Origin of the sequence: Streptomyces sp. NPDC020489 (genome assembly GCF_044386545.1) — a bacterium.
GTDB lineage: Bacteria > Actinomycetota > Actinomycetes > Streptomycetales > Streptomycetaceae > Streptomyces.
Window position 1 is genome coordinate 1 of the sequence record NZ_JBIRUZ010000018.1, and the last position, 56035, is coordinate 56035.

The 56035-nt window shown below is 71.6% G+C and carries 52 protein-coding genes (1 of these 52 cut by a window edge); 26 read left to right on the top strand and 26 right to left on the bottom strand.

Annotated features, from left to right (window positions below; translation table 11 throughout):
* Positions 1-140: 140 nt before the first annotated feature.
* Positions 141-953 carry a L,D-transpeptidase family protein gene (locus tag ACH41F_RS35850; protein ID WP_398839266.1) on the bottom strand — a complete coding sequence of 271 codons (813 nt, stop codon included), beginning with the start codon at positions 951-953 and terminating at the stop codon, positions 141-143.
* 149 nt (positions 954-1102) lie between these two features.
* Between ACH41F_RS35850 and ACH41F_RS35855 the strand changes: the two genes are divergently transcribed.
* Together ACH41F_RS35855 and leuE are read left to right on the top strand one after the other, a co-directional pair.
* On the top strand, positions 1103-2683 hold the full coding sequence (locus tag ACH41F_RS35855; protein ID WP_398839268.1) for a methylmalonyl-CoA mutase: 1581 nt from the start codon (positions 1103-1105) through the stop codon (positions 2681-2683).
* Positions 2684-2701: 18 nt separating this feature from the next.
* Positions 2702-3349: a leucine efflux protein LeuE gene (leuE, locus tag ACH41F_RS35860; protein ID WP_398839269.1), complete on the top strand. Its 648-nt coding sequence runs from the start codon at positions 2702-2704 to the stop codon at positions 3347-3349.
* Here leuE and ACH41F_RS35865 read toward each other — a convergent pair.
* Positions 3332-4762: an FAD-dependent oxidoreductase gene (locus ACH41F_RS35865; RefSeq protein ID WP_398839271.1), complete on the bottom strand. Its 1431-nt coding sequence runs from the start codon at positions 4760-4762 to the stop codon at positions 3332-3334. The genes leuE and ACH41F_RS35865 overlap by 18 nt on opposite strands.
* A gap of 73 nt (positions 4763-4835) precedes the next feature.
* On the opposite strand from ACH41F_RS35865, the gene ACH41F_RS35870 reads away from it, so the two are divergent.
* The gene (locus tag ACH41F_RS35870) at positions 4836-5504 is read left to right on the top strand and encodes a TetR/AcrR family transcriptional regulator (protein WP_398839274.1); all 669 of its coding nucleotides are present in this window, start codon (positions 4836-4838) and stop codon (positions 5502-5504) included.
* Positions 5505-5555: 51 nt separating this feature from the next.
* Here ACH41F_RS35870 and ACH41F_RS35875 read toward each other — a convergent pair whose 3' ends face one another.
* Positions 5556-6665 (bottom strand): acyltransferase family protein, encoded by a 1110-nt coding sequence (locus ACH41F_RS35875; RefSeq protein ID WP_398839422.1) that lies wholly within the window; start codon positions 6663-6665, stop codon positions 5556-5558.
* 227 nt (positions 6666-6892) lie between these two features.
* On the opposite strand from ACH41F_RS35875, the gene ACH41F_RS35880 reads away from it, so the two are divergent.
* Both ACH41F_RS35880 and ACH41F_RS35885 read left to right on the top strand, forming a co-directional pair.
* Positions 6893-8356, top strand: coding sequence for a glycosyltransferase family 29 protein (locus ACH41F_RS35880; protein ID WP_398839276.1), 1464 nt, complete (start codon positions 6893-6895; stop codon positions 8354-8356).
* A complete protein-coding gene (locus tag ACH41F_RS35885) occupies positions 8353-10674 on the top strand; it encodes a glycosyltransferase (RefSeq protein ID WP_398839279.1) in 2322 nt (773 codons plus the stop codon). The genes ACH41F_RS35880 and ACH41F_RS35885 overlap by 4 nt, the downstream gene beginning before the upstream one ends.
* 49 nt (positions 10675-10723) lie before the next feature.
* Here ACH41F_RS35885 and ACH41F_RS35890 read toward each other — a convergent pair whose 3' ends face one another.
* The 3 genes from ACH41F_RS35890 to ACH41F_RS35900 form a co-directional block, all read right to left on the bottom strand.
* Entirely contained in the window at positions 10724-11701 is a 978-nt protein-coding gene (locus ACH41F_RS35890) for a hypothetical protein (protein ID WP_398839280.1), read from the bottom strand.
* Positions 11702-11838: 137 nt separating this feature from the next.
* A complete protein-coding gene (locus tag ACH41F_RS35895) occupies positions 11839-13176 on the bottom strand; it encodes a polysialyltransferase family glycosyltransferase (RefSeq protein ID WP_391234724.1) in 1338 nt (445 codons plus the stop codon).
* On the bottom strand, positions 13176-14162 hold the full coding sequence (locus ACH41F_RS35900) for a glycosyltransferase (RefSeq protein ID WP_391234726.1): 987 nt from the start codon (positions 14160-14162) through the stop codon (positions 13176-13178). The genes ACH41F_RS35895 and ACH41F_RS35900 overlap by 1 nt, the downstream gene beginning before the upstream one ends.
* Before the next feature lie 234 nt (positions 14163-14396).
* Between ACH41F_RS35900 and ACH41F_RS35905 the strand changes: the two genes are divergently transcribed.
* From ACH41F_RS35905 to ACH41F_RS35920, 4 genes are all read left to right on the top strand, one after another.
* Positions 14397-15719: a DUF6716 putative glycosyltransferase gene (locus ACH41F_RS35905; protein WP_398839282.1), complete on the top strand. Its 1323-nt coding sequence runs from the start codon at positions 14397-14399 to the stop codon at positions 15717-15719.
* A gap of 212 nt (positions 15720-15931) precedes the next feature.
* Positions 15932-17146 carry a cytidylyltransferase domain-containing protein gene (locus ACH41F_RS35910; protein ID WP_391234730.1) on the top strand — a complete coding sequence of 405 codons (1215 nt, stop codon included), beginning with the start codon at positions 15932-15934 and terminating at the stop codon, positions 17144-17146.
* Positions 17147-17160: 14 nt separating this feature from the next.
* A complete protein-coding gene (locus ACH41F_RS35915) occupies positions 17161-18102 on the top strand; it encodes an N-acetylneuraminate synthase family protein (RefSeq protein WP_391234732.1) in 942 nt (313 codons plus the stop codon).
* 53 nt (positions 18103-18155) lie between these two features.
* Positions 18156-19223, top strand: a complete 1068-nt coding sequence (locus tag ACH41F_RS35920; protein ID WP_391234734.1) for a hypothetical protein — start codon at positions 18156-18158, stop codon at positions 19221-19223.
* A 20-nt stretch (positions 19224-19243) separates the two neighbouring features.
* Here ACH41F_RS35920 and ACH41F_RS35925 read toward each other — a convergent pair whose 3' ends face one another.
* Together ACH41F_RS35925 and ACH41F_RS35930 are read right to left on the bottom strand one after the other, a co-directional pair.
* Positions 19244-19906: a class I SAM-dependent DNA methyltransferase gene (locus ACH41F_RS35925; protein WP_398839285.1), complete on the bottom strand. Its 663-nt coding sequence runs from the start codon at positions 19904-19906 to the stop codon at positions 19244-19246.
* A gap of 10 nt (positions 19907-19916) precedes the next feature.
* Positions 19917-20228: a hypothetical protein gene (locus ACH41F_RS35930; protein WP_391234738.1), complete on the bottom strand. Its 312-nt coding sequence runs from the start codon at positions 20226-20228 to the stop codon at positions 19917-19919.
* Positions 20229-20631: 403 nt separating this feature from the next.
* Between ACH41F_RS35930 and ACH41F_RS35935 the strand changes: the two genes are divergently transcribed.
* The 8 genes from ACH41F_RS35935 to ACH41F_RS35970 all read left to right on the top strand — a co-directional run bounded on the left by ACH41F_RS35935 (position 20632) and on the right by ACH41F_RS35970 (position 30482).
* Complete coding sequence (locus ACH41F_RS35935) at positions 20632-21852, top strand: amidohydrolase (RefSeq protein WP_391234977.1); 1221 nt, start codon at positions 20632-20634, stop codon at positions 21850-21852.
* Between the two features lie 248 nt (positions 21853-22100).
* Positions 22101-23171: a BMP family protein gene (locus tag ACH41F_RS35940; RefSeq protein ID WP_398839425.1), complete on the top strand. Its 1071-nt coding sequence runs from the start codon at positions 22101-22103 to the stop codon at positions 23169-23171.
* 242 nt (positions 23172-23413) lie between these two features.
* The gene (locus tag ACH41F_RS35945; RefSeq protein ID WP_391234742.1) at positions 23414-24460 is read left to right on the top strand and encodes a BMP family ABC transporter substrate-binding protein; all 1047 of its coding nucleotides are present in this window, start codon (positions 23414-23416) and stop codon (positions 24458-24460) included.
* 227 nt (positions 24461-24687) lie between these two features.
* Positions 24688-26340, top strand: coding sequence for an ABC transporter ATP-binding protein (locus ACH41F_RS35950; protein ID WP_398839426.1), 1653 nt, complete (start codon positions 24688-24690; stop codon positions 26338-26340).
* The gene (locus ACH41F_RS35955; protein WP_391234744.1) at positions 26337-27458 is read left to right on the top strand and encodes an ABC transporter permease; all 1122 of its coding nucleotides are present in this window, start codon (positions 26337-26339) and stop codon (positions 27456-27458) included. The genes ACH41F_RS35950 and ACH41F_RS35955 overlap by 4 nt, the downstream gene beginning before the upstream one ends.
* On the top strand, positions 27458-28720 hold the full coding sequence (locus ACH41F_RS35960; protein ID WP_391234746.1) for an ABC transporter permease: 1263 nt from the start codon (positions 27458-27460) through the stop codon (positions 28718-28720). Before ACH41F_RS35955 ends, ACH41F_RS35960 begins: the two co-directional genes overlap by 1 nt.
* The gene (locus tag ACH41F_RS35965; RefSeq protein WP_391234748.1) at positions 28717-29121 is read left to right on the top strand and encodes a cytidine deaminase; all 405 of its coding nucleotides are present in this window, start codon (positions 28717-28719) and stop codon (positions 29119-29121) included. Before ACH41F_RS35960 ends, ACH41F_RS35965 begins: the two co-directional genes overlap by 4 nt.
* 77 nt (positions 29122-29198) lie before the next feature.
* A complete protein-coding gene (locus ACH41F_RS35970; protein WP_391234981.1) occupies positions 29199-30482 on the top strand; it encodes a thymidine phosphorylase in 1284 nt (427 codons plus the stop codon).
* Between the two features lie 129 nt (positions 30483-30611).
* On the opposite strand, the gene ACH41F_RS35975 is transcribed toward ACH41F_RS35970, so the two are convergent.
* The gene (locus tag ACH41F_RS35975; protein ID WP_398839290.1) at positions 30612-31532 is read right to left on the bottom strand and encodes an AEC family transporter; all 921 of its coding nucleotides are present in this window, start codon (positions 31530-31532) and stop codon (positions 30612-30614) included.
* A 150-nt stretch (positions 31533-31682) separates the two neighbouring features.
* Here ACH41F_RS35975 and ACH41F_RS35980 point away from each other — a divergent pair, with 150 nt between their 5' ends.
* On the top strand, positions 31683-32069 hold the full coding sequence (locus ACH41F_RS35980; protein ID WP_391234752.1) for an STAS domain-containing protein: 387 nt from the start codon (positions 31683-31685) through the stop codon (positions 32067-32069).
* Here ACH41F_RS35980 and ACH41F_RS35985 read toward each other — a convergent pair.
* A complete protein-coding gene (locus ACH41F_RS35985; protein ID WP_398839294.1) occupies positions 31953-32966 on the bottom strand; it encodes a sigma-70 family RNA polymerase sigma factor in 1014 nt (337 codons plus the stop codon). The two genes, ACH41F_RS35980 and ACH41F_RS35985, sit on opposite strands and share 117 nt — an antisense overlap.
* Positions 32967-33361: 395 nt before the next feature.
* Positions 33362-34627, bottom strand: coding sequence for an MFS transporter (locus ACH41F_RS35990; protein ID WP_398839296.1), 1266 nt, complete (start codon positions 34625-34627; stop codon positions 33362-33364).
* Between the two features lie 63 nt (positions 34628-34690).
* On the opposite strand from ACH41F_RS35990, the gene ACH41F_RS35995 reads away from it, so the two are divergent.
* Positions 34691-35653, top strand: coding sequence for a LysR substrate-binding domain-containing protein (locus ACH41F_RS35995; protein ID WP_391234758.1), 963 nt, complete (start codon positions 34691-34693; stop codon positions 35651-35653).
* A 256-nt stretch (positions 35654-35909) separates the two neighbouring features.
* Here ACH41F_RS35995 and ACH41F_RS36000 read toward each other — a convergent pair whose 3' ends face one another.
* Entirely contained in the window at positions 35910-36668 is a 759-nt protein-coding gene (locus tag ACH41F_RS36000) for a prolyl oligopeptidase family serine peptidase (protein ID WP_391234760.1), read from the bottom strand.
* Positions 36669-36781: 113 nt separating this feature from the next.
* Here ACH41F_RS36000 and ACH41F_RS36005 point away from each other — a divergent pair, with 113 nt between their 5' ends.
* Both ACH41F_RS36005 and ACH41F_RS36010 read left to right on the top strand, forming a co-directional pair.
* Complete coding sequence (locus ACH41F_RS36005; protein WP_398839298.1) at positions 36782-37945, top strand: adenosine deaminase; 1164 nt, start codon at positions 36782-36784, stop codon at positions 37943-37945.
* Between the two features lie 135 nt (positions 37946-38080).
* Positions 38081-38440 (top strand): ATP-binding protein, encoded by a 360-nt coding sequence (locus ACH41F_RS36010; protein ID WP_391234764.1) that lies wholly within the window; start codon positions 38081-38083, stop codon positions 38438-38440.
* Between the two features lie 69 nt (positions 38441-38509).
* Here the strand turns inward: ACH41F_RS36010 and ACH41F_RS36015 are convergent, their stop codons facing one another.
* From ACH41F_RS36015 to afsQ1, 5 genes are all read right to left on the bottom strand, one after another.
* A complete protein-coding gene (locus ACH41F_RS36015; RefSeq protein WP_391234766.1) occupies positions 38510-38719 on the bottom strand; it encodes a PspC domain-containing protein in 210 nt (69 codons plus the stop codon).
* A gap of 91 nt (positions 38720-38810) precedes the next feature.
* A complete protein-coding gene (locus ACH41F_RS36020) occupies positions 38811-39362 on the bottom strand; it encodes a VanZ family protein (protein ID WP_398839301.1) in 552 nt (183 codons plus the stop codon).
* A gap of 71 nt (positions 39363-39433) precedes the next feature.
* Entirely contained in the window at positions 39434-40039 is a 606-nt protein-coding gene (locus ACH41F_RS36025) for a hypothetical protein (protein ID WP_391234769.1), read from the bottom strand.
* Between the two features lie 29 nt (positions 40040-40068).
* Positions 40069-41619 carry an ATP-binding protein gene (locus ACH41F_RS36030; protein ID WP_398839303.1) on the bottom strand — a complete coding sequence of 517 codons (1551 nt, stop codon included), beginning with the start codon at positions 41617-41619 and terminating at the stop codon, positions 40069-40071.
* Positions 41616-42293, bottom strand: a complete 678-nt coding sequence (afsQ1, locus tag ACH41F_RS36035; RefSeq protein ID WP_013001223.1) for a two-component system response regulator AfsQ1 — start codon at positions 42291-42293, stop codon at positions 41616-41618. The genes ACH41F_RS36030 and afsQ1 overlap by 4 nt, the downstream gene beginning before the upstream one ends.
* A 231-nt stretch (positions 42294-42524) precedes the next feature.
* Here afsQ1 and ACH41F_RS36040 point away from each other — a divergent pair, with 231 nt between their 5' ends.
* Positions 42525-43292, top strand: a complete 768-nt coding sequence (locus tag ACH41F_RS36040; RefSeq protein WP_391234774.1) for a SigE family RNA polymerase sigma factor — start codon at positions 42525-42527, stop codon at positions 43290-43292.
* 182 nt (positions 43293-43474) lie between these two features.
* Here the strand turns inward: ACH41F_RS36040 and ACH41F_RS36045 are convergent, their stop codons facing one another.
* Both ACH41F_RS36045 and ACH41F_RS36050 read right to left on the bottom strand, forming a co-directional pair.
* Positions 43475-43801, bottom strand: a complete 327-nt coding sequence (locus tag ACH41F_RS36045; protein WP_398839306.1) for a DUF6281 family protein — start codon at positions 43799-43801, stop codon at positions 43475-43477.
* A 31-nt stretch (positions 43802-43832) separates the two neighbouring features.
* Positions 43833-44471 (bottom strand): uridine kinase, encoded by a 639-nt coding sequence (locus ACH41F_RS36050; protein ID WP_391234777.1) that lies wholly within the window; start codon positions 44469-44471, stop codon positions 43833-43835.
* A 186-nt stretch (positions 44472-44657) separates the two neighbouring features.
* Between ACH41F_RS36050 and ACH41F_RS36055 the strand changes: the two genes are divergently transcribed.
* Entirely contained in the window at positions 44658-45068 is a 411-nt protein-coding gene (locus tag ACH41F_RS36055) for a hypothetical protein (protein ID WP_391234779.1), read from the top strand.
* Between the two features lie 92 nt (positions 45069-45160).
* On the opposite strand, the gene ACH41F_RS36060 is transcribed toward ACH41F_RS36055, so the two are convergent.
* The 3 genes from ACH41F_RS36060 to deoC are packed head-to-tail and all read right to left on the bottom strand — an operon-like array spanning position 45161 to position 48445.
* Positions 45161-46045 (bottom strand): aldehyde dehydrogenase family protein, encoded by an 885-nt coding sequence (locus ACH41F_RS36060; protein ID WP_398839309.1) that lies wholly within the window; start codon positions 46043-46045, stop codon positions 45161-45163.
* Positions 46038-47474 carry an aldehyde dehydrogenase family protein gene (locus ACH41F_RS36065; RefSeq protein WP_398839311.1) on the bottom strand — a complete coding sequence of 479 codons (1437 nt, stop codon included), beginning with the start codon at positions 47472-47474 and terminating at the stop codon, positions 46038-46040. Before ACH41F_RS36065 ends, ACH41F_RS36060 begins: the two co-directional genes overlap by 8 nt.
* 5 nt (positions 47475-47479) lie before the next feature.
* On the bottom strand, positions 47480-48445 hold the full coding sequence (deoC, locus tag ACH41F_RS36070; RefSeq protein WP_398839313.1) for a deoxyribose-phosphate aldolase: 966 nt from the start codon (positions 48443-48445) through the stop codon (positions 47480-47482).
* Positions 48446-48552: 107 nt separating this feature from the next.
* Here deoC and ACH41F_RS36075 point away from each other — a divergent pair, with 107 nt between their 5' ends.
* Together ACH41F_RS36075 and ACH41F_RS36080 are read left to right on the top strand one after the other, a co-directional pair.
* Positions 48553-49221: a PH domain-containing protein gene (locus tag ACH41F_RS36075; protein WP_398839314.1), complete on the top strand. Its 669-nt coding sequence runs from the start codon at positions 48553-48555 to the stop codon at positions 49219-49221.
* A 115-nt stretch (positions 49222-49336) separates the two neighbouring features.
* Entirely contained in the window at positions 49337-50998 is a 1662-nt protein-coding gene (locus tag ACH41F_RS36080; RefSeq protein ID WP_398839316.1) for a hypothetical protein, read from the top strand.
* A gap of 10 nt (positions 50999-51008) precedes the next feature.
* Here ACH41F_RS36080 and ACH41F_RS36085 read toward each other — a convergent pair whose 3' ends face one another.
* The 4 genes from ACH41F_RS36085 to ACH41F_RS36100 all read right to left on the bottom strand — a co-directional run bounded on the left by ACH41F_RS36085 (position 51009) and on the right by ACH41F_RS36100 (position 55743).
* On the bottom strand, positions 51009-52190 hold the full coding sequence (locus ACH41F_RS36085) for a hypothetical protein (RefSeq protein WP_398839318.1): 1182 nt from the start codon (positions 52188-52190) through the stop codon (positions 51009-51011).
* 164 nt (positions 52191-52354) lie between these two features.
* Positions 52355-53986 carry a phospho-sugar mutase gene (locus ACH41F_RS36090; protein ID WP_398839320.1) on the bottom strand — a complete coding sequence of 544 codons (1632 nt, stop codon included), beginning with the start codon at positions 53984-53986 and terminating at the stop codon, positions 52355-52357.
* 392 nt (positions 53987-54378) lie between these two features.
* The gene (locus ACH41F_RS36095) at positions 54379-55203 is read right to left on the bottom strand and encodes a purine-nucleoside phosphorylase (RefSeq protein ID WP_391234795.1); all 825 of its coding nucleotides are present in this window, start codon (positions 55201-55203) and stop codon (positions 54379-54381) included.
* 102 nt (positions 55204-55305) lie between these two features.
* Positions 55306-55743 carry a gamma-glutamylcyclotransferase gene (locus ACH41F_RS36100; protein ID WP_391234797.1) on the bottom strand — a complete coding sequence of 146 codons (438 nt, stop codon included), beginning with the start codon at positions 55741-55743 and terminating at the stop codon, positions 55306-55308.
* A 106-nt stretch (positions 55744-55849) separates the two neighbouring features.
* On the opposite strand from ACH41F_RS36100, the gene ACH41F_RS36105 reads away from it, so the two are divergent.
* Positions 55850-56035 carry the start of an NAD(P)H-quinone dehydrogenase gene (locus ACH41F_RS36105; RefSeq protein WP_391234799.1) on the top strand. The gene runs 1263 nt beyond the window's last position, so only the first 186 of its 1449 coding nucleotides appear in the window; its start codon is at positions 55850-55852; the stop codon falls past the right edge of the window.

Below are 56035 nucleotides of genomic sequence, written 5' to 3' on the forward strand. Positions count from 1 at the left end.
GGGGCCGGCGCGGGCGTTGATTGGATTGTGCGTATGTCCCCCGGCCCCCCCCCCCCCGCGGGGGCCCCCCCCCCCCCCCGGGGGGGGCCCCGGGGGGGGGGGGGGGACCGGGCCCCCGGGCCCCCCCCCCGCCCCACAGCTCACCAGTACACGACGACCTTGTCGCCGTCGCGGACCTCCTGGAAGAGCTCCGCGATCACCGCCTCGTCCCGTACGTTCACGCAGCCGTGCGAGGCGCCCCCGTAGCCCCGGGCCGCGAAGTCGGCCGAGTAGTGCACCGCCTGGCCGCCGCTGAAGAACATCGCGTACGGCATGGGGGAGTCGTAGAGCGTCGAGACGTGGTGGCGGGACTTCCAGTAGACGCGGAACACGCCTTCCCGGGTCGGGGTGTACTCCGAGCCGAACCGCACGGCCGCCGTGGTGACGGTCCGGCCGTCCACCATCCAGCGCAGGGTCCGGCTCGACTTGCTGATGCACAGCACCCGGCCGGTCAGACAGCGCGGGTCCGGGGCGGCGGCGGGCTGGCCGCCCATCAGGTACAGCTCCCACCGGCCCGGTTCGTGCGTCATCCGCAGCAGCCGCCGCCAGGTGACGGTGTCGGTCTCGCCGGTCCTCGGCAGCCCGCGCTTGCCCTGGAACCCCTTGACGGCCTCCTCGGTCGCCTCGTCGTAGGTCCCGGTCGGCCCCTCGAAGATCCAGGCGACCTGACGCAGCCGGGCCTGTAGCTCCCGTACGTCACGGCCGCGGTCGCCGGGGGCGAGGAGGACCTCGGGCGCGGCCTTCGTCGGCGCGGCGCCCGGCTTGCCGTCGTCGGCGCGGGGGGAGGCGGACAGGGCGGAGGAGTCCTCCGGCAGCTCGATCCGCACCGGGCCCTTCCCGTCGCCCTGCGGCGCCTGCACGGTGCAGCCGCCCACGGCCACCGCCGCCACCAGCGCCGCCATCGCTGTCCGCATGCCCTCTGTACGCATCCGCCGCCCCGCCCTCTCACCGCCGGTGTGCACCGGTGTCACCACAGATGGTTTCCCGCGGATGACTGGTCGCGAACGGCGCGGCATGGTGGTGGGGAACCGGCGAGCACTGACCCAGCGGGAGGCGGCCCATCATGACGCGCGAGTCGGAGTCCGGACTGCCCATCGAACCCGTCTACGGTCCCGGGGACCTGGCGGGCTGGGACCCGGGACAGCAGCTGGGCGAACCGGGCGCGTATCCCTTCACCCGCGGGGCGTACCCGTCGATGTACACCGGCCGCCCCTGGACCATGCGCCAGTACGCGGGCTTCGGCACCGCGGCGGAGTCCAACGCCCGCTACCGGCAGCTGATCGCGCACGGCACGACGGGGCTGTCGGTCGCCTTCGACCTGCCGACCCAGATGGGCCACGACAGCGACGCCCCGATCGCGCACGGCGAGGTCGGCAAGGTGGGGGTGGCGATCGACTCGATCGAGGACATGCGGGTGCTGTTCGACGGGATCCCGCTGGACCAGGTCTCGACGTCGATGACGATCAACGCGCCCGCGGCCCTGTTGCTGCTGCTCTACCAGCTGGTGGCGGAGGAGCAGGGCGTCCCGGGCGGGAAGCTGACCGGCACGATCCAGAACGACGTGCTGAAGGAGTACATCGCGCGGGGCACGTACATCTTCCCGCCGAAGCCCTCGCTGCGGCTCACCGCCGACATCTTCCGCTACTGCCGTACCGAGATGCCGCGGTGGAACACGATCTCCATCTCCGGCTACCACATGGCGGAGGCGGGCGCCTCGCCCGCGCAGGAGATCGCGTTCACGCTGGCGGACGGCATCGAGTACGTCCGCACGGCCCTCGCGGCCGGCATGGACGTCGACGACTTCGCGCCCCGGCTCTCCTTCTTCTTCGTGGCCCGTACGACGATCCTGGAGGAGGTCGCCAAGTTCCGTGCCGCGCGCCGGATCTGGGCGCGGGTGATGCGGGAGGAGTTCGGCGCGCGGAACCCCAGGTCGCAGATGCTGCGTTTCCACACCCAGACGGCCGGCGTGCAGCTGACGGCCCAGCAGCCGGAGGTGAACCTGGTCCGGGTCGCGGTCCAGGGGCTCGCGGCGGTGCTCGGCGGTACGCAGTCCCTGCACACGAACTCCTTCGACGAGGCGATCGCGCTGCCCACGGACAAGTCGGCGCGGCTGGCGCTGCGCACCCAGCAGGTCCTGGCGTACGAGACCGATGTGACGGCGACGGTCGACCCCTTCGCCGGGTCCTATGTGGTCGAGCGGATGACGGACGACGTGGAGAGCGCGGCGCTCGACCTGATGCGGCGGGTGGAGGACCTCGGTGGCGCGGTCGTGGCCATCGAGCACGGCTTCCAGAAGGACGAGATCGAACGCAACGCCTACCGCATCGCGCAGGAGACGGACTCCGGCGAGCGGGTCGTGGTGGGGGTGAACCGCTTCCGGCTCGACGAGGAGGAGCCGTACGAGCCCCTGCGGGTGGACCCGGCGATCGAGGCCCGGCAGGCGCGGCGGCTGGCCCGACTGCGCGCCGAGCGCGACGCGTCGGCGGTGACCGCGGCCCTGGCCGCCCTGAAGAAGGCCGCCGGGGGCGAGGACAACGTCCTGTACCCGATGAAGGAGGCGCTACGGGCCCGGGCGACGGTCGGCGAGGTGTGCGACGCGCTGCGGGAGGTGTGGGGAAAACACGTTCCCTCGGACGCGTTCTAGCGTGCGACACTCCTGCACATGTTCGGTGTCATCGACCTCCCCACCTATCTCGCGGGCCTCGTCCTGATCGTGCTGCTGCCCGGTCCCAACTCGCTGTACGTGCTGTCCGTCGCCGCCCGGCGCGGGGTGCGGGCGGGGTACACCGCCGCGGCCGGGGTGTGGTGCGGGGACGCCGTGCTGATGACGTTGTCGGCGGCCGGGGTGGCCTCGCTGCTCCAGGCCAACGCCGTCCTGTTCGGGATCGTGAAGTACGCCGGTGCCGGGTATCTGACGTGGCTGGCGGTGGGGATGCTGCGGGCCGCGTGGGGGATGTGGCGGACCCGTCGGGAGGCGGTGCGGGAGGCCGCGGAGCCGGTCGCGGCCGACGAGCGTCCCCTGCGGCGGGCGTTCGTCATCAGCCTGTTCAACCCCAAGGCGATCCTGTTCTTCGTCGCCTTCTTCGTGCAGTTCGTCGACCCCGGGTACGCCTATCCCGCGCTGTCCTTCGTCGTGCTCGGGACGCTCGCCCAGATCGCGAGCTTCCTGTACCTCAGCGCGCTGATATTCGGCGGGACGAGGCTCGCGGCCGCCTTCCGGCGCCGCAGGCTGCTGTCGGCGGGGGCGACGTCGGCCGCCGGGGCGCTGTTCCTCGGGTTCGCGGTGAAGCTGTCAGTCGCGAGCGCGTGACGGGAGAAGGCCGATGCGCGTGACGTACTCCGTCAGCCCCCGGGCCGTGTCGCCCGCCCAGCCCACGTAACCGTCCGGTCGCACCAGGAACAGCCCCGTGCCGTACGAGGTCTGCGTCCCGCCCTGGACGACCCGCACCCCCTTCGGCGGCTCCGGCGCCTCGGTGCCCACCGCCAGCAGCGTCCAGTGCGGGCCCCGGAAGGCGTCGAAGAGGCGTACGCCGCCCAGGGTGCCGTCGGGTGCGCGGTCGCCCGCCCGTACCCGGGTCGCCGTCGGCCGGGTCTCCTCGGTGAGGGACGACTCCCGGTACCCCAGCCCCAGCTGACGCGTCGCGTCCCCCCGCCGGGCCTCGCCCCGGTGGATGCTGGTCGACAGGCCGAGCATCTCGGCGGCGACCGGGCGGCGCTCCTCCTCGTAGGTGTCCAGCAGCGCGGCGGGCGCCTCGTCCCGCAGCACCGCGCCCAGCTTCCAGCCCAGGTTGTAGGCGTCCTGGACGCTGGTGTTCAGGCCCTGGCCGCCCGCCGGGGAGTGGAGGTGGGCCGCGTCGCCGGCGAGGAGGACCCGGCCGGCGCGGAAGCGGTCCGCGAGGGCCGTGCGGGGGCGGAAGTCGGAGGCCCAGCGGACCTCGGTGACGTCCGAGGGGGCGAGGTGGGAGCGGGCGGCGACCACCTTGCGGACGCCGTCCGGTGAGACGTCCACCGTGCTGCCCTCGGGGAACTGGGCCGTCATCTGGAAGTCCTCGGTGCCCGCGAGGGGGCAGATCGCCAGGAAGCCCTCGCCCTCGCCGCGCGGCGGGAAGATGTGCCAGTTCTCGCGGTCCAGGCCCCGCACGCGGATGTCGGCCACCAGCATCGGCCGCGGGTCCACCGTGTCGCCGGTCATGCCGATGCCGAGCGCGCGCCGCACCGTCGAGCGGCCGCCGTCCGCCGCCACCAGGTACCGGGCCCGCAGGTCCCCGCCGGTCGCGAAGTGCGCGGTCACGCCGTCCGCGTCCTGGGTGAGGCCGGTCAGCTCACGGCCGAGGGCGACCTGGCCGCCCAGCTCCGCCAGCCGGGCCCGCAGGATCTCCTGGGTGCGCCACTGGGGCACCATCCACGGCTTGTCGTAGGGAGAGCCCTCGGTCGGCTCGGCCGGTTCGAACATCTGGTGCTCGCCCACCCGCTCGCCGTCCTGCCAGATCATCCCCACCGGGTAGCCGCCCCCGGCCTCGTGGATCGCGTCCAGGACGCCGAGGTCGTCGAAGACCTCCATCGTGCGCGGCTGGAGGCCCTTGCCGCGCGAGCCGGGGAAGAGCCCGTCGGCCTTCTCCACGACCAGCGCCGCGACGCCGCGCCGGGCCAGGTCGACACCGAGGGCGAGGCCGGTCGGTCCGGCGCCCACGATCAGTACGTCGGTGTGCGGATCGGTACGCATGCGACGACTCTCCTTAACGTTGTTAAGTGATGACGTCCCCGAGCGTGCCCTTAACGGCGTTAAGCTGTCAAGCGTGAACTCGGAACGACGTGTGCCCCTGGACCGCCGACGGGTGGCGGACACCGCCCTCAGGCTCCTCGACGAGGTGGGCCTGGACGGCCTGACCCTGCGTGCCATCGCCAAGGAACTCGACGTCAAGGCGCCCGCCCTGTACTGGCACTTCAAGGACAAGCAGGCGCTGCTCGACGAGATGGCGACGCAGATGTACCGCCGGATGGCCGAGGGGACCCCGCTCGGCGCCGACGACACCTGGCAGGAACGGCTGCTGAAGAGCAACCGGGGACTGCGCACGGCGCTGCGCGGCTACCGCGACGGCGCCAAGGTCTTCAGCGGCTCACGGTTCACCGGCCCGGTGCACGCGCAGCAGATGGAGGACAACCTCCGCCTGTTCACCGGCGCCGGCTTCACCCTCGCCGAGGCGGTCCGGGCGATCTCGACGACGTACCTCTACACCCTCGGTTTCGTCACCGAGGAACAGGGCGTCGAGCCGCTGCCCGGGGAGCGCCGCGAGGGCTTCGACGTGACCGAACGCGCCCGCCTGATGGCCGACTTCCCGCTGTCGGCGGCGGCGGGTGCGGAGCTCTTCGAGGACTACGACCGGCACTTCGAGGAGGGGCTGGCGATGATCATCGCCGGGATCGAGGCACGGTACGGGCCCGGCGCGAGGCCGACCGCGAGGTGACCGTGCGGCACCGGCCGGTCCGGGCCGTCTGCCTCACCGAGGCCGTCTGTCTCACCGAGGCTTGGCCAGGGCCGATCGCAGCCTCGGGGTCAGCGGTTTCTCGACGTACCGGTGCAGCAGCCAGGCCAGCGCCAGCATCGCCACGACGGTCAGCGCGAAGGTCGGCGCCGACGGCACCCCGAGCCCGATGTGCAGCCCGTGGATCACCACCCAGCCGAGGTGCTCGTGGACCAGGTAGAAGGGGTACGTCAGCGCCCCGGCCACCGTCAGCCAGCGCCAGTTCGCCCAGTGCAGCCAGCCCAGCGCGATCGCGCCGACGGCGAGGAAGCCCAGGGCGACGACGGCCACGATCCCCACCGTGGTGCGGTGCGCGAACGCGTCGGGATCGGCGGCGTTCCACAGGCTCCGCACCGCGTAGTGCTGCCCGATCAGGAAGCTCACGCCGACGATGCCCCACGCGTACACGTCCCGCCGGTCGCGGTGGACGAGGTAGAGGCCGACGCCGCCGATGAAGAAGGGGGCGTACTCGGGCATCAGCACGACCTCGAGCAGCGGCTGGTGCGCGGCCTCGGTGATCGCCGCCGCCAGGGTCCAGCCCGCGCAGAACAGGATCACCCGCCGCCGGGAGGCGCCCGGCAGGACCACGCACAGGGCGAACAGCGCGTAGAAGCGGACCTCCGCCCACAGCGTCCAGCACACGCCGAGCACCCGGTCCACGCCCAACGGCTGCTGAAGCATCGTCAGGTTGACCAGGGCGTCGCTCGGGGAGACCGCCCGGTAGGCGACCACCGGCAGCGCGAACACCGCCGTGACGAGCAGGACCGCCGCCCAGTACGCGGGCAGCAACCGGGAGGCGCGGGAGGCGAAGAACGACGTCAGCGGCCTGCCCCAGCCGCTCATGCAGATCACGAATCCGCTGATCACGAAAAACACCTGCACACCGAGACAGCCGTACGCGAAATACCCGGACAGCGTCGGGAACTGGTCTTTCGCGGACGTTCCCCAGGCCTCGGTGACCTCGCCGCCCCGGCCGCCGTAGTGGTACGCGGCGACCATCAGCGCGGCCACCAGACGCAGTCCGTCGAGAGCGCGCAGTCTGGGCTCACGGGGCGCCGCCGGGCCCGGCCGCGGGGGTTTCTGCGTCACCTCGCGGACGGTCATCGTGGTCACGGACATCCCCTCGACAGCTGTTCCTGCGGATACACACAGGGACATTAGTCCGAATCACAAGGATGTCTCGGCCGCCCACCCAACGATTGGCCGCCCGGTCCCGGTCAGTTCACCTGGATGTCGTTTTGGCTTCCTAAATTCCCCCCGAATCCCCCCACGCAAGATGCAAAGCACAAGAACTCGCCTCGACTTTGGTAAGAAGACGAAACAGGAGTGCCATGACGACGGTCCAGAAGAGACGTGCACGGGCGCGTGGCGGGGAGCTGGACGACTGCCTGCGCGCCTGCGCGGTACACAGCGGGAAGGTCGTCGGCAGCATCGACCGGCGTCGCGTCGAACTCGCCGAGAGCCTGCGGAAGTTGCTCGTGGTGTGGGGCACCACGGCCACCACCGCCCCCGCGCCCGCCCCGGCAGGCGGCGCCACCGCCCTGCTCAAGCGGGCCGTCAAGGGCGCGACCACCCCGTCGAACAGCATCCCGGGCGACCTGCTCGACGCCCTGCTCGCCGTCGCCAACAAGGCCCTCGAGTGCGGCTACGACGACGAGTTGAACCTCGCGCTCGTCATCAGCGACACCGTCCTCGCCCAGCGCAGGAACTCCCGCGCCGGCTGGCGGCTGCGCGCCCGGCTCCTGGAGGCCCTCGGCGAGGAGACCGAGGCCGTCGAGGCGTACGAGAAGTACCTCTCCCTCACCGACGAGGACGGGTTCGGCGTCCGCGCCAAGATCGCCGGGCTGCGGCGCGCGGGCGAGCAGGAGCGCGAACTGCTCGCCCTGCTGAAGCGCCAGAACCCGCGCGCCGCGGAGTTCGCCGGGCGCGCCGCCACCGACGTCTGGGCCGAGGGCCTCGCCTCCCACGCGGTGGGGGACTGGACCGAGGCCGAGCCGCGTCTGGTGGCCGCGCTCCTCGCGCTGGCCGCCGAGGAGGCCCCGGTCGCCGACCGGCAGGAACTCCTCAGCCAGTACCTCGACCTGCGCACCACCGAGTCGACGGACCTCGCCTCCCTCACCGAGGCCCTCGCCCTCTACGCCGAGCAGCGCCGCAACCGGATGCGGGGCCCCGTCGCCGACCCCACCATCGGCGAGGTCCACTGGATCAGCCTCGGCGAGTTCCGTAACCAGATCGCCGGCAAGTCGATCTGCCTGGTCGCCAACTCCGGCCGCGTGGGCGCCAGTTCGCTGGGCGCCGAGATCGACGCGTACGACCTGGTGGTCCGCTTCAACTCGTACCGGATCGACCCGCGGCACACCGGCAGCCGTACCGACATCCACGCCACCATCCACAAGCACGGCTTCAACTGGGACCAACAGGTCACCACCCGGCTGGTGTTCGGCGGCATCTCCGGCGACTGGAAGTACTCGCTGCGCAACCGGCTCGTCCCCGGCGCCCAGACCTTCCTCGGCGACGAGTCGCTGCGCTGGCCCGTGCGCAACATCGGCAGGCTCGGCACCGACGTCTGGTCCGGCATCCCCACCACCGGCTTCAACATGCTGTACCTGCTGGACTTCCTGGACGTCAGCCCCACCCTGGACCTGATCGGCTTCGACTTCTACGAGAGCGGCGCCTACCGCGTCCAGGAGGCGATGAAGCTCGCGATCACCTCCGTGCACGAGTACACCAGCGAGAAGGCTTGGGTCATGCAGCGGGCCCAGAGCGTGACCGACATGAGGATCTCCCTGCGATGACCACCGCCCCGCCTGCCACCCAGGCTCCCGTCACCGACGCCCACGCCCTCACCGGCAAGCGCCGTATCGCCTTCGCGTCCTACGTCGACGAGAACTACCTGCCCGGCTTCCTCACCCTCCTCAGGAGCCTCGCCCTGACCAACCCGGGCGTGTGCGAGGACTTCGTCGTCCTCTACGACGACCTGCGCCCCGGCTCCATAGCCCGGATCCGCGCCCTGCACCCGCGGATCGTGCTCAAGCGGGTCGACGACGCGCACTACGACGCGTACAAGAAGGGCGACCAGGACAACTACCTGGTTCGCAAGGCGTACTTCATCCTCGACGTGTTCAGGATCCGCGAGTACGACACGATCATCACGCTCGACACCGACATGGTCGTCCTCGGCGACCTGGGCGAACTCCTGCGGCTGCGCGAGGGGCTGGCCGCCGTACCGCAGTTCTTCTACGGCCAGCACAAGCTCAACTCCGGTCTGCTCGTCATCCAGCGCGAGTACCTCACCGACGAGTTCTGCGCGCGGCTCGACCGGTGCGGCCGCACCGGCGACTACGAGCTCGACAAGCACGACCAGGGCATCCTCAACGCCGTCCTGGACGGCGACTTCGTGCGCCTGGACCCGCGCTACAACTTCGTCAAGCGGCGCCTGTCCGGCGACCTCCCGGTCCCCGAGGACACCGCGATCCTGCACTTCACCGGCCGGCACAAGCCCTGGCAGGGCGGCGAGGCCGGGTACAGCCAGGCGGAGGAGCGCTGGCGCGAGTTCGAGCTGTCGGACGCCGAGTTCCAGGCGGCCTACCTCGCGTCGAGCGGCGGCCTCCACCACGACCTGGTCGTCCACTTCGGCACCCCGTACGTCCGGCGCACCGGGAACGTCGAGGTGGCCCGCAAGGTCGCCGCCGCGCACATCGCCTCCGGCGACTACCAGGACGCCGTCGACGTCCTGTCCGGGGTGCGGATCCCGCTCGACGAGGCCTGGCCGCACGAGGTGCTCGGGCACGCCCTGATGAGCGTCTCCCGCTACGAGGAGGCCAAGGCCCAGCTGCTGCTCGCCACCGCCGCGCCCAACCGGGCCGCCACCGCCTACGCCCGGCTCGCCCAGATGGCGTGGGTGCGGGGCGACGACACCGAGGCCCTGCGGTACGCCACCGCCGGGATCACCGTCGACCCGACGCACCGCTCCAGCCGGCTGTGGGCGCAGCGCGCGGCCGCCGTGCCCGCGCAGGAGCGGGGCAGCGCCGACGACCAACTCGCTCACGTGGCCTTCTACATGGACCGCCAGGGCAACGCGGGCGACAAGCTCCTGCCGGAGACGGTCCGCCTGGCCTTCGGCCCCGACACGACGTCCCGGCGCTGGCACCCCGTCCACGCCCACCGGCTCTTCGACGAGGCCGCCCTGGAGCGCGTCAACGCCCGCCGGGGCCTGGTCATCGGCGGCGGCGGGCTGTTCATCCCGGACACCATGCCCAACGGCAACAGCGCCTGGCAGTGGAACGTCCCCGACGAACTGCTGAACCGCATCGACGTGCCGATCGCGGTCTTCGCCGTGGGCTTCAACGCCTTCGACGGCCAGTCCTACCGTGCGAACCGCTTCCGTGAGTCACTGCTCCACCTCGTCGAGCGGTCCGCCTTCTTCGGGCTGCGCAACCACGGCTCGATCGAGAAGGTCCGCGCGATGCTGCCCGCGCGGCTGCACGACAAGGTGCGCTTCCAGCCCTGTCCCACCACGGTCATGCGCCAGCTGGTGGACGGCTGGCAGGACCCGGCGCGACGCGAGGACACCATCCTCCTCAACGCGGCGTACGACCGGGCGGGCCTGCGCTTCGGGCACGACTACGGCTACTTCCTCGCCCAGATGGCCCAGGCCGTCCGGGACCTGGGGGAGCTGGCCGAGGTGCGGTGCGTGGCGCACTCGCTCGACGACGAGAAGATCGTCTTCGACCTGCGGCGCGAGCACGGCATCTCGCTGCCGGTCATCCCGATGTACGACTTCGACAACGACCGGATCCGCGACCTGTACGCCCGCACCAAGCTGGTGATCGGCATGCGCGGCCACGCCGGGATGATCCCGTTCGGCGTCGGCACGCCCATCATCAGCCTGATCTCGCACCCGAAGATGGCGTACTTCCTGCGGGACATCGAACGCCCGGAATGGGGCGTCTCGGTCCACGACCGCCACCTCGCGGCCCGTCTGGTCGAGCGCGCGAGCGACCTGCTCGCCGACCACGTCAAAACGGTCACCGACGTCCACGGCCGCCAGCAGGAACTGTGGAAGATCACCGAGGCGAACACGGCCGACCTGCGGGTGATCCTGGGGAGTTGAGGACACGGGCGGGCCCCCACGGCCGACGGTCGTGGGGGCCCGCCGCTGCCTATCGGCCGACGGCCCGGTGCAGCAGCCGGGTGAGCCTCGAACCGGTCGGCCGCTGGTTCTCGTACGCCGTCCTCAGCTGCTCGAAGTGGTCGGCGCGGGTGCGGCTCAGGTACTCGTCGGAGGTCAGCGGCTTGGCGATCGACCAGGCGCGCCGGTGCTGGCCGTCGTAGTGGGCGACGTACGCCTTCGACAGTTCCAGGACGGCCCTGAAGGGGATGCCGCCGGTGTGGTCGCGGTCGATCCTCTCCTGGACGGCGGAGATCAGGGCGAGCTTTTCGTCGACCGTGTAGTCGTCCTCGGTGACGCGTGTGAGGACGTCCGCGGGGATCGGCCTCGTCACCTCGAAGGCGAGGGTGGAGCGGATCGGCGGGCCCGCGATCTCGATGTACGGCAGCAGCGCGCCCGTGCTGTGGTGCAGCCACGGCAGCCGGGGCCCGGCGAAGTCCTGGTGCAGGACGACCGTGCCGGGCCGCATCCGGGTCAGGAACCGCTCCGAGACACAGCGGAACACCCGGGCCGTCTTGGCGATGTCGATGTGCAGGAACTCCACGGGACTGGTGTCCTCGGGGTCCGAGGTCTGCCAGAGGTCGCCGGCGTGGATCTCCAGGAACGGCAGGAACGGCTCCAACCGCCCCTTGAAGTCCTCCAGGAACGAGTTGTCGTCCTGCGGCCGGTGCCCGGGGTCGAAGAACTTCTCCGAGGCGAAGGTGCCCTTGCCGACCCGGAAGAAGTCGTACGCGTGCAGCCGCCCCCGCGCCCGGTCGAACACCGGGCTCTCGCTCAGCCCCAGCGCGAGGGCGTACGTCGATCCGCCGCCCCCGGAGCCCAGTTCGACGATCCGGTCCCGGCCCGTGAGGTGGTGGCGCCCCACCAGGTACAGGAACTGCAGTTCCCAGGTGCTGCACTGGGTGTAGGGCAGCTTCTCCGGCAGGGTGACGGTGTCGAGGAGGGAGTAGAGCCGGCCGAGCTTCGTCATGAGTGCCTCACGGATTCGGATAGGCGGTGTCCGTGATCCTAGGGACACAGACACCGCTCCACCATTGAATCAACGGAGTAACTCGATGATCGGTCGCTATTTCCACGGCCTTTCCGGGGAGTTCATCCGTTCTTCGCTCAGCGCCGCACGGCCTTGCGGATCGCCCTGGCCCGCCGTACCACCCGGCGCGCCGTGGCGTTGCGCGGTAGGAACGCCAGCCGTTCCGGGATGCCGCCCGGCAGGCCCAGGGAGGTGAGGCGCTTCTTCTTGAAGTAGCGCTGGGTGCGTGGGCGCAGGTGCCTGGCGAGGTACTTCTCCGCCGTCGCGCGTCGGCCCGGGTAGATGCGGTCCTGCATGGTGAACCCGACCGCGGTGACCAGATCCGTCAACTCCTCGGCGGGCAGCGGGTCTTCGCCCGCGCGCCGCTCCAGGTCCGGCAGCACCGCGTCGGCCAGCACCGCCGGGACGCGGTTGCTGTTCTGGTACGGGGTCAGGCGGTCCAGGAGCGGCTCGGTGCCGATCCGGGCGACGGGCAGGTCGTAGAACGCGGACGCCGTGAACAGGGCCGTGGAGAAGCAGCCGACGACCAGGGCGGGCCGGACCTTGTCGAACAGCACCTCGGCGAGGACGGGGGAGTCCAGGACGGTGAGGTCCACGCCCAGCCTGTCGGCCTCGGTCTCCAGGACGCGGCTGTAGCGGGCCGGGGCGGTGGGGTGCGGTTTGAAGACGATCGAGCGGTGCCCGCGGGCGACCGCGCCGCGCATCATCCGCACGTGCAGATCCTCCTCCTCCGCGGCGGAGAGGATGTTCAGCGCGGACAGGTACTGGCCCAGCAGGAGCGCCGAGCCGTCCGGCAGCACCGGCAGGTCCTCGACGGACTCGGCGAGCTCGCTCAGCACCTTCAGGAACGCGCCCGTCGGCACGACCTGTGCGGGCACGCCGAACTCGGTCAGCAGCAGCGGCGTCAGACCCGGCACCAGGTCCAGGTGGAGCAGCCGGCGCACCCGCGTGCCGACCAGCGGGTCGAGCTTGTTGCGGGTGGGGCCGTAGCTCATCAGGCCGTCCGCGTAGACGTGCACGGGGGCGCCGGTGAACAGCTGGGCCACCGTGAGCGCCGGGGTGACCTGGATGGACTCCAGCACCAGCTCCACCCGGTCGTCCCCGAGGTCCCACAGCAGACGCAGATAGCGCTCCAGGAGCGGGATGTCGTCCGTGCGCGGGGTCCAGGCGCCGGGGTGGAAGGGGTGGATGGCCGCGTTCCAGGACAGCACCGCGTCGAAACGGTCCCGCAGCGGCGCGAACCCCGGCATCTCGTCGAGGGCGGGCGTGGTCTCCGGGGTCGCCGAGTTGTTGAACACCAGCAGCACCCGGCGCTCGGCGCCGTCGAAGAGGTCGGAGTCGAGCGCGGCGGCCAGGGTGGCCACTCCGTACAGCGTCGAGGCGCAGAAGATCTGCGTCGTACGAGAGGGGGACATCAGGCGGCCGCCTTCGCTGTGGTGACCCGGCGCCGCAGCCGCCGCAGCTTGGCGGAGCGACGCAGGTCCATGGTGTCGAGTACGTCGCCGAGGGCGTCCTGCGGCATCCGCCTGATGGCCGCCGCGCTCAGCGCCTGGAGCCGCTTGGCCACCCCCGGCTCCCACTTGGCCTCGTCGGAGAGGTGGTGGGCGATGATCGCGCAGTAGGTGCGTACCGCCTTCGGCAGCAGCCGGGCGGCGTCCCGGTCCGCCGCCGTCTCCTCGATCACCTGGTCGAAGGCGCGGATGAAGTCCAGCTGGCGGGCGTCGCCGATCTGGGTCAGCGAGGAGGCCACCCCGCGCCGGTAGAACACCCCCAGCAGGCTCACCACGGCGAACGACTCCGCCTCGCGGTGCAGCTTCCAGATCCACGGCCGGTCCTCGGCCGTCCGCAGCCCGTCCGTGAAGTGCAGCAGCCCCCGGTCGAGCAGCCGCCGGTGATAGGCACCGGCCCACGCGTACGCGTAGTCCACGGAGGTGGTGCGGTCGGCGGGCAGGATGGCCTCGCGCGGGTTCAGCACCTCGCCGCGCAGCCCCACCGGGGCCCGGTGCACCGAGCGGGCGCGGGCGGTCGCCTGGACGTGGTCGGTACGGACGAAGTCGCAGCCCAGCCCCTCGATCGCCGCCACCAGCTCGGCGAGATACCCCGGCGCGAGCCAGTCGTCGCCGTCCAGGAAGGTGAGGTACTCGCCGGTCGCCGCGTCGAGACCGGTGTTGCGCGCGGTGGCGAGACCCCCGTTCTCCTCATGGCGGACATATCTGACCTGCGCGACCTTGGAAAGCGATTCGGCGGCCCGCTCCAGAATGGCCGGTGTCTCGTCCTTGGATTTGTCGTCGACCAGAATGAACTCGAAGTCGCTCCGGGCGTTGAGCCGCAGACTCCTGAGGGTGTCCGGGGCGTATTGCTGCACGTTGTAGAACGGCACGATCACGGAAAGCTTTGGCACCCGGGAAACGCTAGAAGGCCGCCCGGCAGGGGAACTGGACGGTGACCGTACAGCGGGTGAACTCGATGTGTCGGAATGGTGCATCCCCTGTACTTTCCCGGCTTCCACGGGCCAGTTCGGCTCGCGGTGGGCTGTTGTTAACTTTTCGTTGATTCCCGGTTGGGCCATTCCTGGGAATTGCTTCCTAGCGTCGTGGACGTGCCAGCAGTTACGCCAGCAACACCAACGACGCCGATGCGCATCGCGGTCCTAGCGGACTCCGACACCCGCTGGAAATGGGGTGCGCTGACCTCCCATCGCATCGCCCCCCGCGAGGGCGCGCAAGGGGCTCCCGCCCTGAGCGGCTTCCTGCTGCGCGGCCGCGCCACCCCGACCCCGCGCCAGCTCGCGGAGGTCGGTGTGCGGGCCGACTCGATGCGGGAGGTCACCGCCGTCGAGTTCCTGCGGGCGATGGCCGAGGAGTCGTACGACATCGTCGTGCTCGCCCTCGTCGGCGGCGGCGTGCAGGCCATGCTGCACGGCCTCAAGCGGGTGTGGGAGGGCCGCGAGAAGCGTCCCGTGGTCGTCACCGGCTATGTCGGCGTCGTCTACGAGAAGCTCGCCGACGGCCTGCTGCTGCGGCACGGCGCCGACCTGGTCCTCGCCAACTCCCGCCAGGACGCGGACCGTTTCCGGGCCGTGTACGAGGGAGTGGGCGCGGACGCCTCGTCGGTGACGGAGGTGGCGCTGCCGTTCCTCGGCGGCGCGGCCTACGAGGGCGCCGCAGCGTCCGGGGGAGCCCCGGCCGAACACCGCCCGTACACCGTGGTGTTCGCCGTGCAGCCCTCCGTCCCGGACAGCCGCAGGGACCGTACGTACCTGCTGAACCGGCTGATCCGGCACGCCCGGCTGCACCCCGAGCGCGAGGTGCTGCTGAAGCTGCGCTCCAAGCCCGGCGAGCACACCACGCACATCGAGGAGCAGCCCTACCAGAAGCTGGTCCAGCGGCTCGATCCGCCGGCCAACTTCCGCCTGGTGTACGGGAACATGGGCGAGGTCCTGGACCGCACCGACCTGCTGGTCACCATCAGCTCGACGGCCGCCCTGGAGTCCCTGCACCGCCGGATCCCCACGGTCGTCCTGACCGACCTCGGTGTCCGCGAGGTGCTCGGCAACCACCACTTCGTCGGCTCCGGCTGCCTCGCCTCCTGGGACCAGCTGGACGAGGGGCACCGGCCGGTGCCGGACCCGGAGTGGGTGGCCCGGCAGGGGGTCGTGGCGGACGGGGCGTACGAGACCGCGTTCGACGCGGCGCGGGAACGTCTGGCGAAGCTGCTCGACGCGCCGGCGCTGCCCCCGCTGACCCCGTACTACACACCCGCCACGGCTCCCGGTTACCTGCCCGGCATCCTGGCCCGCCATCACCTCGGACCCGACGGCAGCCCGCTGCCGGGGGCGCCCGCGGCGGACCGGGAGCCCGGGCCCGTGCGGCAGATCGTGCGGCGGGCCGCGCGGGGTGCCTACCGGCACGGGGTGCAGCGGGTGGCGCCGGTCATCCGGCGGATGGGGGAGTTGTGAGCGCCTCCCATGGTGCCTCTTCGGGTCGTCTGGCGGCTGCGGCGCCGTGGGGGCTTGTCGCGCCCCGCGGCGGAGCCGCATATCGATACAGCCCCGCGCCCCTAAGGGGCGGCTTCGCCGGCCCCCAGCCCCGGGTCGCGCCCCGCGGCGGAGCCGCACGTCGGTACAGCCCGCCATCTACCTCTGTGAACCCTGCGCTAGGAGTGCAACCCATGTCCGACTCCCCGGCGGTACGCCGTGTGCTCGCGGTGATTCCCGCGCGCGGTGGCTCCAAGGGTGTGCCCGCGAAGAACCTCGCCTCTGTCGGTGGCGTGCCCCTCGTGGCGCGGGCCGTGCGGGAGTGCCGGGCCACCCGGCTGGTGACGGACGTCGTCGTGTCCACCGACGATCAGGCCATCGCCGCCGCGGCCCGGGAGGCCGGGGCCGAGGTGGTGCTGCGGCCCGCCGCGATCGCCGGGGACACGGCGACCTCCGAGGCCGCGGTGCTGCACGCGATGGACACCCACGAGGCGCTGCACGGCGCGGCGGTCGACGTGGTGGTGTTCGTGCAGTGCACCAGCCCGTTCCTGGTCCGGGAGGACATCGACGCGGTGGCGGGCGCGGTCGTCGAGGCCGGTGCCGACACGGCGGTGACCGTGGCCCCCTTCCACGGGTTCATCTGGCGCGACGCGGCCGACGAGGCCACCGGCGGCTACGGCGTCAACCACGACAAGGCCTACCGCCCCCGCCGCCAGGACCGCCCCCAGGACCTCCTGGAGACCGGCGCCGCCTACGCGATGGACGCGGCCGGCTTCCGCGAGCACCAGCACCGCTTCTTCGGCCGTACGGAACTCGTCCGCACCGACCCCGCGCGGGTGCTGGAGATCGACGACCCGCACGACCTCGCCAGGGCCCGGGCGCTCGCGCCCCTCTTCGACGCCGACCGCCCCGGCGCCCTGCCCCGCCACGACGACATCGACGCCGTGGTCCTCGACTTCGACGGCACCCAGACCGACGACCGGGTGCTGATCGACGCCGATGGAAAGGAGTTCGTCTCCGTGCACCGCGGAGACGGCCTCGGCATCGCCGCCCTGCGCAGGAGCGGGCTGAAGATGCTGATCCTCTCCACGGAGCAGAACCCGGTCGTCGCCGCCCGGGCCCGGAAGCTCAAGCTCCCGGTGCTGCACGGCATCGACCGGAAGGACCTCGCACTCAAGCAGTGGTGCGAGGAGCAGGGCATCGCGCCCGAGCGCGTGCTCTACGTCGGCAACGACGTCAACGACCTCCCGTGCTTCGCCCTCGTGGGCTGGCCCGTGGCGGTCGCGAGCGCCCACGACGTGGTACGCGGCGCCGCCCGTGCGGTCACCACCCTCCCCGGCGGTGACGGCGCGATCCGAGAGATCGCCAGCTGGATCCTCGGCCCCTCTCTCGACTCCCTCACCAGTTAAGGAACTTGCCTGCCATGAGCACCAACTCCCGCCTCCGCTCCTTCGGTCCCGAGCGCCTCGCCGGTCCCGGCCAGCCCGTCTACATCTGCGGCGAGATCGGCATCAACCACAACGGCGAGCTGGACAACGCCTTCAAGCTCATCGACGTGGCCGCCGAAGCCGGCTGCGACGCCGTGAAGTTCCAGAAGCGCACCCCCGAGATCTGCACCCCGCGCGACCAGTGGGACATCGAGCGCGACACCCCCTGGGGCCGGATGACCTACATCGACTACCGCCACCGTGTGGAGTTCGGCGAGGACGAGTACCGCCAGATCGACGAGTACTGCAAGGAGAAGGGGATCGCGTGGTTCGCCTCCCCGTGGGACACCGAGGCCGTCGCCTTCCTGGAGAAGTTCGACGTCCCCGCCCACAAGGTGGCCTCCGCCTCCCTCACCGACGACGAACTGCTGCGCGAACTGCGCGCCACCGGCCGTACGGTCATCCTGTCCTCCGGCATGTCGACGCCGAAGCAGATCCGCCACGCGGTCGAGGTCCTCGGCAGTGACAACATCCTGCTCTGCCACGCCACCTCGACCTACCCGGCGAAGGCCGAGGAGCTCAACCTGCGGGTGATCAACACCCTCCAGGAGGAGTACCCGAACGTCCCGATCGGCTACTCCGGCCACGAGACGGGTCTTCAGACCACCCTCGCCGCGGTCGCCCTCGGCGCCACCTTCGTCGAGCGCCACATCACCCTCGACCGCGCGATGTGGGGCTCCGACCAGGCCGCCTCCGTCGAGCCCCAGGGCCTTCAGCGCCTGGTCCGCGACATCCGCACCATCGAGGCCTCCCTCGGCGACGGCGTCAAGAAGGTCTACGACTCCGAGCTCGGTCCGATGAAGAAGCTCCGCCGCGTCGCCGGTGTGGTCGCCGAGGCGGAGATCGCCGCGGCGGCCGGCGAGCCGGTCTCGGTCTGAGCTCCACACCACCCACCTGGGGTCTGACCTACTTAGGGGACGGTCGTACGTCGATGAGCCGCCGCGCCGGATCAGCCGGCAGCAACTCCACTCTCGCGTTCGTCGAGAGCCCGGTACAGCTCCTGAACGTGCTGGAGTGGGCGCACGCCCACGCACCCGGCGCGGGGCTCACCCTCGTCGTGCTGTCCCCGACCGACCCCATGACCCGCGGCCAGCTGCGCCGCATGGCCGAGCTGGCCCGTGAGGAGGGCCACGAGGTCCGCTGGGAGGAGGCCCGGGGCGGCCCCGGGGCCCCCTTCCAGACCATCGGCGGCCTCGCGGGCCCGCTCCGCAGGGCGGACCGGGTCGTCCTGGGCGACCCGTTCTCCCGCTACGTACAACTGCTGCTGACCATCACCCGGGCCGCCGACCTCGTGGTCGTCGACGACGGCACGGCCACCATGGAGTTCGTGACCCAGCTCGCCCGCGGCGAACGCCTGGTGCGCTGGCACCGCAAGGGCGGCCGCCCCGGACCCCGCGACCTGGTCTTCGCGCCGGTGTCCTCGTCGGCCCGCCGCCGCCTGACCCCGAGCGAGGGCCGCCGCGTGCAGATCTTCTCCTCGATGCCGATGGAGGAGACCCCGGCCGGGGTGACGGTCTCGCCCCACACCTTCGCCTGGACCCGCGCCCGCTTCGGCCCGCCCCGCATCACCAAGGGCGCCGACATGGTCGGCACGTCCCTGGTGGAGACCGGCGTCGTCGACGGCGACCGCTATCTGGAGGCGGTGCGCACCCTCGCCAAGGCCCACGGCACCACCCGCTACTTCGCCCACCGCCGCGAGAGCACCGACAAACTCCACCGCCTCGCGGTCGAGACCGGCCTGGAGATCGTCCGCCCCGACCTCCCGCTGGAACTGATCGCCCGCAGGGGACCGATCGGCCGTACGATCCTGAGCTTCCCCTCGACGGTCGTGCACACCCTGCCCCTGGCCCTGGTGGGCACCGAGGTCCGGGTCGCGGTCTGCGACATCGACCCCGACTGGCTCACCGAGACCGCCTCGCCACGCGCCCAGGGCTTCCTGTCCGGGGTGACGGGCAAGGCGAGGGACGTACACCGCCTGTCGGCGGTCACCGCGGTCTGACCCGGGCGGGCCCGGCCGGGTCAGTCGCCCTTGCGCGCGAGCAGGAAGGCGCGCGGACGTGCCTCGTCCCGCTCCGCCTCGCGCAGCACCCGGGTGTGCAGCCGGAAGCCCGCCGCCACCAGCCGCTCGGCCACGGTGTCGGGGTCCCGCCAGTAGTAGTCGAGCGCGATCGCGTGCCCGAACCGCTCGTCGAGCCGCAGCCGCTCCGCCTCGCCGGCCTGGAAGGCGAGGAGCAGGTGCCCACCGGGCTCCAGGACCCGGTGGAACTCGGCGAACGTCGCCGGCAGGTGCTCGTCGGGGACGTGGATGATCGAGTACAGGGCGGTGATCCCGCCCAGCGTCGCGTCCGGCAGGTCCAGGGAGGTCATCGAGCCCACGTGGAACCGCAGGCCGGGGTGGCTCCGGCGGGCCAGCTCCACCATGCGGGGCGAGAGGTCGACCCCGAAGACGGGCAGGCCCAGGCCGTGCAGCAGGGCGGTGACATGCCCGGGGCCGCAGCCGAGGTCGGCGACGGGGGCGCGGGTGCCCGTCGCCCGTACCAGCTCGGCGAAGGCGCCGAACAGCGCGCGCTCCAGGACGAGCCCGGCGAGCCCGTCCGCGGGGAACCGCTGGTCGTAGGCGTCGGCGATGGCGTCGTACGAGGTCCGGGTGTCCCGTATGAAATCCGGGTGCTGGGCGGTCACGGAGGGCACCCTAGCGAGGCTCGCCGTCCCTCGGGCGTTCCTCGGCCGTCCAGGTGAAACCACTCAGGAAGCCGGGCGGGGGGTCGGCCGGGCGGCCGGGCTCCGGCTCGGGCGGTGTGACCTCGGCGGGCCGCCGCGGGCGTCGGCGGCGGCCGATCAGCCACACCGCCGTCGCGAGCAGCCAGCCCGTCAGGATCATGATCACCACAGTTGCCAGGATCAGACCCGCCATCCCGGGGAACCCGACCCTCGCCAGCAGCCCCGGGATCTGCTCCTCGCCGCAACCGCACGCCCGCCAGTCCCGTGCCGCGTGGATCGTCATGGGGGAAGCCTGCCCCGCGGCGCCCCGGCCGTCGCTCCGCGTGGCGGAAACGTCGCGCGGCGGTGATGATTCCGGGACCGGAACAAGCGTCTCCATGGAGGGAGGGTGGATTCCCGGTGGCGTGGCGGTCCCGACAGGTGAACAGAGCCGACGGGGCGGCACCGGGCGTGGTATCCGTGGAGGGAGGAGTGGATGAGTGACGGGTGTGGCCGGAAGCCCGCGGCCGCGTGCTCTCCGGGGATCTCAAGATCCACTCGCCCGGAAAGTCGGGCGAGTTTACCCATCCCAGTCGATACGTATGCGTCGAGCGGCCAGATTTTCTTCCCCTAACGGGTTGAACTTTTGTTGATCGAGGGTCAGTTGGCCACCCCGACGTCCTACCCTTCAGAGGGTGAAGCAATTGATGTCACTGGAGTCCGAGGCCGATGTTCCCGCGGAAGCACTGCTTCCCGGCACGCTGCCGGAGCCGCTGCGTGCCGAACTCGTCGCGTTCCGGCGCGACTTGCACATGCACCCGGAACTCGGCAACCAGGAGTTCCGCACCACCGCCGCCATCAAGGCACGGCTCGAGAAGGCCGGCCTCAGGCCGCGGGTGCTCGCGGTGGGCACCGGGCTCGTCTGTGACATCGGCGACTGGGGGAGCGGGCGCCCCGCCCTCGCCCTGCGGGCCGACATCGACGCCCTGCCGATCCCGGACACCAAGAGCGACTGCTCGTACCGCTCGACCGTCCCGGACCGCGCCCACGCCTGCGGGCACGACGTGCACACCACCGTCGTCCTCGGCGCCGGACTGGTGCTGGCCGATCTGCATCGCCAGGGTCGGCTGACCCGGCCCGTACGGCTGGTCTTCCAGCCCGCCGAGGAGGTGCTGCCCGGCGGCGCCGCCGACGCCATCGACTGCGGGGCGCTGGAGGGCGTAGGGCAGATCATCGCCGTGCACTGCGACCCCCGGGTCGACGCCGGGCGGATCGGGCTGCGCGCCGGCCCCATCACCTCCGCCTGCGACCGGCTGGAGATCGCCCTCGACGGACCCGGCGGGCACACCGCGCGCCCCCACCTGACGACCGACCTGGTCACGGCCGCCGCCCGGGTCGTCGTCGACGTGCCCGCGCTCGTCGCCCGGCGCATCGACACCCGCGCCGGTCTCGCCATCACCTGGGGGCGGATCGAGTCCGGCCACGCGCCCAACGTGATCCCGCAGCACGCCGAACTCTCCGGCACCGTCCGCTGCCTGGACATCGAGGCCTGGCGGCAGGCGCCCGACGTCGTGGTCGCCGCGATCGACGAGGTGGCCAACCTGCACCGCGCCAAGTCCGAGATCAACTACGTGCGCGGCGTGCCGCCCGTGGTCAACGACCCGGTGGTGACCGAGCTGTTGAGGGACGCCATGGCCGCCCGCCGCGGTGCCGCCTCCGTCGACGGCACCGAGCAGAGCCTGGGCGGCGAGGACTTCTCCTGGTACCTGGAGCACGTGCCGGGCGCCATGGCCCGCCTCGGTGTCCGCCCGCCCGGCGAGCGGGCCGTACGCGACCTGCACCAGGGCGACTTCGACGCCGACGAGCACGCGATCACGGTCGGCGTGGAGATGTTCACGGCCGCCGCGCTGCTCGGTGGCACCTCCTGACGGACCGGCGGATCGTGCGAGGGGGCGGCCCGTTCGGCGCCCCTTCGTCCCCTTGTGTCACCCGCCCGTAACCGGGTTCTCGCGCCCGTAACCCGGTGGCGGCACGGTTCGATAACGGCCAGGATCAATCCCGTTCCCCTCCCCTTCTACGCGCGTTACTGTGCGCCGAACAGCCACCAGCGGCGGCGCGTCGGGGAAGCGGGCCGCTCGGCGGACCGTGGCATGAAGGGGTGCTTGCTGTGCGTTCCATATCTCGGAGGACCAGGTTCTCCCAAGCAGTGGTGGCCGTCTCGGTCATCGCGCTCGCGGCCGTCGGCTGTGGCGAGTCCAGCACGAAGGCCGGCAGCGACGACTCCTCGTCGTCCGCCTCCGGAAAGTACTCGGGCAAGGGCATCGGCCTGGCGTACGACATCGGCGGCCGGGGCGACCAGTCGTTCAACGACGCGGCCTACGCCGGCTTCGAGCAGGCCGACAAGGAATTCAAGATGGGCGGCCGGGACGTCCAGCCGAGCGACGGCGAGTCCGACGCGGACAAGGTCCAGCGGCTGACCGAGCTCGCCAAGGCCGGCTACAACCCGGTGATCGGCGTCGGCTACATCTACGCGCCGGCCGTCAAGGAGGTCGCCGCCAAGTTCCCGAGGACCACCTTCGGCGTCATCGACGACGAGCAGGTCAAGGCCGCCAACGTGGCCGACATGGTGTTCTCCGAGGAGCAGGCCTCCTACCTCGCGGGCGTCGCCGCCGCCAAGGCCTCCAAGGCCAAGCACGTCGGCTTCATCGGCGGTGTGGACATCCCGCTGATCCACAAGTTCGGCGCGGGCTTCGAGCAGGGCGTCAAGTCCGTCGACCCGAGCATCAAGATCGAGTCGCAGTACCTGACCGAGACGCCCGCCGAGGGCGGCTTCTCCAGCCCGGACAAGGGCAAGGAGGCGGCCAGCGGCCAGATCGAGAAGGGCGCCGACGTCATCTACCACGCCGCCGGGCTCTCCGGCCAGGGCGTGATCTCCGAGGCCGCCGCCAACAAGGTGTGGGCCATCGGCGTCGACTCCGACCAGTACAACCAGGACGCGCTGAAGGACTACAAGGACTACATCCTCGGCTCGGCCCTGAAGAACGTCGGCGGCGCGGTCTACAACCTCGCCAAGTCCGTCTACGAGGGCAAGCCCCTCACCGGTGTCGTCCGCGGTGACCTGAAGTCCGGCGGCGTGGGCTTCGCCGACTCCAACCCGAAGTACAAGGCGATGACCGAGGTCGTGGCCGCGGTCGACAAGGCCAAGCAGGACATCATCGACGGCAAGGTCACGGTGAAGACCTCATAACGCCGCGAGGCCGCTCCGAGTGAGCCGAAAGGCCCCTTCCGTACGCCCTCCCGGGCGCCGTTCCAGGTCGTACGCCCCTTGCCTCCCGCAAGGGGCGTACTGCTGTCCGTAGTCTGTCCACCAACTGTGGCCACAGCTCGGTAACGGACCGGACAGAAGGGGTTTTCCGTCTGGTCTACGCGCGTTACGCTGCGGCGGAACCAGCGCCTGGTTTGGGCGCTTGCACAAAGGAGTCTCGTTCCATGCGCCGGGTGTCCCGTATCACGGTTGCAGGCGTTGCAACCGCAGCCCTTGCCCTGACCGCGTCCGCCTGCGGCAGCTCGTCCTCCGAGTCGTCCAGCAGCGACAGCAAGAACCTGGGCCTGGCCCTGGCGTACGACGTCGGTGGCAAGGGCGACCAGTCCTTCAACGACGCCGCGACCGCCGGCCTGGAGAAGGCCGACAAGGAGTTCGGCTACAAGTCCACCGCGATCGAGCCGCAGGACGGCGAGTCAGACGCGGACAAGGTGCAGCGCCTGGAGAACCTGGCCAAGCAGGGCTACAACCCGGTCATCGGCGTCGGCTTCGCCTACGCGCCCGCCGTCAAGGAGGCCGCGGCCAAGTTCCCGAAGACCACCTTCGGCATCGTCGACGACGAGCAGACCAAGGCCGACAACGTCGCCGACCTCGTCTTCCACGAGGAGCAGGCCTCCTACCTGGCCGGCGTCGCCGCCGCGCTGTCCACCAAGTCCAACGTGGTGGGCTTCGTCGGCGGTGTGGACGTGCCGCTGATCCACAAGTTCGCGGCCGGCTACAAGCAGGGCGTCGAGGACACCAAGAAGGGCGTCACGGTCAAGGTCCAGTACCTGACCGAGACCGCCGCCGAGGGTGGCTTCTCCAGCCCCGACAAGGGTGAGAGCGCCGCCGAGGGCATGATCGACGACAAGGCGGACGTGGTCTACGCCGCCGCCGGCCTCTCCGGCCAGGGCGTCATCAAGGCCGCCGCCGCCAACAAGGTCTGGGCGATCGGCGTCGACTCCGACCAGTACAAGCAGGACGCGCTCAAGGCGTACAAGAACTCGATCCTGACCTCGGCCATGAAGAACGTCGAGGGCGCGGTCTTCGAGCTCGCCAAGTCCGTCCACGACGGCAAGCCGGCGACCGGCGTCGTCCGCGGCTCGCTCTCCAACGGTGGCGTGAGCGTCTCCAACTCCAACCCGGAGTTCGCGAACAACACCAAGATCCAGGACGCGATCAAGAAGGCGTCCGAGGGCATCAAGAACGGCACCATCAAGGTGAAGACCTCCTGACCCCACCCGGTCACAGGCCTTGGCCACACAAGCGCTGTAATGGCAGCGTTACGGCCACGGAACGGGGCGCGGAGAGGATGACCCTTCGTGCCCCGTTCGCGCGGCAGAATGCTCGGAACGGATCGTGCACCGCTCGTGGGCCACAACGAGAACGATCAGGTCCGGGCACTATTTAAAGCAGGGGCGCTACGCGCGTAGAGTGGCCCCTTTCCCAAGGAGAGTGCGCCATCGAAGCGACCAGCAGCCCGCCTCCGCCGCACGTCGCCCATTCGCCGATCGCGGTAGAGCTGGCGGGGATCACCAAACGATTCCCGGGTGTCGTCGCCAACCACGACATCCACCTGACCGTCCGCAAGGGCACCGTGCACGCCCTCGTCGGCGAGAACGGCGCCGGCAAGTCGACCCTGATGAAGATCCTCTACGGCATGCAGAAGCCGGACGAGGGCACCATCGCGGTCGGCACCGAGCAGGTGACCTTCTCCAGCCCCGCCGACGCCATCTCCCGCGGTATCGGCATGGTCCACCAGCACTTCATGCTCGCGGACAACCTCACGGTCCTGGAGAACGTGGTGCTGGGCAGCGAGAAGCTGCACGGCATCGGCGGCGCCGCCCGTAAGAAGATCAAGGAGATCTCCGACCGCTACGGCCTCGGCGTCCGCCCCGACGCCCTGGTCGAGGACCTCGGTGTCGCCGAGCGGCAGCGCGTGGAGATCCTCAAGGTCCTCTTCCGCGGCGCCTCCACCCTGATCCTCGACGAGCCCACCGCCGTCCTCGTCCCGCAGGAGGTCGACGCGCTCTTCGACAACCTGCGCGAGCTCAAGTCCGAGGGCCTGGCGGTCATCTTCATCTCGCACAAGCTGGGCGAGGTCCTCTCCGTCGCCGACGAGATCACCGTCATCCGCCGCGGCACCACCGTCGGCACCGCCGTCCCGTCCGAGACCACCCCGCGCCAGCTCGCCGAGATGATGGTCGGCAGCGAGCTCCCCACCCCCGAGACCGCCGAGTCGACCGTCACCGACACGGCCGTCATCGAGGTCAAGGACCTCACCGTGTACTCGTCGGGGGCCACGCCCCTCGGTGAGTCGTCCGCCTCCCTGCTGATGGACGACGTCCAGCGCGCCGAGGTCAAGAAGGTCCTGGACGACGTCTCCTTCACCATCCACGCCGGTGAGGTCATGGGCATCGCCGGTGTCGAGGGCAACGGCCAGACCGAGCTCATCGACGCCCTGATCGGCACCCGGAACGCCGACTCCGGTGCCATCCTCTTCCAGGGCGAGGACATCACCCCCTGGGCCACCCGCAAGCGCCGCGAGTCCGGCGTCGGCTACATCCCCGAGGACCGCCACCGCCAGGGCCTGCTCCTGGAGGCCCCGCTCTGGGAGAACCGCATCCTCGGCCATGTCACCGAGGAGCCCAACGCCAAGGGCTTCTGGCTCAAGCCCAAGGCGGCCCAGGCCGACACCCGCCGGATCGTCGAGGAGTACGACGTCCGCACCCCCGGCATCGACGTCACCGCGGCCTCCCTGTCCGGCGGCAACCAGCAGAAGCTGATCGTCGGCCGCGAGATGAGCCACCACCCCAAGTTCCTGATCGCCGCCCACCCCACCCGCGGTGTGGACGTCGGCGCGCAGGCCCAGATCTGGGACCGCATCCGCGAGGCCCGCCGCGAGGGTCTGGCGGTGCTGCTGATCTCCGCCGACCTGGACGAGCTCATCGGCCTGTCGGACACCCTGCGGGTGATCTACAACGGCAGGCTGGTCGCCGACGCCGACCCCGCGACGGTCACCCCGGAGGAGCTGGGCTCCGCCATGACGGGTGCCGCCAGCGGCCACCTTGAGCACGTCGAGGACGACAGCGCCCCGGAGGACGAGGCCCGATGAAGAAGTTCGACAAGGAGCGCCTGCTCCTCGCCGTGGCCGGCCCGGCCCTGGCGCTCGTCGCGGCGATCCTGCTGACCTCGGTCGTGCTGATCGCCTCGGGCAAGAGCCCGATCGAGCCGTACACGCTCATGCTGGAGCAGGCCGGCTTCTCCGACGTACAGGTCCTGATCATCAACCAGGCGTCGATGTACTACATCGCCGCCCTCGCGGTCGCCCTCGGCTTCCGGATGAACCTGTTCAACATCGGCGTCGACGGCCAGTACCGCCTCGGCGCCATGATGACCGCGGTGGTCGGCGCGCACGTCGCCCTGCCGTCCTTCCTCCAGGTCCCCCTGCTGCTCCTGGTCGGCGCCCTCACCGGCGCCATGTGGGCCGGCATCGCGGGCATCCTGAAGGTGACCCGGGGCGTCAGCGAGGTCGTCGCGACGATCATGCTGAACTCCATCGCCACCAGCCTCATCGGCTACCTCACCCTCACCGACAACTGGGGCGTGCCGCTCGGCGACAACGTCACCACCGGTGTGATGAAGGAGTCCGGCTGGGTCCCCGGCATCGACCTGGGCGCCGACGTCGGCGAGATCTACGGTCTGGTCTTCCTCGCCATCGCCATGGGCGTCGGCTACTGGGCCGTCCTCAACCGCACCCGCTTCGGCTTCGACCTGCGCGCCACCGGCGAGTCCGAGACCGCCGCCGCGGCCTCCGGCGTCAACGCCAAGCGCATGGTGCTCACCGCGATGCTGATCTCCGGCGCGGTCGCCGGCATCTCCGGCCTGCCGCTGCTGCTCGGCGACACCCACACCTACAGCCTCAGCTTCCCGGCCGGCCTCGGCTTCACCGCCATCGGCATCGCGCTGCTCGGCCGCAACAACCCGGGCGGCATCGCGCTCGCCGCCCTGCTGTGGGCCTTCCTCGACAAGGCGTCCCCCGCTCTCGACTACGCGACTCCCGAGCCGTACGAGAAGGAGATCGCCACGATCATGCAGGGCCTGATCGTCTTCGCGGTCGTCATCTCCTACGAGGTGGTCCGCACCTGGGGCCTGCGCCGTCAGCAGAAGCGCGTCGGTGAGGAACTCGCCGCTGCCGCCGCCCAGAACAGCAAGAAGGAGGTGGCGGTCTGATGAGCACCGCGATCATCGTCAAGGCTCTGGCGAAGCAGCCCGGCAAGGGCAGCCGCCGCATGTCGCTGCCCGTCCTCCTCCTGATCATCTCCGGCGTGCTGATCCTGACGTCGGTCGTCCGGCTGATCACGGGCGCGGACGGCATCACCTCGACCGGCCAGATGTCCACCGCCCTGCGCGCGGCCGTGCCGATCGGCCTCGCCGGTCTCGGCGGTCTGTGGGCCGAGCGCGCGGGCGTCGTCAACATCGGCCTCGAGGGCATGATGATCCTCGGCACCTGGTTCGGCGCCTGGGCCGGCTACCAGTGGGGCCCGTGGACCGGCGTCCTCGTCGGTATCGTCGGCGGTGCGCTGGGCGCCGTCCTGCACGCCATCGCCACCGTGACGTTCAACGTCAACCACATCGTCTCCGGTGTGGCCCTGAACATCCTGGCGCTGGGCACCACCCGCTACCTGTCGAAGTTCACCTTCGAGGGCGTTCCCCAGGGCTCCTCCAAGCAGTCCCCGCCGATCGAGTCGCTGGGCACCTTCGACGTCCCGGGGCTGTCCGACTGGCTCCAGACGCTCAACGGCAAGCACTGGTTCCTCGTCTCCGACATCGCCGGCCTGGTCGGCGGTCTGATCACCAACCTCTCGCCGCTGACCGTCGTCGCCGTGGCCCTGGTGCCCGCCAGCTGGTACGTCCTGTGGCGCACGTCGTTCGGACTGCGGCTGCGCTCCTGCGGTGAGAACCCGATCGCCGCCGAGTCCCTCGGCGTCAACGTCTACAAGTACAAGTACATCGCCGTGATCATCTCCGGCGGCTTCGCCGGCCTCGGCGGTGCCTTCCTGTCGATCGTGTCGTCCAACGTGTACCTCGACGGCCAGACGGCCGGCCGCGGTTACATCGGTCTCGCCGCGATGATCTTCGGCAACTGGATGCCGGGCGGACTCGCCCTCGGCGCGGGCCTGTTCGGCTACACCGACAGCCTCAAGCTGCGCGGCGGTGTCACCAACGTGCACGCGCTGATCCTGCTGCTTGCGATCCTGCTGGTGTTCGGCGTCGCGTACCTGGTCTGGAAGAAGAAGTACCTCCCCGCCGCCCTCACCGCCGCGGTCTCGGCCCTGATGTTCGTCTGGTACGCCACCACGAACGAGGTCCCCAACCAGGTCGTGACGGCCAGCCCGTACGTCATCACCCTGCTGGTGCTCGCGCTGTCCGCACAGCGCCTGCGGATGCCGAAGGCGGACGGCCTGCCGTACCGGAAGGGGCAAGGCAAGTGACGGCCCTGGCCGACGTCGACTGGGACGCCCTGCGGGAGGTGGCGCGCGAGGCGATGAGCCACGCCTACGCCCCCTACTCGGGCTACCCGGTCGGCGTCGCGGCCCTCGTCGACGACGGCCGCACGGTCTCCGGCTGCAACGTCGAGAACGCCTCCTACGGACTCGGCCTGTGCGCCGAGTGCGGGCTGGTCTCGGAGCTCCAGCGCACCGGGGGCGGCCGGCTGACGCACTTCACCTGCGTCGACGGCCGGGGCGAGGTCCTCGTCCCGTGCGGCCGCTGCCGGCAGCTGCTGTACGAGTTCGGCGGCCCCGACCTGCTGCTCGAGACACCGGCGGGTGTCCTGCCGCTGTCGGAGATGCTGCCCCAGGCCTTCGGCCCGGACCATCTCACCTCCCAGTAACTCCCGTGCGGCCCCTCTGAGGAGATCAGGGGGGCCGCGCACTTTTCTGAACGTCCGGAAGGAATGCCATGGCTGTGTTGTCGATGGATGCCATCTCTGTCATCCGCACCAAGCGGGACCGCGGTGAGCTCAGCGACGAGCAGATCGACTGGGTCATCGACGCGTACACCCGCGGCGAGGTCGCCGACTACCAGATGGCCGCGCTGAACATGGCCATCCTCCTCAACGGCATGAACCGCCGGGAGATCTCCCGCTGGACCGCCGCGATGATCGCGAGCGGCGAGCGCATGGACTTCTCCTCGCTCTCGCGCCCGACCGCGGACAAGCACTCCACGGGCGGCGTCGGCGACAAGATCACCCTCCCGCTGGCCCCTCTCGTCGCCGCCTGCGGCGCGGCCGTCCCGCAGCTCTCCGGCCGCGGCCTCGGCCACACCGGCGGCACCCTGGACAAGCTGGAGTCGATCCCGGGCTGGCGCGCGCTGCTGTCGAACGAGGAGATGCTGTCGGTGCTGGACGGCACCGGCGCGGTGATCTGCGCGGCGGGTGACGGCCTGGCCCCGGCGGACAAGAAGCTCTACGCCCTGCGGGACGTCACCGGCACGGTGGAGGCGATCCCGCTGATCGCCTCCTCGATCATGTCCAAGAAGATCGCCGAGGGCACCGGCTCCCTGGTCCTGGACGTCAAGGTCGGCTCGGGCGCCTTCATGAAGACCATCGAGGACGCGCGCGAGCTGGCCTCGACGATGGTCGGCCTCGGCACCGACCACGGCGTGAAGACGGTCGCCCTGCTGACGGACATGTCGACCCCGCTCGGCCTGACGGCGGGCAACGCCCTGGAGGTCCGCGAGTCGGTCGAGGTCCTGGCGGGCGGCGGCCCGGCGGACGTCGTCGAGCTGACGATCGCCCTGGCCCGCGAGATGCTGGACGCCGCGGGCGTACGGGACGCCGACCCGGCGAAGGCCCTGGCCGACGGTTCCGCGATGGACGTCTGGCGCCGCATGATCGCGGCCCAGGGCGGCGACCCGGACGCGGAGCTGCCGGTGGCCAAGGAGCAGCACGTGGTCAAGGCGGGCGCCTCCGGCGTGCTGACCCGCCTCGACGCCTACGACATCGGCGTCGGCGCCTGGCGCCTGGGCGCCGGACGCGCCCGCAAGGAGGACCCGGTCCAGGCGGGCGCGGGCATCGAGCTGCACGCCAAGCCCGGCGACACGGTCACCGCGGGCCAGCCCCTGCTCACCCTCCACACGGACACCCCGGAGCGCTTCGCGTACGCCCTGGAGGCGGTCGAGGGGTCCTACGACATCGCCGCACCGGGCACGGACTTCACGGCGTCGCCGGTGGTGCTGGAGCGGATCGCCTGAGCTGAGGTGAGGTGACGAGAGAGGGGGCCGATGCCTGGGGCGTCGGCCCCCTCTCTCGTGCCCGCGGCCCTTCTTTCGTGCCCGCTGTCAGCTTTCTCGTGCGCGTGGTCAGCTTTCTTGTGCCCGCGCTCAGCCCAGCAGCGCCGCGACCACCACGAGGACCGGCACCGCCAGGACCGTCGACACCAGGATCGAGTCCCGCGCGAGCCGCTCGCCCACGCCGTAACTCGACGCGTACGTATAGAGGTTCTGCGCGGCGGGCAGGGCCGAGGTCACCACCACGTCGAGCAGTGGGTGCCCGCGCAGCCCGAACACCCCCACCGCCAGCGCCCACGCGGCCACCGGCTGGCCCACCGACTTCAACGCGACCGACAGCAGGACCAGTTGGCGGTCCGGTCCCCGGCCCGGCATCGTGCTGCCGCACAGGGAGATGCCAAAGGCGAGCAGCACCGCCGGGACGGACATGTTGCCGATCAGCGTCACCGGGTCCATGACCGCCGACGGGATGTGGACGCCGCTCGCCGACACCGCGACACCGGCCAGCGAGCCCACCGCGATCGGGTTGCGCAGGGGGGTGAGCAGCCGCAGCCACAGGGGGTCCTGGCCGTCCCGGGCCGCCAGGTCCAGCACGGTCAGGGCGATCGGGGTCAGCAGCAGGAGCTGGAACAGCAGCACCGGCGCCACCAGCGAGGCATCGCCCAGGACGTACACCGCGATGGGGATGCCGAGGTTGCCGGAGTTGACGTAACTGGAGCACAGCGCGCCGATCGTCGTACGGCCCACGCCCCAGCCGCGCACGGCGCCCACCGCGACGAAGACGCCCGCCGTCGCCGCCGTGCTCAGCGCGGTGACGACCAGGCGGCTGGAGAAGACCAGCGACAGGTCGGTCCGCGCCAGCGTCGTGAAGAGCAGGGCGGGGGAGGCGACATGGAAGGCGAGCTTGGTCAGCACCTCGCGGCCGTTGTCCCCGAGGTGGCCGCGCCGTCCGATCACATAGCCGACCGCGATGACGACGGCGATGACGGCGAAGCCGGTCAGCACCCCCTGCACGGAACCTCCTCGGCCGTGAGGAGAGCGTGCGACATCCAGGGCGGTGCTGATCCGTGGGGCATACAGCCAACCCTCCGGGGAAGGCGGCGCCCAGGTCAATGTGATCCCGGTCGGTGGACGCCCTCCTGGCCCTTCGCCCTCGCGGCGGCGATGAGTTCCGTCCGTCCGCCCGGTCTACAGATCGTGGACGCCATGACACCCGCCGTGCTCGTACTGGCCGGCCCCGTCACCCGGGACGAGGTGAGGGGGCTGTGCGACGACGTGCGCGCGCTGCTGCACACGACCGGGGCCAGGGCGGTGGTCTGTGACGTGGCCGGACTGGGACCGCCGGGGCTCGGGGTCGTCGACCTGCTGGCGCGGCTGGAGCTGGCCGCGCGGCGGGCCGGGGGCCGGATCCGGCTCAGAGACCCCGACCCGGCACTACACGCTCTTCTCGACCTGGTCGGCCTCCGCTTCGAGATGGAGGGGCAGGTCGAACAGGGGGAACCAGCGCTGGGTGTCCAGGAAGAAGTGGAACCCGGTGAGCCGGCCGTCTGAGATCTCCAGGACCTGCACGGCCCACGGTGTGTAGCCGCCCTTCTCCGGGTCCGGCTTGTACTGGGCGAAGCCCGGCAGGCCGTTCACCTGCACCGGCACCAGACGCGAGCCTTCGCAGGCGGAGCCGAGTGTCGTCATGAAGCCCGAGATGTCGTCGTGGCCCGTCAGCCACAGGTCGAACGGCGGCATCGTCATGATGGCGTCCTCGTGCAGCAGGGCCGTCAGCGCCGTCATGTCGTAGCCCTCGAACGCCGCGACATAGCGGTCCAGGAGCTTTTGCTGGTCCTCGTCCAACGGGTCGGAGACGGCCGCTGTCGCGCCGTGCTGTCCCTCGCGCTCGGCGAGGGTGGCGCGGGCGCGCTGGAGGGCGCTGTTGACCGAGGCGACCGTGGTGCCGAGCAGCTCGGCGACCTCGCTCGCCCGCCAGGCCAGCACCTCGCGCAGGATGAGCACCGCCCGCTGCTTGGGCGGCAGTTGCTGAAGGGCGGCCATGAAGGCGAGCCGCACGGACTCCTTGGCGACGGCGGCCTCCGCCGGGTCCTCGACGGTGGGCAGGATGCGGGCGTCCGGCATCGGCTCCAGCCAGGTGTGGTCCGGGCGCGGGGAGAGGGCGGCCTGGGCGAGAGGCGTCGACTCGGTGAGGTCCATCGGCCGCGCGCGCTTGTTGCCGGCCGTCAGCATGTCCAGGCAGACGTTGGTCGCGATGCGGTACAGCCAGGAGCGGAGGCTGGAGCGGCCCTCGAACTTGTCGTAGCTGCGCCAGGCGCGGACCATCGTGTCCTGCACCGCGTCCTCCGCCTCGAAGGAGGAGCCGAGCATCCGGTAGCAGTAGCCGGTCAGCTCGACCCGGTGCTTCTCCAGCCTGACGTCGAGGTCCGCCGTCGTCGTGTCCGTCATGGTCCACCCACCCCTGTGACCGTCCTGCGTCGCGCCGTTGCGCCCAGTACGTTCGAAACTATCGCAGGGGTCTGACAATGGCGTGCCGAGCGAGGAAACATGCAGGCCAGGCGCTTTTTCGCCCCCGCCGCCCTTGCCCTTCCCGCCCCGGGGGCTGCGCCCCCGGACCCCCGCTTCGGCCCTGAACGGGCCTCGTCCTCAAACGCCGGACGGGCTGGTTTGTCAGCCCCTCCGGCGTTTGAGGAGCGGGGGTCCAGGGGGCGGAGCCCCCTGGGAGCGGGGTCGAAGGGGCAGCATGCCCCTGGGGACGGGACGGGAAGGGGCGGCGGGGGCGACGAAACGCGGTCCCCCTGGCCGACCGACCTCGGCCAGGGGGAGGAAAAGGGGCGTGCGGCTCAGGCCGTCAGGAGCCGCTGCCGGGCCCGGGCCGCACGCGTTCCGAGGACGGTGATCGTCACGACGCCGAGCACCGCCAGCAGGCCGACCCCGACGGTCCCGGCCCAGCCGCCCGCGTGGAAGGCGAGCGCGCCGACCGTGCTGCCCGCGCTGGAGCCGATGTAGTACGCCGACTGGTACAGCGCCGAGGCCTGGGCCCGCCCCTGGGTCGCCGTCTTGCCGACCGCCGAGGACGCCACCGCGTGCCCCGCGAAGAACCCGCCCGTGATCAGCACCAGACCCAGCAGGACCAGCACCAGGGAGTCCGCGAGCGACAGCACCAGACCCGCCGCCGTCGTCGCGCCCGCCGCGTACAGCGCACCCCGGCGGCCGAGGCGCCCCACCAGGCGGCCGGCGGTCGACGCCGAGACCGTACCGACCAGGTACACCAGGAAGATCGAGCCGACGATGCCCTGCGGGAGGTCGAAGGGCGCCTCGGTCAGCCGGTACCCGATCACCGTGTACACGCCGCCGAACACCGTCATGAACAGGGCACCGATCGCGTACAGCCGGCGCATCAGCGGGTTGGCGAGGTGGTCCCGCACCGTCCGCGCCAGCACCCGCGGCTTCAGCGACCCGGCGACGAAGTGCCTCGGCGCGGGCAGCAGCAGCCGGAAGGCCACCGCGCACCCCACCGCGACCGCCCCGATCACGCCGAGGGCCACCCGCCAGCCCCACTCCTGCGCCACCCAGCCGGTGATGACCCGGCCGCTCATGCCGCCGACGCTGTTTCCTGCGACGAACAGTCCGATCGCCGTGACCAGCGCCTTCGGCCGGACCTCCTCCGCCAGATAGGCGGTCGCGGAGGCGGGCAGACCCGCCAGCGCCGCACCCTGCAACGCGCGCAGCGCGACCAGCACCGGCAGTGAGGGAGCCAGCGGGACCAGCAGTCCGATCGTCACCGCGACCCCCAGCGAGGCCGTCATGACCGTACGGCGTCCGTACCGCTCCGACAGCGCGCTCATCGGCAGCACGAACAGGGCCAGTCCGCCGGTGGCCGCCGCCACCGTCCAGCTCGCGTCGCTCGCCGCCACCCCGAAGTCGGCGGAGATCAGCGGCAGCAGGGCCTGCGTGGAGTACAGGAGGGCGAAGGTCGCCACCCCGGCGAGGAAGAGGGCGAAGCTCATCCGGCGGTAGCCGGGGCCGCCCGGGGCCATCCGGGAGTCGGGAGCGGGAACGGCGGGTACGGCGCCCACGGCAGTGGACGCCTCGGTACTGGCAGGCATGCCTCGAAGGTACGGACACCCCGGTTCATGCGTCCAATGCATGAACTCGTCATAATCGTTCCCATGGTGCATCAACGCAGCTCACAGGCCCGACTGTCACCGTCCAGTGACACAGAAGACATGACGGAGATGTCGTTGGTGCTGGCTCCCCGCCTCGCCTACTTCGCCGGCGTCGCCCGCACCGAGCACGTCACCCGTGCCGCACAGGAGATGAACGTCCCGCAGTCCACGCTCTCCCGCGCGATGGTCCGCCTCGAACAGGACCTGGGCGTCGACCTGTTCGCCCGGATCGGCCGCACGGTCTCCCTCACCCCGGCCGGGCGGGCCTTCCTCGGCCACGTCGAACGCGCCCTGGGGGAGATCGAGCGCGCCGCCGAGGAGGTGCGCGCGGACGCCGACCCGGCCACCGGCAAGGTCGCCTTCGGCTTTCTGCACACCATGGGCTCGGAGACGGTCCCCGGTCTCATCCGCGCCTTCCGCGCCGATCATCCCCGGGTCCGCTTCAGCCTGGTCCAGAACTACGGCGAGGCCATGATCGAACGGCTGCGCGCGGGCGAGCTGGACCTCTGTCTGACCTCCCCGGTCCCGGACGCCCCGGATCTCGTCGGCCGCCGCCTGGACGAGCAGAAGCTGCGGCTGGTCGTCCCGGCGGACCACCGCCTCGCCTCCCGCAAGCGGGTCCGTCTCGCCGAGGCCGCCGACGAGACGTTCGTGACCCTGGAACCCGGCTACGGCATGCGCCGCATCACCGACGACCTCTGCCAGGAGGCGGGCTTCAAGCCGCGCATCGCCTTCGAGGGCGAGGAGGCGGAGACGCTGCGGGGCCTGGTCGCGGCCGGTCTGGGCGTCGCCCTCCTGCCGCCGCCCGCGGTGCCCCGCCCGGGGGTCGTCGAGCTGACGGTCACCGCCCCGCGCGCGGTGCGCGAGATCGCGGTCGCCTGGCTCGACGGCCACCCGGACACACCACCGGTGGCGGCCTTCAAGAAATTCCTGCTGGCCCAGCGCGGCCGTCTGCTCCCCGACTGACCGAACGGCAGCCCGCCACGCGCGCGTGAACGACGCGCGAACAGCCCGCGCCGGGGCCCGCACCCAGCCGCTCACAGCCGCACCCCACGTCAGCAGGAAGAGCCCGCCGTCTCCCCCCGGAAGGGTGAGCCGGTAGGTGCCCTCCTTGGTGAACACCCGCCGTGCGCACGCGTGTTCGCCGGCACGTCGGGGAGTCCGGCACCCCGTCCGTGCCGTGGAGCAGCGCGGCCGCCGCCCCCGTGGCCGAAGGCCGTGGCTACCGCCGCAGTGACCGCCCGAAGCCCGCCGCCAGCGGCATCCGCAGACCGAGCGGGGGAGGGGCCGCCAAAGCGTCCTCGACGGGGCGGGAGAAGCTCCGGCCGAAGAGCGAGCCCATGACGAAGTCCTCGGCCAGGGCGTGGACTTCGTCCCGGTGCTGGCGCAACGCGTGCCCGGCGGAGTGCACTTCGAACCGGCACACGTCCCGGTTCGCCTTCTTCGCCCGCGCCGCGAGCCGGAACGACAGCTCCGGGTCCGTGCGCGCGTCGTTCGTGCCGTGCACCATCAGCACCCGTCGGCCTGCGAGCTGCCGTACCGGTTCGGGGGGTGCCGCCGCATCCTCCTCGGGCAGCCAAGGGGCGATCGCGAGAACGGAGTTGACGGCGTCGTGGCCACCCGCGTGCAGGGCCGCCCGGGCGCCCATGTCGAGGCCCGCCAGACACACGGGGACGTCACCGTAACGGCGTACGACCTCCTCGGCGGCCCAGTCGGCGTCCCGGGCGAGATGCGCCGCGGTGCCGTTCCAGCCGCGGTAGCGGTAGTGGACGACATGGGTGGCCAGGCCCTCCTCCCGGCCCGCGCGGGACAGCCGGCGGCCGAGTCCGCGTACGGACGCGGTCGCCATCAGGGAGGACGGTCTGCGGTCGGAGCTCTCCTCGCCGCCGGGGAGCAGCAGCACCACCCCGCTCACCGTCGTCGGTTCCGGACCGAGCCGTCCAAGCCGGGCCGTGCGAACCGGCGTCGCTTGCTGTGCCATGACAGAACAGTGTCAGAAGCGTCGGTGTACTCCACCCGTCCGGGCGGTCACCGTTACGTATCGACGGAGATGTACAACGCGCGATCTACGCGCGTAGGAGTTAGAGTGCGAAAATGACGAGCCAGACTGACCGGACGGGAACCACCCCGAGCTCGGACCAGATCCGCCGGGCACCCAAGGTTCTGCTGCACGACCACCTCGACGGCGGGCTCCGGCCCGGCACCATCGTCGACCTCGCCCGGGACACCGGGTACGCCCAACTCCCCGAGACCGACCCGGACAAGCTCGGCGTCTGGTTCCGCGAGGCCGCCGACTCCGGTTCGCTGGAGCGGTACTTGGAGACCTTCTCGCACACCGTAGGCGTGATGCAGACCCGCGACGCGCTCGTCAGGGTCGCCGCCGAGTGCGCCGAGGACCTCGCCGCCGACGGGGTCGTCTACGCCGAGGTGCGCTACGCCCCCGAACAGCACCTCGAAGGCGGGCTCAGCCTCGAAGAGGTCGTCGAGGCGGTCAACGAGGGCTTCCGGGAAGGCGAGCGGATCGCCCGCGAGAACGGGCGGCGCATCCGCGTCGGCGCCCTGCTCACCGCCATGCGGCACGCCGCGCGCGCCCTGGAGATCGCCGAACTCGCCAACCACTACCGGGACCTCGGCGTGGTCGGCTTCGACATCGCCGGCGCCGAGGCCGGCTACCCGCCCACCCGGCACCTCGACGCCTTCGAGTACCTCAAGCGCGAGAACAACCACTTCACCATCCACGCCGGTGAGGCCTTCGGGCTCCCCTCCATCTGGCAGGCCCTGCAATGGTGCGGCGCCGACCGGCTCGGGCACGGGGTGCGGATCATCGACGACATCCAGGTCCACGAGGACGGCTCGGTCAAGCTCGGCCGGCTCGCCTCCTACGTCCGGGACAAGCGGATCCCGCTGGAGCTGTGCCCCAGCTCCAACCTCCAGACCGGGGCCGCCGACTCCTACGCCGAGCACCCCATCGGACTGCTGCGCCGGCTGCACTTCCGGGCCACGGTGAACACCGACAACCGGCTGATGTCCGGCACCAGCATGAGCCGGGAATTCGAGCACCTGGTCGGGGCATTCGGCTACACGCTCGACGACATGCAGTGGTTCTCCGTCAATGCGATGAAATCAGCGTTCATTCCTTTCGATGAACGACTGGCCATGATCAATGACGTCATCAAGCCCGGATATGCCGAGCTGAAATCCGAATGGCTGTTCCAGCAGACGGCTTCCACCAGCACTTCTGTGACCGAAGAGGGCTGACCGAGGGGCGTTTCGGAACACGGAATGCGGACGGGTATTCACCATCCGTCCGCATTTCGATGTTTGCGGCGGACGGCTGTGCGTGTTTACGGTCGGGGACCGCTCACCGTCATCCCATTTCGAGGACGCACTTTCATGAAGCAGTCTGCTGCCAAGACCCTCGGTGTCGCCGCCCTCGGTGCCGCCTTCGCCGCCGCCGGCGCGGGCGCCGCGAACGCCGCCCCGGCCGTCCCGGACGCCTCCTCGGCGCTGGACACCGTCACCAAGACGCTGCCGGCGGAGAACCTCGCCAAGGCGCTCCCGGGTGCCGGTGAGGCCCTGTCGCAGGCGCAGCCGGCCGTCGCCACGAGCCTGGCCGCGGTGACGCCGGCCGCCCAGGGTGCGCTGGCCGACGGTCCGACCAAGCCGGTCGCCGGTCTGCTCGGTGGTCTGCCGGTCGGCCAGACGGGGCTGCCCACGAAGGGCCTGCCGCTGAACGGGATCCCGCTGGGCTGAACCCCGCCGAACGCCCGATGGGACGCACCCCTGGTCGGGGTGCGTCCCATCCGCGTGTGCGCGAGATGCCTACCAGGCCGCCTGCGCCTTGTTGGCCTTGCCCTCCGAGGGGAACAGGATCCACAGGGCGATGTAGAGCAGGAACTGGGGGCCGGGCAGCAGGCAGGAGACCAGGAAGATCACCCGCATCGTGGTGGCCGAGGTGCCGAAGCGCCGTGCCAGCGCGGCACACACTCCGCCGAGCATGCGGCCGTTGGTGGGGCGGGCGAGGCGGGACATTGCGGCTCCTTCGCGAGCGTTGCGGAGGCTGTCTCTGTGACGTCCTCATCTGTGCTCAACGCTACGGAGACGAAGCGGGCAAAGCGTCGCTCTACGGTGCGATACCGACCCTGGTAAACGTCGGGGTCCGACCCTGAGGGGCGTCCTCCAGCCGGCGGCCGGCCCGTGCCCGGCGCTCGGTGCGGCGGCGGAGCCAGGCCCGGCCGACCGGGACGAGGGCGGTGTGGGCGAGGGCGACACCCACGGTGTTCAGGAGCACCGAGTCGATGTCGACGACCTGGCCGGGGACCCCTGTCTGGAGCAGTTCGATGCCCAGGGAGATCAGGGCGCCCGCGGCGACCGTGCGGACCAGGGAGCCGAGCGGGGAGGACCACAGGCGGCCGTGCAGGGCCGGGAGCAGGACGCCCAGCGGGCCCAGCAGCGCCAGGCCCTCGGCGATCCGCCGGGCCCCGACCTGCCAGCCGAGCGCCAGGTCGGCGCGGATCCCGGCGAGCGGGGTCACGTTCGGCGGGGTCATCCACGGCACGTCGAGCGGCCGCAGCGTGAGCCAGGCGACGAACGCGAGGTGTGCGACAAGGAGGACACCCCCTGCCGCACGGATGCGAGTCCCGGCGCTGCCGCCGGTGAAGCCTTCACGCTGCACGCCCCCCTAGACGCGGCGTGCGGCGGGATCGGTTCCGGGGGCCCGGGTGAGGCGTGCGCCACACGGGTGGCTCAGCCGTCCGTGACCTCCGACGACGGCGGTTCGACGCTGCTCGGCTCGGCGCGGACCTTGTCCGTGCACTCGTAGCGGTGCAGCGGGGCGCCGTCCGGGCCGCCCAGGACGACCGAGCCGTCGCCCTCGGCGGCGGCCGAGTCGGAGAACGTGCAGACGATCTGCGCGAGGGAGGACTTGGTGAGGGCGTCCGGCGGATAGCTCAGCCGGAGGGTGTCCTCGGGGTCCTCGGGGCGCGGCCCGGTCACCGTCATGCCGTCGCGCACGGTCGTCTTGTACCCGGCCTCCCGCTCACCGGCCGACGGCGCCGCGGCGAGCTCGTTCAGCAGCTCCTGCGCCACCAGGACCCGCTGCCGGGAGTCCGCCGTGCCGTCCTCGACGCTCACCGTCCGGTCGACGGCCACCAGCGAGGAGCCGCACAGCAGGAACACCTGGACCGGCAGACCGCGCGAGGACCGGGGGGAGACGTCCGGCTCGGAGACCGAGCAGTGCACCCGGGAGGGCGCCGGGCCGAAGTCCGTCGGCACCTCCGTCGCCCGGATGCCGCACCCGGTGGCCGACGCGGCCAGCACCGCCGGCACCAGCAGCCGCCGTACGGTCCCCATGGCTCGCCGCTCCCGCCCTCGCCGTACCCTCATGAGCTCTGCTTCCCCTCGCCCTCCAGGGCCAGCTCCGACGCGTCCCTGGGCAGGCGCAGCGTGAACACCGCGCCTCCCTCGGAGGAGTTCGCGGCGGTGATCTCGCCGCCGTGGATGTGGGCGTTCTCCAGGGCGATGGAGAGGCCGAGTCCGCTGCCCTCGGAGCGGGGGCGGGAGGCGCTCGCCTTGTAGAACCGGTCGAAGACGTGCGGCAGGACGTCCTCGGGGATGCCGGGCCCGTGGTCCCGGACCTCGATGACGACCGACTCGTCCGCCTGCCGCACCGCGACCCGCACCGGCGAGCCGCCGTGCTTGAGGGCGTTGCCGATGAGGTTCGCCAGGATCACGTCCAGGCGCCGCGGGTCCAGGCGGGCGTGCAGGCCGCGTTCGGCGTCCAGCTCCACCGCGTCCAGCCAGGCGCGGGCATCGATGCACGCGGTGATCTGGTCGGCGAGGTCGACGTCGTCCAGGACCAGTCGGGCCGTGCCCGCGTCGAAGCGGGTGACCTCCATGAGGTTCTCGACGAGGTCGTTCAGGCGCCGGGTCTCGCTGACCACCAGCCGCACGGCGGGCTCGATCATCGGGTCCATCGACCCGGTCTCCGCCTCCAGTTCCTCCTCCAGGATCTCCGTGACGGCGGTGATCGCGGTGAGGGGGGTGCGGAGTTCGTGGCTCATGTCCGCGACGAACCGGCGGGAGGCGTCGTCCCGCGCGGCCATGTCGTCGACCCGTTTCTCCAGGGCCTCGGCCGCGTCGTTGAACGTCCGTGACAGATCGGCGAGTTCGTCGGTCCCGGAGACGCGGAGCCGGGTGTCCAGCTTGCCCTCGCCGAGCCGGCGGGCGGCGACCCCGAGGCGGTGCACCGGCTTCAGCACGGTCGTCGCGGCGGCCTGCGCGAGCAGCGCGGAGCCGATCAGGGCGAGGCCGGTGGCGATACCGAGCGACCAGGCCAGGGAGTTGAGGTCCTTGGCCTCCGGCTCCAGGGACTTGAGCATGTAGCCGGTCGTACCGCCGTTGATCACCTTGGCGCCGGCCACGAGGTACGGCGTGCCGTCGTCGACCGTGCGCTGCCAGTACAGGTGGTACGGGTACTTGTTGGCCGAGTCGACGTCCTGCTCCTCGTCTACCGCGGCCCGCAGCGACGTGGGCACGTCCTGTAGCGAGAAGCCGTTCAGGGCGCCGGAGTTGGCGTACAGCGCCGTGCCGTCGGAGTTCTGGGCGACGAGCAGCACGCTGAAGCGCTGGCTGCTGTTGGCCATCTCCTGGGCGGTGCGCTGGAGTTCGTGCTGTTCGGGGAGTTCCGGCAGCAGGCCCGCGTGGTTCTGCATCTCCTGCTGGAAGTCGCGCAGCACCGCGTCCTGGGTGCGGGTGAGCACCGCCTCGCGGTTGAGCCAGTAGGCGATCCCGGACGCGGAGACCGCGGCGGTCAGCGCCACCAGGCCGAAGACCACGACCAGGCGCAGGCGCAGACTGGTGAACCTCAGCCGTGACAGATGTCCCTTGCGGTCCGCGGCCCAGCCGCGGACCCCCCCTTGCGCCTGGGTCACTGAGGCGTGTCCAGCCGGTAGCCGACACCACGGACCGTACGGATCAGCGTCGGGGACGACGGCACGTCCTCGACCTTGGCGCGCAGCCGCTGCACACAGGCGTCGACGAGCCGCGAGTCACCGAGGTAGTCGTGCTCCCACACCAGTCGGAGCAGCTGCTGCCGGGACAGCGCCTGCCCCGGCCGCCGGCTCAGCTCCAGCAGCAACCGCAGCTCGGTGGGCGTGAGCTGGAGGTCCTCGCCGTTCTTCGTCACGGTCATGGCCGCGCGGTCGATGACGAGCGAGCCGAAGGTCGCCGCGTCGTTGGCCTCCCGCTCCCCGCGCCGCAGCACGGCCCGGATACGGGCGTCGAGGACGCGCCCCTGCACGGGTTTGACGACATAGTCGTCGGCGCCGGACTCCAGACCGACCACGACGTCGATGTCGTCGCTGCGCGCGGTCAGCAGGATGATCGGCAGCTGGTCCGTGCGCCGGATGCGCCGGCACACCTCGAACCCGTCGATGCCGGGCAGCATCACGTCCAGCACGATCAGGTCCGGCCGCTGCTCACGCAGCAGCTTCAGGCCGTCCTCGCCGGTGGCAGCGGTGGCAACCCGGTGACCCTGGCGCGTCAGAGACAGCTCCAGGGCCGTACGGATGGCGTCGTCGTCCTCGATCAGCAACAGGGAAGGCACGGGGCTCATTCTGGCCCATGGCGGGGTGCGGTTTCGACACCTGGACAGGTACGTGCACATAGCGCTGCTCTCTGTGTTCGTCCTGTGCGATTCCCGGGACGAGCCCCTGTGACAGGTCTGTGACAGTCGGCGGACACGGCCATGAAGGTGCGGCGGCAGGATTCTCGGCACAGGCAAGGAACCACCGCCTGAGCAAGCCGAACACCGGAAGTCCACGACGGGGGGCGCGAGATGAACACGCTGCACAGCAACAGCACCAGCGCAGTGATCACGCGTCTGCACGACGTGCACGGGGGCCGGGGTTCCGAGAAGTCCGGCGCCGTGAGCGGGCGGGGGTGCGCTCGCGGCGCCGGGCGTCAGCACACCGTGTACATGACGGTGGTTGACAGTGTCACGGGGGAGCCCGCGGCGGTGGCCGCCAAGGGCACGGTCGGGGGAACCGCGTACGGGGAGGGCTCGGGGGAGCGTCGTTCGCTGTCGGAGGCGGAGTTCACCGCCTACGTCCAGGAGCGCCGCGCCTCCCTGTACGCAACCGCCTATCACCTCACCGGTGACCGCTTCGAGGCCGAGGACCTGCTGCAGAGCGCGTTGTTCTCGACGTACCGGGCGTGGGACCGGATCAGTGACAAGGCGGCGGTCGGCGGATACCTCCGCCGCACCATGACCAACCTGCACATCAGCGCGTGGCGCCGCCGCAAGCTGAACGAGTACCCGACCGAGGAACTGCCGGAGACGCCCGGCGACACGGACGCGATGCGCGGCACGGAACTGCGCGCGGTCCTGTGGCAGGCGCTGGCCCGGCTGCCCGAACTCCAGCGCACGATGCTGGTCCTCCGCTACTACGAGGGCCGCACCGACCCGGAGATCGCGGACATCCTCGACATCAGTGTCGGCACGGTGAAGTCCAGCATCTGGCGGTCGCTCCGCCGGCTGCGTGAGGACGAGGTCCTCAGCTTCGGCCGTGACGAGGAGGACGCCTTCGGGGAGCTCGTCGCCTGAAGGTTCGGGGGGAGCACCACCACGGGGGAGCGGTGACGGTGGTGCGGCAACACGGGGGAAGCACCACCGGGGGGAAACCGGGGGGAAACGGGGGAAAACGGGGGAAGCACCACCACGGGGGAAGCGCCGACGCGGGGCTGGAGGACCGGGGGGTCCGTCCAGTCCCGCTTTGGTGCGTGTGCTCAGCGGGCCGCCATGGGAGCCGCCTCGGCGGGCGTGTCCCCCACGGCGACGCTCTCGGCGGGGTCCACGCCCTTGATCGCGTACGCCCCGGTCGTATGCTCGGCGCTGCCGTTCGCCGCGCCGTCGCCGGTGTCGTCGCACTCCTCGACCGTCGCCGTGCCCAGCCGCTCGCCCACGGTGAAGACGGACTTCTCGGTGGGCAGATAGCGCCGCCCGTCATAGGTCACCGTGCCCGCGCAGGAGGCGGCCGAGCCGCTCGACTCCGCGCATCCGCCCAAAGCCAGCATTCCGGCCGTCATCCACACCGCTCCACGCCTGATCGTCATGGTCCTACGACGGTGTGGGCACCGGATTCGTTCAGGCCGCCGGTGTCGAGGCCGCCGGGTGACGGCCCGCGGCGGCCGCGGCGAGGCGGCCCAACGCCTCGTCCTTGCCGCAGGCGTGGGCGCCGAGCGCGGTCTGCCGGGAGACGATCGTGCGCTCCTGCCGCATCAGCCGCCAGCCGCGGCGCAGGAGGAACGGCACGGACTTGCGGCCCTCCTTGAGGTCCCGCAGGAAGCGCCGGCGGAACGTCCGGACGGGACCGCGGCTCAGGCACAGCGCGTCGGCGAGGACGCCGAGTTCACGGCAGCGCGTGACGATCTCGGCGGCGAAGATGCCCTCCGCGATGAACAGCGGGGTCCGCCCGATGTCGACGCGCTCCGCGCCGGTGCGGGCGCTCAGCGCGATGTCGTAGGTCGGGACGTCGGTACGGCCCGTGCGGCACAGCTCGACGATGGCCGCGACGGCGACGTCCGCGTCCCAGGACCCGGGGTGGTCCCAGTCGATGTCGGAGCTCCCCGCCACCAGCGGCAGGGTCGGGTCGTCGCCCTCCTTGTAGAAGTCGTCGAGCCTGAGCACCGGGAGACCGGAACGGGCCGCGAGGAGGGACTTGCCGGAGCCGGAGGGGCCGCAGAGCAGCACGACTCGCGTCGGTATGGACGAAGGGGAACTCACGGGACACCAGTGTGCGGCATTCACCTGCTGTTCATCGACCCCGGGGACCGGCTTTGCAGTGCGCGTCACACGGCCAGGGCCCCCTCGGCGGCCACGTCCGCGGGTCGGCGGTGGAGCGTACGCCGGACGTCAACTACCCTTCGTGTCGACCTGATTACCCTGAGCAAGTCGAAGGTGGCTCCAGCAATGCCCCGACACGCGTCTTCCTCCATCCCCACCACCCAGCGCGCGCTGGCCGCCCTCGCGACCGCGGGCGTGGCCCTGGGCGCGGGCGCGGCGACGGCCGCCGCGGACACCCAGCCGGTCATGGACGAGCTGGTGCGCACCCGCCCCACCTCGCTGGGCAAGATCGACCCGCAGTCCGGACTCCAGAGCCTGACCGCCACGGTCGGCTACGTCACCGGCCCGGTGACCAACCTCAAGCCCAACCCCCTCGCGGGCACCGGCGTCGACCCCCTCGACAACGGACTCGGCACCCAGCTCGCCGACTTCCAGCCCCTGACCTCGCAGGCCCTGACCGGCCCGGTGGCGCAGGCGCAGTCGATCGGCGGCCTCCCGGTGGTCGGACAGGCGGCGGGGCTGCTGGGCAACGGCTGAGCGGACGGCGAGGAGCCGCGCCGCCCCCGGACGGCGAAGAGCCGCGTCACCCCCGGACGGAGGGGAGACGCGGCTCTCCGGTTCTCAGGGGCTCAGTACGACGAGCCCGACGCGCCCAGCGATCCCGTCGGGTGCCAGACCGTCTTGGTCTCCAGGAACGCCGTCATGCGGTCGATGCCCGGGGTCACCGAATAATCCACAGCCTGTGGACGCAGCACGCGCTTGAGGTTGTCGGCCGCCGCGATCTCCAGCTCCTTCGCCAGTGCCTCGTCGGCGCCCGCGAGGTCGAGCGCGTTGACGTCCTGGTGCGCGGCCAGTGGTGCCGCGAGCTCCGCCGTACGGCCGGACAGGACGTTGACGACCCCGCCGGGCACGTCGGAGGTGGCCAGCACCTCGCCCAGCGACAGGGCGGGCAGCGGGGACCTCTCCGAGGCGACCACGACCGCGGTGTTGCCGGTGGCGATCACCGGGGCGAGGACCGAGACCAGGCCCAGGAAGGACGACTCCTGCGGGGCCAGCACGGCCACCACACCGGTCGGCTCCGGGGTGGAGAGGTTGAAGAAGGGGCCCGCGACCGGGTTGCCGCCACCGACCACCTGGGCGATCTTGTCGGTCCAGCCCGCGTACCAGACCCAGCGGTCGACGGTGGCGTCGACCTGCTCGGCCGCCTTGGACTTCGACAGCCCCTCGGCGTCGGCCACCTCGCGCACGAACTGCGCCTTGCGGCCCTCCAGCATCTCGGCGACCCGGTAGAGGATCTGACCGCGGTTGTAGGCCGTGGCCCCCGCCCAGCCGCCGAACGCCTTGCGGGCGGCGACGACCGCGTCGCGGGCGTCCTTGCGGCTCGACTGCGGTGCGTTGGCCAGCCAGTCGCCCTTGGAGTCCGTCACCTCGTACACCCGGCCGCTCTCGGAACGCGGGAACTTCCCGCCGACGTACAGCTTGTAGGTCTTGAAGACACGCAGACGGTCAGACATCGAGGTACGCCTCCAGGCCGTGCCGACCGCCCTCGCGGCCGAAGCCCGACTCCTTGTAGCCGCCGAACGGCGAGGTCGGGTCGAACTTGTTGAACGTGTTGGACCAGATGACGCCCGCGCGCAGCTTGCCCGCGACCGCGAGGATCCGGGAGCCCTTCTCCGTCCAGATGCCCGCCGACAGGCCGTACTGGCTGTTGTTGGCCTTGGCGACGGCCTCGTCCGGCGTACGGAAGGTCAGGACCGACAGGACCGGGCCGAAGATCTCGTCGCGGGCGATGGTGTGCGCCTGGGTGACGTTGGTGAAGAGCGTCGGGGCGAACCAGTAGCCGGAGGAGGGCAGTTCGCAGGCCGGCGACCAGCGCTCGGCGCCCTCCGCCTCGCCCTGTTCGACGAGGGTGGTGATCCGGGAGAGCTGCTCCGCGGAGTTGATCGCGCCGATGTCGGTGTTCTTGTCCAGCGGGTCGCCGAGGCGCAGCGTGGAGAGCCTGCGCTTGAGGGAGTCCAGCAGCTCGTCCTGGATCGACTCCTGGACCAGCAGTCGGGAGCCCGCGCAGCAGACCTGGCCCTGGTTGAAGAAGATGCCGGTGACGATGCCCTCGACGGCCTGGTCGATCGGGGCGTCGTCGAAGACGATGTTGGCGCCCTTGCCGCCCAGTTCGAGGGTGACCTTCTTCCGCGTGCCCGCCACCTGCCGGGCGATCGCCTTGCCGACCGCGGTGGAGCCGGTGAAGGCCACCTTGTTCACGTCGGGGTGCTCGACGAGCGCCGCGCCCGCGTCGCCGTAGCCGGGGAGGATGTTGACGACGCCCTTGGGGAGACCGGCCTGGCGGCAGATGTCCGCGAAGAACAACGCCGACAGGGGGGTGGTCTCTGCGGGCTTCAGCACGACCGTGTTGCCGGTCGCGAGGGCCGGGGCGATCTTCCAGGCCAGCATCAGCAGCGGGAAGTTCCAGGGGATGACCTGGCCGGCCACGCCCAGCGGACGCGGGCTCGCGCCGAAGCCGGCGTGGTCGAGCTTGTCGGCCCAGCCCGCGTAGTAGAAGAAGTGGGCCGCCACCAGGGGGAGGTCGGCGTCCCTCGTCTCCTTGATGGGCTTGCCGTTGTCCAAGGTCTCCAGGACCGCGAGTTCACGGCTGCGCTCCTGGATGATCCGGGCGATCCGGAACAGGTACTTGGCGCGCTCGGCGCCGGGCAGCGCGGACCACGTCTCGAAGGCCCTGCGGGCGGCCGCCACGGCACGGTCGACGTCCGCCGCGCCGGCCTGGGCCACCTCGGAGAGGACCTCCTCGGTGGCGGGGCTGACGGTCTTGAAGACCTTGCCGTCGGCCGCCTCGACGAACTCGCCGTCGATGAACAGGCCGTAGGACGGCGTGATGTCGACGACCGCGCGGGACTCGGGCGCCGGTGCGTACTCGAATGCAGATGCCATGTGGATCAGTCCACCGTCACGTAGTCGGGGCCGGAGTAACGGCCGGTGGCCAGCTTCTGACGCTGCATCAGCAGGTCGTTCAGGAGCGAGGAGGCGCCGAAGCGGAACCAGTGGTTGTCCAGCCAGTCCTCGCCCACGGTCTCGTTGACCAGCACGAGGAACTTGACGGCGTCCTTGGTGGTGCGGATGCCGCCGGCCGGCTTCACACCGACCTGGACACCGGTCTGGGCGCGGAAGTCGCGCACCGCCTCCAGCATCAGCAGGGTGTTGGCGGGGGTGGCGTTGACCGCGACCTTGCCGGTGGAGGTCTTGATGAAGTCCGCGCCGGCCAGCATGCCGAGCCAGCTCGCGCGGCGGATGTTGTCGTACGTCGAGAGCTCACCGGTCTCGAAGATGACCTTGAGCCGGGCGCTGGTCCCGCAGGCCTCCTTCACGGCGACGATCTCGTCGTGGACCTTCAGGTAGTGGCCCGCGAGGAACGCCCCGCGGTCGATGACCATGTCGATCTCGTCGGCGCCCGCGGCCACGGCGTCGTGGACGTCGGCGAGCTTCACCGGCAGCGCGGCGCGGCCCGCGGGGAAGGCGGTGGCCACCGAGGCGACCTTCACCGAGGAGCCGGTGACGGCCTCCTTGGCGGCGGCCACCATGTCGGGATAGACGCAGACGGCGGCCGTGGCCGGGGTCGTGCGGTCGGTCGGGTCGGGGTGGACCGCCTTGGCGCCGAGCGCCCGGACCTTGCCCGGGGTGTCCGCGCCTTCCAGCGTCGTCAGGTCGACCATCGAGATGGCGAGGTCGATGGCGTACGCCTTGGCGGTCGTCTTGATGGAACGGGTGCCGAGGGAGGCGGCGCGCGCCTCCAGGCCGACCGCGTCGACGCCGGGCAGCCCGTGCAGGAAGCGACGCAGCGTGCTGTCGGACGCGGTGACATCCGTAAGCGGGTGTGCGGGAGATGCAGTGGTGGGCATGGTCACCAGACGAGCATATCTACGCGCGTAGCGGCTGTACACCCCCGGACGCTCGTCCCTGACGCGGGGACCGCGTACGAGCGCCGGCGGCACCGTCGTGGAGAATCGGCACCATGACGACCCCGGACCACGAGTCACCAGCGCCGCAGCCTCCGGCACCCGAGTCCAAGGACCGGATCTACCGGTCGCCCGCCGGCATCGCCGGAGGCGTCCTGCTGCTCGCCATCTCCCTCTGGCTCGGCATCGACGCCCTGGTCCAGGGCGAGGACCGCACCCCCTGGCTGGCGCTCGCCTCGATGATCCTCGTGATCCCGCTGATCGTCGCCTTCACGGTACGGCCGGCCGTCTACGCGGGCGAGGACCGGCTGCGCATCCGCAACCCGTTCCGCGTGATCGTGCTGCCCTGGGGCCAGGTCGCCGCGCTGCGCTCCGGTTACTCCAACGAGGTCGTCGCCGAGTCCGGGACCAAGTTCCAGCTCTGGGCCGTCCCGGTGTCGCTGCGCGCCCGCAAGAGGGCGGCGCGCAAGGACGCGCGCATCGAGCGCGGCGGCGGTACCGGGTTGCGACTCGGCTTCGGCGGCGGTGGCGCCGCCCCCGCGCCCGACACCGGGCCGGTCCGGGCCGAGACCGACAAGATCATGGACGACCTGCGCGAGCTCATGGAGACACGCGGGACGGCCGAGAGCGCCCAGGGCGAGGTCACCGTGCGCTGGGCGTACGAGATCTTCGCGCCGGTGGTCGCGGGAGCGGTACTCCTGGTGATCTTGATCGCAACAGGCTGAGCCGTCTGTGCTTTCACGGCTTCCGGGGTGAGGATGCGGCCTCACCTCGGCGTGCCGCCCGGCAGCGGACCCGGGGACCGCAACCACCCGTGTGGTCCGAGTGTCTGGGAAACCGATGAGCACGAACCTCCAGCGGCCGCTGCCGCTGCCCGCCTCCGCGATACCCGACGGCTGCCTCCCCTGGGACGGGGAGCAGACCCGGCGGTGGACGCAGGCACTGCCGGCCCGGTGGGTGCCGGTGCGCCTCGGCATGGGCGTCCTCGTCGGGGTGGTGCCGGCCGGTCTGCTCGGCTCCGGCGCCCTGGCGCTGGCGACCGACCTGCGTCCATGGGCTGCGGCCGTCGTCGCGCTCCACGCGATCTGGCTGGCGGTACGGCCCGAGGTCGTACGGGTCTCGGTGCCGGTCCTGCTCTTCGTGGGCCCCGCCCAGCAGCCACTGCCGTGGCCGGTGACCCTGCCCGTGCTCGCGTTCCTGCTGCTGGCCTGGGCGCTCGCCATGCTCCGGCTCGTCGCGCGCGGACGGCAGCGGGCGGCGGCCCTGGCGGCGGCCGGCGGGGCGACGGCCGTACCGCCGGACGAGGGCAAGACGTTCCGGCGGGGCAAACTCCTGGCCTGGTTCGGGCTGGCCGTGACGGCGACCGGTGCCGCGGGGGTCGCCACGTTCGGGCCCGGGGACGACCACGTGCTCGTGGCGGCGGGCCTCTACGTGACCGGGCTCGGCCTCACCGCCGTCCTCTCCGGCCTCCTCGGCCGCCGCCGCGCCGCCGTCCTGCGCGGCGCACCCGCCCCCGTCCTGCGCGTGCTCGTACGGGAGAACGCCGACGTGGACACCGAGGTCTACGCGGCCGACGACCTGGGCGCGCTGCGCCCCCTGTTCACCGTCTCGATGTCGGAGCCCGAGGACGAGGGCGAACCCTTCTTCGAGGAAGCGGACGACGGCTTCGACGAGGAGGCGGCCGAGGCGGAGATGCGGGAGGCCCTCGACCGGATCGACGAGGAGGAGCCCGGCCCCCTGCGCGAGGCCGTCCTGTACGGCGCTCCGTACGACGGCGCCGAGATCCTTCTCGTCAGCGCCGACGAGGAGCCCGGCGAGCCGCCGCTGGTCGAGCGGTCGCAGGGGCCCGTGCGGCCCCTGTCGGACCGGTTCGGACGCGACCGCATCGTGGACGAGAAGCGGGCGGGGACCCGCAAGGCGGTGTACCGGGAGCTGGGCCGCCGGGCCGCCGAGGAGGCGGTCGCCCAGCTCGGCTCGGGAACCGTGCGGCGCTGGCACGCCGGCTGGCTCGAACGGCTGACGGCCCTGGTCCTGGTCCTGTGGTTCGGCCACGTCACCCTGGACGAGACCGGCTGGTTCTGGCGCTACGTCCTCGGCGGTCTCGTGGCGCTCGGCGGAGCCCTGCTGCTCCCGCGCAAGCTCGCCTGGACCGTCACCGCCGACAGCGAGGGCCTGTGGTGCAACGGCTTCCGCCGCACCCACCACATCGCCTGGGACCACCTGCGCGTGACCCGCTGCAAGGGCACCGAGCTCACGCTCGGCAGCCACCGGGCGGCCTTCCCCACCTGGACGGTCCGCAGCCCCCGCTGGCCCCGGCTGGAACGGCGGCTGGGCTGGACCCACCCCTACGAGCGCGCCGCCGCCGAGATCACCGCGATGGGGCAGGACCCGGCACTGCGACCCACGGTCGCGGCGAGCGGGCGGGAACGCGGGCGCCCCCAGTGGCCCCTCGCCGTGGCCCTGGGAGTCGTCTTCGCGGCGGCGTTGGTGCTGATCCCGTAGCACGCGGCCGTCACGGCGCCCCCGTCCACACCAGGACCATGTGCGCGCCCCAGTACACCGAGCCCGCCACCGCGGTCGACAGCGCCAGGACGCGGTGGCGGCGGGGAGCGTGGGCCAGGCGGAGCGCGAGGGGGAGCAACAGGGGGAAGGCGGGCAGGAGGTAGCGGGCGCGCGGGAAGTAGACACCGCCGCTGGTCAGGACGATGACCAGCAGGACGCCCGTGAACACCAGCAGGGGAAGTGGCTGGCGGTCGCGCACCGACAGGGCGAAGAGCGCCACCGAGGCGATCAGCACCGCCGTCACCAGCACCAGGAACAGATGCGGGGTGGCGTCCCGCACCAGCAGCTGGCGGATCTCGCGCAGGGTCCGCAGGCCGCCGTCCATCTCGTTGCTCCACAGCCGCTGCTCGGCGAAGTAGCCGTCCCAACGGCCCACCCGCCACCCCACCCAGGCCAGGAACCCGCACCAGCCCAGCGGCGCGAGCAGGGCGGCCGACAGGGCACGTGCCGAGAAACCGCGGCGCAGGGAGAGCAGCGCCGTCACGGTGACCGCGGCGGCCACCGCGACACCGGTCGGCCGCGTCAGCCCCGCGAGCACGGCCAGCGCCGCCGCCCACAGCCACCGGCGGCCCAGCACGGCGTACAGCGACCAGGCCGCGCACGCGGTGAACAGGGACTCGGTGTAGCCCATCCACTGCACCAGGCCGACCGGGTACGCGGCCCACAGGATGGTCAGCAGGACCCCCACCCGGCGGCCGTGCAGACGGTCGCCCACCGCGAAGACACCCCAGGCCGCGGCGAAGGAGGCGGCCACGGCGAGACAGAGCCCGGTGGTGGCCCGGGTGCCGGGGGTGACGGCCGCGACCACCTTGACCAGGACCGGGTGGAGCGGGAAGAACGCCAGATTGCTTCCCTCGGAGCCGACACGCCGGGCATAGCCGTGGTCCGCGATGCCGAGGTACCACTTCGCGTCCCACTGCCGCGCCAGGATCGGCCACACCCCGTGATCCTGGTGATGGGCCCACAGCGCGAGGAACAGCAGACCGGCCAGGCGTACGGCGAGAAAGGCGCCGAGCGCCGGGGCCGCGCGGCGCAGGGCGACGGCGACGGGATGGCGGCGGGGCACGGACTCGGGGCGCCGGCTGCCCGGGATGCCGCCGCCGGGCGCGGTCTTGGGGGCGGTCGAGGACACGGGGCGGCTCCGGGGCTCGGCGGACGGGTGCCCGTCCACCATTCCCGGGGTGGGCGCCCGGGCGGGGAGCGCGCGTCAGTCGGCGTCGCGAAATCACCCGTTGGGGCGCCCTGGTCGGTCAGGACGCCCCAACGGGTGGGTCGGATGCCGCGGCGCGGCGTGGCTCAGATGCCGGCCGCCGCGGACAGGTCCCGCTTGATCGCCGCCAGCAGCTCCGTCGCCTTCGCGCGGGCCGCGGGCAGCTCGGCGTGGTCCTGGACCGGGACCACGACCTCCAGGTAGCACTTGAGCTTGGGCTCGGTGCCGCTGGGCCGGACGATGACGCGGGCGCCGTCCAGGGTGTACCGCAGGCCGTCCGTGGGCGGCAGCCTGTCCGTGCCCCGGGTCAGGTCCTCCGCCCGGGCGACGGCCAGACCCGCCAGCTCCGTCGGCGGCCGCTCGCGCAGGCGCCGCATGGCGTCGGCGATGACCGAGAGGTCCTGCACCCGGACCGAGAGCTGGTCGGTGGCGTGCAGCCCGTGCTCCACGGCCAGGTCGTCGAGGAGGTCGAGCAGCGTACGGCCCTCCTCCTTCAGCTCCGACGCCAGCTCCGTGACCAGCAGGGCGGCGGTGATGCCGTCCTTGTCCCGGACGCCCTCCGGGTCCACGCAGTAGCCGAGGGCCTCCTCGTAGCCGTAGCGCAGACCGTCGACGCGGGCGATCCACTTGAAGCCGGTGAGGGTCTCCTCGTAGGGCAGACCGGCCTTCTCGGCGATCCGGCCGAGCAGGGAGGAGGAGACGATCGACTCGGCGAAGGTGCCCTGCGCTCCGCGGCGGACCAGGTGGGCGGCGAGGAGGGCGCCCACCTCGTCGCCCCTCAGCATGCGCCAGGCGCCGTCCTCCTTGACCGCCACCGCGCAGCGGTCCGCGTCGGGGTCGTTCGCGATGATCAGGTCCGGGTCCGTCTCGGCGGCCTTCGCGAAGGCCAGGTGCATCGCGCCGGGCTCCTCCGGGTTGGGGAAGGCGACGGTCGGGAAGTCCGGGTCGGGCTCGGCCTGTTCGGCGACGAGTTCCGGGGCGGGGAAACCGGCTCGGGCGAAGGCCGCGAGGAGGGTGTCCTTGCCGACGCCGTGCATCGCCGTGTAGACGGTGCGGGCGGTGCGGGGGGAGCCGGCGGTCAGCACCGCGTCCGTGCGGGCCAGGTAGGCGTCCAGGACGGCGTCGTCGAGGGTCTGCCAGCCGGAGTCCGGGCGGGGCACGTCGGCCAGGGACCCCACGGCGTCGATCTCGGCCGCGATCTCCGCGTCCGCGGGCGGGACGATCTGGGAGCCGTCGCCGAGGTAGACCTTGTAGCCGTTGTCCCGGGGCGGGTTGTGGCTGGCGGTGACCTCCACGCCGGCGACCGCGCCGAGGTGCCTTATGGCGTACGCCAGGACGGGGGTGGGGAGGGGGCGGGGGAGGACCGCCGCGGTGAGGCCCGCGCCGGTCATCACGGCCGCGGTGTCCCGGGCGAAGTCCTCCGACTTGTGGCGGGCGTCGTAGCCGATGACCACGAGGCTGTCCGTGCTGCCCTGCTTCTTGAGGTACGCGGCCAGGCCGGCGGCGGCGCGGATCACGACCGCGCGGTTCATGCGCATCGGGCCTGCGCCCAGTTCGCCGCGGAGGCCTGCTGTGCCGAACTGGAGGGTGCCGGCGAAGCGGGCTTCCAGTTCGGTGACGTCTCCGGCCTCGATGAGGGCGGCGAGCTCGGCGCGGGTGTCCGGGTCGGGGTCCTCGGTGAGCCAGGTTGTGGCCCGGGCGGTGAGATCGTCGTGCACGGTTGCCTCCGGCGGGTTTGCGGTTCTGTGTGCGGGTCGGTGGGGGCGGGCGTTCTTGCGCAGTTCCCCGCGCCCCTGGGTGCCTGCGGCGGCCCGTTGCGGGTCGGTGGGGGCTTGTGCAGCGCGTGCGGGCGCGTTTCGGGTCGGGGCCGGGGTGGGGGGTGTCCGTCCTCGGGCCGGCGGCTCGGTGGGTTGCGTTGTGCTCGGTGACTGACGCCGGCCGCTGCGGGCGGGCACCCCCCACCCCGTCCCCTGCGCGCCGTCGGCGGCCAACGGTTCGTGGGGGCGGGCGCGGCGGCTGACGGTCCCGTCGTGGCGCAGGTCCACTGCAACCCAGGGGCGCGGGGAACTGCGCGATCAGCCCCCGCCGGGCCGCAGCCGCCGTACGGCTCTCAGATGCGGCCCAGTACCTGGGCCAGTAGCGCGCCCATGCGGGTCGCCGAGTCGCGGCCTGCCTGGAGGACCTCCTCGTGGTTCAGGGGCTCGCCCGTCATGCCTGCGGCGAGGTTGGTCACCAGGGAGATGCCGAGGATCTCCGCGCCTGCCTCGCGGGCGGCGATCGCTTCCAGGACCGTCGACATGCCCACGAGGTCCGCGCCGATAACGCGGGCCATGCGGATCTCGGCCGGGGTCTCGTAGTGCGGGCCGGGGAACTGGGCGTAGACGCCCTCCTCCAGCGTGGGGTCGATCTCCTTGCACAGGGCGCGCAGGCGGGGGGAGTAGAGGTCGGTCAGGTCGACGAAGTTCGCGCCGATGATCGGGGAGGTCGCCGTGAGGTTGATGTGGTCGCTGATCAGGACGGGCTGGCCGGGGCGCATGCCCTCGCGCAGGCCGCCGCAGCCGTTGGTGAGGACGATCGTCTTGCAGCCGGCCGCGACCGCCGTACGGACGCCGTGCGCGACCGCGGCCACCCCGCGGCCCTCGTAGTAGTGCGTGCGGCCCAGGAAGACCAGGGCCCGCTTCTCGCCGATCTGGTACGAGCGGATCTTGCCGCCGTGGCCCTCGACCGCCGGCGGCGGGAAGCCGGGCAGCTCGGTGACCTGGAACTCGGCGTCGGGAGCGCCGAGCGCGTCCACGGCCGGCGCCCAGCCGGAGCCCATCACCAGGGCGACGTCGTGGGTCTCGGCGCCGGTCAGTTCGCGCAGGCGCGCGGCGGCGGCGTCGGCGGCGGCGTGCGGGTCGCCCTGGATGTCGTCCGGAAGAAGAGATGCGTTCACGCGGATGAGCGTAGCCGGTTTCCGCCTACGCGCGTAGATGACAGAGCGAACGGGTTGCCGATCGTTGTCTTGTCGTTTCCGACGAACGGTGTGACGTCCGCGTCAGCACGGTCGCTTGCGGAGTTCCATCACATAGTCGTGGGGCGCGCCCGCCGACTCGGCCGCGTCCGCGATCTCGCCGAGGTACCGCGCGGAGGGCAGGCCGCCCTCGTACGCGTCGAGGACGTACACCCACGCCGACTCCTCGCTCTCCAGGGTGTGCACCCGGACCCGCATCCGGCGGTAGATGCCGAGGCCGACGCCCTCCCAGCGGTCCATCGACTCCTCGTCCAGGGGCGCCAGGTCGTACAGCGCCACGAAGACCTGCGACTCGGGGTCCTCGACCAGGGTCGCGAGCGCGCCCTCCCAGCCCATCTGCTCGCCGCCGAAGGTCAGCCGCCATCCGTTCAGCCAGCCGGTCGCGCGCAGCGGCGAGTGCGGTGCGCGGCGGGTCATCAGCCGCGCGTCGAGGTTGCCGGCGTACGCGGCGTAGAGCGACATGGGGAGAGGGTACGGCAGTCGAAACGGTCGACCCGCCCGTCCCGTAGGTAACAAGATGGCCCGTCCCGCCGCCCCCGGGCAGTAGCACCTTGAGGCGTGCGGGACAATGGAGTACGTGACTCGGATCGTGATCATCGGTGGCGGACCCGGCGGATACGAAGCTGCGCTGGTAGCGGCGCAGCTCGGCGCGGAGGTGACCGTCGTCGACTGCGACGGTCTGGGCGGGGCGTCGGTGCTGACCGACTGCGTGCCGTCGAAGACCCTTATCGCTACGGCCGAGGTCATGACGACC

What these genes read in the sequence shown, in the direction of transcription:
- ACH41F_RS36060 (WP_398839309.1), bottom strand. Translation starts at nt 46,045, where the DNA reads ATGTCTGACCGTCTGCGTGTCTTCAAGACCTACAAGCTGTACGTCGGC.
- ACH41F_RS36080 (WP_398839316.1), top strand. Translation starts at nt 49,337, where the DNA reads ATGAGCACGAACCTCCAGCGGCCGCTGCCGCTGCCCGCCTCCGCGATA.
- ACH41F_RS35945 (WP_391234742.1), top strand. Translation starts at nt 23,414, where the DNA reads ATGCGCCGGGTGTCCCGTATCACGGTTGCAGGCGTTGCAACCGCAGCC.
- ACH41F_RS35910 (WP_391234730.1), top strand. Translation starts at nt 15,932, where the DNA reads ATGTCCGACTCCCCGGCGGTACGCCGTGTGCTCGCGGTGATTCCCGCG.
- ACH41F_RS36100 (WP_391234797.1), bottom strand. Translation starts at nt 55,743, where the DNA reads ATGTCGCTCTACGCCGCGTACGCCGGCAACCTCGACGCGCGGCTGATG.
- ACH41F_RS36055 (WP_391234779.1), top strand. Translation starts at nt 44,658, where the DNA reads ATGCCCCGACACGCGTCTTCCTCCATCCCCACCACCCAGCGCGCGCTG.
- ACH41F_RS35935 (WP_391234977.1), top strand. Translation starts at nt 20,632, where the DNA reads ATGTCACTGGAGTCCGAGGCCGATGTTCCCGCGGAAGCACTGCTTCCC.
- ACH41F_RS35850 (WP_398839266.1), bottom strand. Translation starts at nt 953, where the DNA reads ATGCGGACAGCGATGGCGGCGCTGGTGGCGGCGGTGGCCGTGGGCGGC.
- ACH41F_RS35875 (WP_398839422.1), bottom strand. Translation starts at nt 6,665, where the DNA reads ATGACCGTCCGCGAGGTGACGCAGAAACCCCCGCGGCCGGGCCCGGCG.
- ACH41F_RS36045 (WP_398839306.1), bottom strand. Translation starts at nt 43,801, where the DNA reads ATGACGATCAGGCGTGGAGCGGTGTGGATGACGGCCGGAATGCTGGCT.
- ACH41F_RS35855 (WP_398839268.1), top strand. Translation starts at nt 1,103, where the DNA reads ATGACGCGCGAGTCGGAGTCCGGACTGCCCATCGAACCCGTCTACGGT.
- ACH41F_RS36000 (WP_391234760.1), bottom strand. Translation starts at nt 36,668, where the DNA reads ATGGCACAGCAAGCGACGCCGGTTCGCACGGCCCGGCTTGGACGGCTC.
- ACH41F_RS36075 (WP_398839314.1), top strand. Translation starts at nt 48,553, where the DNA reads ATGACGACCCCGGACCACGAGTCACCAGCGCCGCAGCCTCCGGCACCC.
- ACH41F_RS35885 (WP_398839279.1), top strand. Translation starts at nt 8,353, where the DNA reads ATGACCACCGCCCCGCCTGCCACCCAGGCTCCCGTCACCGACGCCCAC.
- ACH41F_RS36065 (WP_398839311.1), bottom strand. Translation starts at nt 47,474, where the DNA reads ATGGCATCTGCATTCGAGTACGCACCGGCGCCCGAGTCCCGCGCGGTC.
- ACH41F_RS35980 (WP_391234752.1), top strand. Translation starts at nt 31,683, where the DNA reads ATGAGTTCCGTCCGTCCGCCCGGTCTACAGATCGTGGACGCCATGACA.
- ACH41F_RS36010 (WP_391234764.1), top strand. Translation starts at nt 38,081, where the DNA reads ATGAAGCAGTCTGCTGCCAAGACCCTCGGTGTCGCCGCCCTCGGTGCC.
- ACH41F_RS35890 (WP_398839280.1), bottom strand. Translation starts at nt 11,701, where the DNA reads ATGACGAAGCTCGGCCGGCTCTACTCCCTCCTCGACACCGTCACCCTG.
- ACH41F_RS35985 (WP_398839294.1), bottom strand. Translation starts at nt 32,966, where the DNA reads ATGACGGACACGACGACGGCGGACCTCGACGTCAGGCTGGAGAAGCAC.
- ACH41F_RS35995 (WP_391234758.1), top strand. Translation starts at nt 34,691, where the DNA reads ATGGTGCATCAACGCAGCTCACAGGCCCGACTGTCACCGTCCAGTGAC.
- ACH41F_RS35920 (WP_391234734.1), top strand. Translation starts at nt 18,156, where the DNA reads ATGAGCCGCCGCGCCGGATCAGCCGGCAGCAACTCCACTCTCGCGTTC.
- leuE (WP_398839269.1), top strand. Translation starts at nt 2,702, where the DNA reads ATGTTCGGTGTCATCGACCTCCCCACCTATCTCGCGGGCCTCGTCCTG.
- ACH41F_RS36040 (WP_391234774.1), top strand. Translation starts at nt 42,525, where the DNA reads ATGAACACGCTGCACAGCAACAGCACCAGCGCAGTGATCACGCGTCTG.
- ACH41F_RS35960 (WP_391234746.1), top strand. Translation starts at nt 27,458, where the DNA reads ATGAGCACCGCGATCATCGTCAAGGCTCTGGCGAAGCAGCCCGGCAAG.
- ACH41F_RS35905 (WP_398839282.1), top strand. Translation starts at nt 14,397, where the DNA reads ATGCGCATCGCGGTCCTAGCGGACTCCGACACCCGCTGGAAATGGGGT.
- ACH41F_RS35930 (WP_391234738.1), bottom strand. Translation starts at nt 20,228, where the DNA reads ATGACGATCCACGCGGCACGGGACTGGCGGGCGTGCGGTTGCGGCGAG.
- ACH41F_RS35865 (WP_398839271.1), bottom strand. Translation starts at nt 4,762, where the DNA reads ATGCGTACCGATCCGCACACCGACGTACTGATCGTGGGCGCCGGACCG.
- ACH41F_RS35990 (WP_398839296.1), bottom strand. Translation starts at nt 34,627, where the DNA reads ATGCCTGCCAGTACCGAGGCGTCCACTGCCGTGGGCGCCGTACCCGCC.
- ACH41F_RS35955 (WP_391234744.1), top strand. Translation starts at nt 26,337, where the DNA reads ATGAAGAAGTTCGACAAGGAGCGCCTGCTCCTCGCCGTGGCCGGCCCG.
- ACH41F_RS35880 (WP_398839276.1), top strand. Translation starts at nt 6,893, where the DNA reads ATGACGACGGTCCAGAAGAGACGTGCACGGGCGCGTGGCGGGGAGCTG.
- ACH41F_RS36025 (WP_391234769.1), bottom strand. Translation starts at nt 40,039, where the DNA reads ATGGGGACCGTACGGCGGCTGCTGGTGCCGGCGGTGCTGGCCGCGTCG.
- ACH41F_RS36005 (WP_398839298.1), top strand. Translation starts at nt 36,782, where the DNA reads ATGACGAGCCAGACTGACCGGACGGGAACCACCCCGAGCTCGGACCAG.
- ACH41F_RS35915 (WP_391234732.1), top strand. Translation starts at nt 17,161, where the DNA reads ATGAGCACCAACTCCCGCCTCCGCTCCTTCGGTCCCGAGCGCCTCGCC.
- ACH41F_RS36015 (WP_391234766.1), bottom strand. Translation starts at nt 38,719, where the DNA reads ATGTCCCGCCTCGCCCGCCCCACCAACGGCCGCATGCTCGGCGGAGTG.
- ACH41F_RS35895 (WP_391234724.1), bottom strand. Translation starts at nt 13,176, where the DNA reads ATGTCCCCCTCTCGTACGACGCAGATCTTCTGCGCCTCGACGCTGTAC.